Here is a 57472-nt window from a genome sequence, read left to right on the forward strand (position 1 = left end):
GCCCGGGCCCGGATGGCCGCGCAGGCCACGCGGGAACAGCGGCTGGCCGTGGCCACCCTCGTGATCGACAACGACGGGCCGCTGGAGGCGCTGGAGCCGCAGGTGCGCAAGGTGTGGGAGGAGCTCACCGCGCGGGCGGCGCGCGGGGCGTAACAGCGGGCGGCGCGCAGGGCGGAATAGCGGACCGTGTGCGGGGCGTTGAACGCGGCTGCAGAGGGAAGGAACAGACCGTGTCCGACACCACGCCGCAGCTCCCGCCGCCGTCGCGGTCCTCGTCGCCCGAGACGCACGTCATCGACTACCGGGCCGCGGAGCAGCTCCTGGCCGCGCGCGACCCGCGCGGTGCGGTGAAGCTGCTCGACTCGGTCATAGCCGCCCATCCGGAGAACACGGCGGCCCGGCTGCTGCGCGCCCGGGCCTTCTTCGCCGCCGCCCAATTGCGTCCGGCGGAGCTGGAGTTCGAGATCGTGCTGGAGCGGGAGCCGGACAACGCCTTCGCCCACTTCGCGCTGGCCCGCACCCACGAGCGCGCCGGCCGGCCGGACCAGGCCCGCAAGCACTTCCGCCTCGCGGCCGCCCTGGACCCCCAGCCGGACTACCTGGCGGCGGCCCGCTTCGAGTCGTAGCCCGGCTCGGGACACCCCCTAGGGGTCGGGGGGCTCGTACGGGGGGATGTCGCGGCCCGGCTGGTAGTGGGGGCCCTGGTGGATGTGGCGGAGCACCACGGCCAGGTCCACGGCCGCGAGCACGGCGACGGCGGCGCAGGCCGCCGCCCACCCGGGCCGGGCGGCGAGCGAGAACGCCGCCGCCCCGGCACCGGACCAGATCAGCCCCCACAGGCTCAGCCAGAAGCGCAGCCGCAGCGCGCTGCGGGCGGTCACCGGCTCGTTCCCGGTGCGCATGGCCATCGCCGCCTCGATGTCGTCGCGACCCCCGGCTTCCCCGTCCCTTCCATGGTCCCACCGGGGGTGCGGCGCGTCAGGGGTTGAGCTTGTTCACGGCCCTGACGGTCGTCTTCTTGAAGGCGGAGACGGGTGCGTGGGACAGGTTCCCCATCTGCCCCCACTTCACGACCGTCACGGTGGAGCCGTCGCGCCCGATGCCGTACAGGTGCACGCCGGGCTCGGATTCCGGCATGGAGGTGTGCACCCCGTAGACGTGCGCGCCCTCCTCGACGGTGACCTTCCCGTAGTCCTGCCAGGAGGCCGTCCCGCCCGGAGACCGGCGCAGCCAGTCGGCGGCGCAGGCCGCCACCTTGCGCTCCAGGGCCGCCGCGAGCTTGACGGCCGCAGCGCTGGAGGACGTACGTACGGACACCTGGTCCGCGCCCGTGTCGAACTCGGTGGAGAAGACGCGGTGCCAGCTCCCGGTGGCGGGCAGCACGCCGTCCAGGCAGAACGGCGCGTGCTCGGGCAGCCCCTTGGTGACCTTCCCGGTGTACCAGGCGGAGCCGGGGTGCGGGGGCAGGTCGGCGCCGGTCAGGAACCCGGGCGCGGTGACGGCGGCCGTGGAGGTGGTGGAGGCGGTGAGGACGAGGGCGGTGGCGGCGGCCGCGGTGGCCGCGAGGACTGCGGTGGTCCGGGCGGTGGTGCGTCGGAACATGGTCGGTTCTCCCCGTGAGGTCCGTGAAGGTGTGGCGGTGCGGTGCGGTTCGCTTCGGTGCTTCTGGAGAAGGCTGTACCCCGTCCCGGGCCCGGGGCGGCGGTTCGGGACGAACTCGGGACAATGGAACGGCCGTACGTACCCTCAGCTGCGGGAACATGCTTGGCATGGAACGGAACTCCGGGACGGGGAGATCGGCCGAGGCGCAGGCTTTCGCACGGTTGATGAGGGAACTGAAGGAACGGAGCGGGCGGAGCTACGGGGCCCTCGCGCGGGTCCTCCACACGAGCACGTCGACCTTGCACCGGTACTGCGGCGGCGAGGCGCTGCCCGCGGAGTTCGCGGTGGTCGACCGCTTCGCGCGGGCCTGCGGGGCGACGCCGGCGGAGGCGGTGGAACTGCACCGGGCCTGGCTGCTGGCGGATGCGCGGCGGCGGTCGGGCGTGGTGGTGGAAGTGCCGGCCGTGGAGGAGCGGGATCGGGAGCGGGCGGAGCCGGAGGCGGTGGCCGCGGTTCCGGAGGTGCAGGGGCCGTCTACGTCGGTACCGGCACCGGTGCCGCGCAGGTCGGGCCGACGCCTGCTGCTGGCCGGGGTGGCGGTGGCAGCGGTCGTCGCCCTCGCGGTGGGCGTCGGCCTGCTTCCGCGGGCGGGCGGGGGCACCCGGGCACCCCAGGCCGGGCCGACAGCGGTTGCCACGACGGCGGGTGCGGGCGGAGCCACGGCGACCGGGCCCGTGGTGACGCCGACGGCGAGCGGCTCTCCGACGGGCGTGCCGTCGGGAGCGCCGACCTCGACCGGGCCGGCGGCGACGGGCGGCTCCTCGCCGCCGCCCCCGCCCTCACCCGCGGCCGTGCCGCTCCGGGCGGCCGTACGGTCGCACGTATGGGCCGCGGGCTGCGATCACGCGTACCTCGCCGCGGCGGCGCCCTCGGCGGTGCCCGCGCCCCCGGTGGAGGCGGACGCGGCCGCGTGGGCGGCGGGGCGCGGGGCCGTCCACGCGGGCACGCAGATCGTCGAGGTCACCCTGCTGGGCACGGGCCCGGACCCGGTGGTCCTGGAGGACCTGGAGGTACGGGTGACCGGCCGCCGGGCCCCGCTGCGGTGGAACGTGTTCGAGATGTCGCAGGGCTGCGGCGGAAGTCTCACCCCGGCCGCGTTCGCGGTCAACCTGGACGCCCCGCGCCCGCAGGCCCGGCCGGTGGCCGGCAACGATGCGGGGGAGAAGATCGCGGCCCCCGCCTTCCCGCTCAAGGTCTCGGCCGCCGAACCGGCGGTCCTGCGGGTGGTGGCGAGCAGCACCGGCTGCGATTGCGACTGGTACCTCGACCTCCGCTGGAGCGGCCCCACCGGCTCCGGCACCCTCCGCCTCGACGAGGCCGGCCGCCCCTGGCGGGTCTCCGCCGCCACCCCGGACCGCCCGGTCCACGGCTACGCCCACGACCGCGGCCGCTGGTCCCGCTGAATCACCATCCCCCGGGCCGGCCCCGGCCCTCCGGCACCGGGCACCGGGCACCGGGCACCCGGCACCCGGCACCCGGCACCCGGGCCCCTGGCCCACGGGCTCCGGCCCACCGGCCCCGGGCCCTCGGCCCCCTGCCCCCCGGCACCCCGTGGGCCCGGCACCGGGCCCCTGGCCCACGGGCTCCGGCCCACGGGCTCCGGCCCACGGGCCTCGGGCCCTCGGCCCCCCCGGCACCCTGGCCTCGGCACTCGGCACTCGGCACTCGGCATTCGGCACCGGGCCCCTGGCTCCTGGCCCACGGGCCCCGGGCCCTCGGGCCCTCGGCCCCCACCCCTCCGGCACCCCGGCACCCCGGCACCCTGGCACCCCGGCACCCGGCCCCGGCACCCCGGCACCCGGCCCCGGCACCCCGGCACCTGGCCCCGGGCCCCGGGCCCTCCGCCCCGGGCCCTCGGCCCTGAGCCCTCGGCCCCGGCCCTGAGCCCTCGGCCCCGGCCTCGGCCCTGGGCCCTCGGCCCACCGGCTCACCGGGGCCCTCGGCCCTGAGCCCCCGGCCTGAGCCCCCGGGCCCCGGCCCTGGGCCCTCGGCCCACGGGCCCCTGGCCCACCGGGCCCTCGGCCCACGGGCTCCAGCCCACCGGCCCCCGCTCCCGGGCCCTCGGCCCGCCGGGAAACGGGCAGGTCAGTGGGGCTGTCAGTGGGCGCGCATAGACTCGACGCACGAGGGGATCCGTCGGGTTGTGGTGGTGGCGGGGACTGCTGGAGCTGGGAGAGGGGGGCGGGATGGTCGTGGTGACGACGGGGGACGTGGCGGGGCGGGTCGGGGCCGGGCTGGCGCGGCATGCTGCCGTGTTTCTGCCCGCCGCCGTGCCCCGGGAGAGCCGCATCGCGTTCTGGGCTCCGGACGGGGACCCCCTGCCCGCCGAAGGCACTCCGGGCACGCTCCAGGTGGTCCGTCCCCACGGGGAGGGCGTCCGTACCCGCACCGTGCCCGCCGTCACGCTGACGGTCACCGCCGCCCTGCCCGTGCTCGTCGCGGCGGTCCGCAGGCCCGTCACGCATCCGGCGACCCGGGCCTGGGGGACCGCCGCCGTCCAGGCGCTGTCGCTCGTCGCGCGGGGCCGGCTGCTGCCCGGGCTGACCCCCGACGGGGTCGACGCCTGGCGGGCGGGGCCCCTGGACGCCGAGGACATCGGGCATCTGCGCGCGGTCGCCGCCGCCCTGCCGCCCGAGGGGTACGCCACTCCGCTCGCCGGACGCCGCCCGCTCCACCTCCCCGAACCGGAGGCACTGGTCAGGGCGTTCCTCGACGCCGTCGCCGACAGCCTGCCCCGGACCCCCGCGGCGCCCTTCGCCGCGGGCCGGCCGTTCGCCGCGCGCGAGCCGCAGCAGGTCCCCGGGATGCGGGACTGGGCCGCTCAGGTCGCCTCGGGCGCGGACACCGGAGTCGGGATCTCGCTCCGCCTCGACCTGTCCTCCTTCCGCCTCTTCGACGAGGCCGAGAGCGGGACCGAACCGGGCGAGGACCCGCGCCGCGCCGGGGCCGCCGTCGTCCAGGTGCACAGCCTCGCCGACCCGACCCTGGTCACGGACGCCGCCATGCTCTGGGCGGGCGCCGCCGCGGCCGGCTTCGGCCCCCGGGCCCGGATCGACGCCGTGCTCGCGCTGCGGCGGGCGGCCCGGGTCTGGCCGCCGCTGCTGCGGTTGCTGGACCAGCCGGTCCCCGATGTGCTGGCCCTCTCGGACCCCGAGCTCGAAGACCTGCTGGGCCGGGCCGCGACCCGGCTGGCGGAGGCCGGGGTCCTGGTCCACTGGCCGCGCGAGCTGGCTCGTACGCTCACCGCGACCGCGGTCGTACGGTCCACCGCGCCCGGTTCCGCCACCGACGGCACCGCGTTCTTCGACGCCGAGCACCTCTTCGCCTTCTCCTGGGAGCTGGCGCTCGGCGGGGACCGGCTCACCCCGGGGGAGATGGACGCGCTCGCGCAGGCCCACCGGCCCGTGGTGCGGCTGCGCGACCAGTGGGTGCGGGTCGATCCGGAGCTGGTGCGCAAGGCGCGCAAGCGGGAGCTGGGCCTGCTGGACCCGGTGGACGCGCTGGCGGCCGCGCTGACGGGGACGGCCGAGGTCGAGATCGAGGGGGAGCCGGTGGCCGCGGTTCCCGTGGGGGCGCTGGCCGCCCTGCGGGACCGGCTGACCGGGGAACTGGCCCCGCTGCCCCAGCCCGCCGGGCTCAAGGCCACCCTGCGCGACTACCAGGCCCGCGGTCTGGCCTGGCTGGACCTGATGACCTCGCTCGGCCTCGGCGGCTGCCTCGCCGACGACATGGGCCTGGGCAAGACCGTCACCCTGATCGCGCTCCACCTGCACCGCGACCGTTCTGAGCCGACGCTGGTGGTCTGCCCGGCCTCGCTGCTGGGCAACTGGCAGCGGGAGATCGAGAAGTTCGCCCCCGGGACGCCGGTGCGCCGCTACCACGGCGCCGGCCGCAGCCTCGAAGGGCTGAGCGGAGCGTCGGCCGGGGGATTCGTCCTCACCACGTACGGAACCATGCGTGCGGGAGCGGCCGAACTGGCCGGACAGCCCTGGGGCATGGTCGTCGCGGACGAGGCCCAGCACGTCAAGAACCCGCATTCGGCGACCGCGAAGGCGCTGCGCACGATCCCGGCGCCCGCGCGGGTGGCACTGACCGGCACCCCGGTGGAGAACAACCTCTCCGAGCTGTGGGCGCTCCTCGACTGGACCACGCCCGGCCTGCTCGGCCCGCTCACCGCGTTCCGCGCCCGGCACGCCCGGCCCGTGGAACACCAGACGGAGGAGGACGGGGGCAACGAGGCGGCGGTGGCCCGGCTCTCCGCGCTGGTCCGGCCGTTCCTGCTGCGGCGCAAGAAGTCCGACCCCGGGATCGCCCCCGAACTGCCGCCGAAGACGGAGACCGACCACCCCGTCTCCCTCACCCGCGAGCAGGCATCCCTCTACCAGGCGGCGGTCGACGAGGCGATGGCCGTGATCGGGGCGAGCGAGGGCATCGAGCGGCGCGGCATGATCATGAAGCTGCTGGCCTCGCTCAAGCAGATCTGCAATCACCCGGCGCAGTATTTGAAAGAGCACAGCTTGAAAGAGGCGGAGCCCCGGATCGCGCACCGTTCCGGGAAGCTGGCCCTGCTCGAGGAGCTGCTCGACACGATCCTGGCCGAGGGCGGCTCGGTGCTGGTCTTCACGCAGTACGTGACGATGGCCCGCATCATCGAACGCCACCTGACGGCGCGCGGGATCTCCCACCAACTGCTGCACGGGGGCACGCCCGTGCCGCGCCGCGAGGAGCTCGTGGACCGGTTCCAGGCGGGCGAGGTGCCCGTGTTCCTGCTCTCCCTCAAGGCGGCCGGTACCGGCCTCAACCTCACCCGCGCCGGGCACGTCATCCACTACGACCGCTGGTGGAACCCGGCCGTGGAGGAGCAGGCCACCGACCGTGCCTACCGCATCGGCCAGACCCAGCCGGTCCAGGTCCACCGCATCATCGCCGAAGGCACCGTGGAGGACCGGATCGCCGAAATGCTGGAAGCGAAGCGGGCCCTGGCCGACGCCGTCCTCGGCTCCGGCGAGGCGGCGCTGACCGAGCTCACCGACCGCGAGCTGGCCGACCTCGTCTCCCTGCGCAGGCCCGCGTGATCACCGCGCGCGACGACCGCCGCCGCACCTTCGAGACCGTGCCGCCCGGGGTGGAGGCCGTCAGCTGGTGGGGCCGGGCCTGGGTGTCCGCCCTGGAGTCGGTGGCCCGCGACGGAGCCCGGCTGACCCGGGGGCGGACCTACGCCGCCGAAGGGCACGTTGATGCCGTCACCATCACCCCGGGCCGGATCGTGGCCTACGTACGGGGCAGCCGGCCGCGGCCGTACCGCACCGAGCTGTCCCTGCCCGCTTTCTCGGACGCCGAGTGGAGCGAGCTGCTGGAATCGGTGGTGGCCGACCCGACGGCGCTCGCCGCGCTGCTGGAGCGGGAGGTCCCGGAGTCCCTCTCCGAGTCGGTCCTGCCCGGTGCGGGGGAGCTCGTGCCGCGCTGCTCCTGCCCGGACGTCGCCCGTCCGCCCTGCAAGCACGCGGCGGCCCTGTGCTACCGCGCCGCCCGGCTCCTGGACGCCGATCCCTTCGTCCTGCTCCTGCTGCGCGGCCGCGGCGAGCGGGAGCTGCTGGAGGAGCTGACCCGTCGCAATGCCGCCCACGCCGCGCGCGAACAGCCCGACGGGGCACCGGACTTCCCCGGTGTCCCGGCCCGCGACGCGCTCGCCCGCACCGTCCTGCCGCCGCTGCCCGCCCCGCTGGCGGCGCCGTCCGCCGTCGGGATGCCGCCCGCGTATCCCGCCGACCCGGCGGCCCCGGACCCGCTCGCCCTGGACCAGCTCGCCGCGGACGCAGCCGCCCGCGCCCTGGCCCTGCTGCGCACCGCCGAGGATCCGATGGCCGGGCTCAGCCGCTGGCAGGACGCCGTCCGGCTGGCCTCCGCCCACCCCACCGCCGGGCTCACCGGAGCCGCCCGCGCCCTCTACCGGGACCTGGCCCGCGCCACGGGACGCAGCACCACCGACCTGGCGCGGGGTGCCGCCGCCTGGAGGCAGGGCGGTCTGCCCGCCCTGCTCGCCCTCGAAGAGCCCTGGGATCCACCGGCCGGCCCCTTCGACCGGGCCCGCCCGGCCCTGCTCGCTGCGGTCCAGGGCCCGTTCCGCCCCGACCGCAACCGGCTCACCGGCCCGTCCCGCCAGCTCCGGCTGGGCCGCGACGGCCTCTGGTACTCGTACGAGAACCGCCTGGGTGACGACGACTGGTGGCCCACGGGCCGCCCTCCCTCCCCGGATCCGGTCACGGCCCTGCTGGGCTGATCCCGGCCGCCCAGCGGTCGAGGGTGGTGAAGTCCTGCGGGCGCAGGCCGTGGCGGGGGTGGATGCGCAGGAGCAGGGCCGGGGCCGGGTGGTGGGCGGCCACCCAGGCGACGTCCCGGGGCGTGATCATGTCGTCGACCCAGGCGAAGGGGCGGCCGGCCGCCCATTCCAGGAGGGGGCGCGTCTTCCAGAAGAGGCCGTCGGGGTCGCGGGTGAAGAGTTCCGGCCATTCGATGACAGGAAGATCAGCGGGTAGTCCGATGTGCGGGGAGATGAGCGTGTTGGCCTCGTGCGTCCAGGCCGTGGCCCAGGCGAGTTCGTAGGGCAGGGCCAGCAGCCGGGCGCCGTGGGCCGGGTGCAGGCGCACCCGCACGCCGCGGCGGGCGCTGCGGGATTCCGGTGCGCGGTAGGACAGCCAGATGCTCGGACGCATCCGGTGGCTGGTGTATCCGCGGAGCCCCGCGAGGCGGGACCGGAAGGGGTTGAGGGGGCCGTCCACGTCGAGGAGGAGCAGCGGGCGAGTCATGAAGTAGGGATTACCCAGTACACGATGGAGTGAAATGCCTACCGGCGCTATAACCCGAACGGGTCTGCGGCGTTGATTCCGGTACGGGTGCGATGCCCGTGAACCCCTCCGGAAGGCAGGACAGATGATGCGTCAGAGTCGTCGGAATGGCTTGATCGCGGCGGTGGTCGCGGGAGGTGGACTGGCGGTCGCGGGGGTGGGCGGCTTCGCCCACGCGGACGCGGAGGCCGATGGCCGGGCGGAGCGTTCGCCGGGGGTGCTGGCGGGGAACCTGCTCCAACTGCCGGTGCACGCACCGGTGAACGTGTGCGGGAACACCGTGAGCGTGGTCGGCCTCCTCAACCCGGCCGCCGGCAACCGGTGCGTCAATGCCGACCAGGGCGGCGGGAAGCCCGGGCATCCCGGGCCGCGGCCCTCCGACCCCTCGCACCCCTCGAAACCCGGCGCCGGAAACGGTGCGGGGAACGGTGCCGGCAGCGGCGGGCAGGGCCGGGGTGCGGTGGCCGACGGGCGCGGAAAGGATTCTCCGGGGCTGCTGTCCGGCAACGGCCTCCAGCTCCCCGTCGAGGTCCCGCTCAACATCAGCGGCAACTCGGTGAGCGTCGTCGGCGTCGGCAACGCCTCCGTGGGCAACACCTCCGTCAACGGCCCGGCCCCGGTCACCGTCAAGCCCGTCCAGCCGCCCGTGCGGCCCCCCGTCGCCGTGCGTCCGGTCACCCCGCCGGCGCCGCCGCGCAGCCACCCCTCGGCGCTCGCCCACACCGGGGCCGAGGATCTCGGATACCTGCTGTCCGGCGGCGGAGCCATGCTGCTCGGCGGCGTCCTGCTCTACCGCCGCTTCCGGCTCAACTAGCCTGCGCCGAAGTGTCGGAGGCCGCCCGCCAGCCGTCCAGGATCGCGTCGATCCGGGGCGCCAGCCGGGCCCGGGCGGCGAACCGGGGCACGCCCGCCATCAGCAGGGCGTCGTACTCGGTGTCGAGGTGCCGCACGGCCGCCCGTACCGCCGCGTACACGGCCGGCGGGTCGAGGGCCCGGCCGGCCGCACTGCGGCCCACCCGGCCGCTGCCGCGCACCGAGGCGTGCGCGGCGATGGCCCGGGCCCGGTCGGCGGGGCACCCCGGGAACAGGCGCAGGATCTCGGCGGCGAAGGCCGCCGTGAACCGGGTGTCCTCGGCCGCCCGGCGCAGCCGGTCGCGCTCCCGGCGGCGGGCCCGCGCCTCGGCGTCCGCGAGGCAGGCACGCTCGGCGCGGGCCAGGGCGGCGTCCTCGACGAGGATGCCCAGACGCTCGTACCGGCGGCGGCGCCGGTGGAAGCGGACCACGACGGCGGACAGCGAACTGGCCTCGTGCGCCCGCCGGGTGAGGGCCGTGTCTCCGCGCGGCAGGTAGACGAGGTGTCCGAGATCGGCGCAGTCCAGGCAGCGGGGCACGCCGGTCTCGCGGACGAGGCGGCGCAGGGGGCCCTGCCTGCACTCCGCGCAGTGGATCTGCTTCGTCGACTCGAAAACGACCAGGCTCATGCCGAACTGATACCGCCGTTCCGGCCTTATATCACCTTGTACGAACGGGTACTTGCGGTTTCACAGAGCCTTCCCCGACCTCAGGGTGTCCTCCTACCGTGAGTCGAGTGGGCCGCGGCCGGTCCATGGAGGAGGGAATCATGGCTGGACGGCAGGCTACGGCCCGGCGCCCGAGGGTGGCGGGCCGGCGTCCGAAGGCGGAGGTGGCCTCCGACCTCGTGGTGAGAGAGGTCGCGATAGAACCCGGTGGCTGCACCGGCTGGCACTACCACCGCGTCCCGCTGATAGCGGTCGTCAAATCGGGCACGCTGACCCGGATCCTGAGCGACGGAACCGTCGAGGTCCATCGCACCGGCACCAGCTTCGTGGAGCCCGCCGGCCGCCGCCACGTCCACCTCGGCCGCAATCTCGGCACCGACCGGGTCGTGCTCTGCGTCACCGCGGCCCTCGCCGAGGGTGACCCCTTCGCCCTCCCCGCCGGGGCCCCGCCCGGAGCCACGCCGTGCGCCTGCCCCACGCGGACGCGATGAGCTCCGGCCCCGCGCACCGCGACCCCCGGTCACCGGGTCAGACGAGCCGGCGGATCTCCCCGCGCACGCGGTAGAAGCCTCCGGCGGCCGGGTGCAGGCCGTCCACCACGTACCGGGCGCCGGGCTCCCGTATCCCGCGCGGGAACTGCACGTTCCACGAGGGCTCGAACCCGCCCGACACCACCTGGACGCGCATCCGCTGGCCCTGCTGCACGCACTCCACCACCACGCCGCCTGCGGGCACCGAGGCCACCGAAACCGTCGCCACCGCCGCGGGGCCGGCCGCCGGGGTGAACACGGGCAGTGCGGCCGCCGACTTCACGTCCACCGCCGTCGGCACGGACCCCTCGCGGGCGGCCGCGATCGCGGCCTCGCTCGCGTCCACGCACACCAGCGAACCGTCCGTGGTCACCAAGTACAGCCGCTCGTCCAGGTACTGCATGGACAGCGCTGCCCCGCTGCCGGTGCCCAGCTTCCACAGCCGGCGTCCGTCGGCGTCGAAGCAGTACACGGACGAGGCCAGGTCGCCGGCGAAGACGTGCCGCCCGTCCGGCGAGGTCGCGCACGAGTAGACCGCCGCGTCGCACCGGTACGAGGCCTCCAGCGCACCCGTCGCCTTCGACAGCCGCTCCACCGTGTTGCGGCCGGTCCCCGCGTACACCGCGTGGTCCTCCTGCCAGCCGAACAGCACCGACCCGCTGGTCGGCGTGTGCCACAACTCCCGCCCGCCGTCCGGGGCGTAGGCCGTGACCCCCTTGCTGTGGCCGTGGTAGACCGCCCGCTCGTCCGCCCGCACCATCCACGCGTTCGAACCGGACGAGCGCCGCGACCACTGGAACTCGTCCTCGTGGTCGATGACCGTCAGCCCGCCGCTGCGGTCGGACACGTTCAGCACGCCCTCGCGGATGTCGAGCCAGAAGATGTCCACGTCGTCGGCGATGTCGTACGCCCCGAACGGCACCTTCGAGGACAGGTCGTACACAGTGCCGTCGTCACAGCCCGCATAGATCCAGAACTCGTCCGCCACCAGGCACTTCACCCCGTCGGGCAGCGAGTACCGGGCGAGCACCTCGCCGTCGTGGCTCACCGTGTAGACGTCCCCGTCCTGGTTGCCGACCCAGCAGCGGTCCTCGTCCACGTGGATCCCGAAGGCGGAGGACCCCGTACGGAACCGCCACAGCACCGGGGCCACCGCGCGTGCGGTGGACGGGGTGGAGGTCACCTGGCGGCGCGTCACCGACCGGGCCGCGCGGGCTCCCTGCACCGCCGGGGCGTAGCCCTTGCGGACCTTCTCCCCGACCTTCTTGGCGGCGGCCGCCCGCGCCTTCTCGACGGTCGGGAAGGAGGAGCTCTGCAGCTGGCCGTCCGCGCCGATGCGGCCGTACCGCACCGAGACGGAGGTGCCGTCGACGACGACCTCGTAGAACTTGTGGGCACCGCCGCCCTCCTGGGACAGCTCCAGATACGTCGTCTCCCGAGCCATGACAGACCCCTCCCCAAGGCCGGGCCACCGGCCCCCTGTGCGCCGGTGATCCCTCCTGAAAAACGTTAGGGGCCACCACTGACAATGGGCTGGTGCAGCTGGAAGCGATCACATGGCAGCGGATGGCCGAGCGGCTCGCCGGTCACCTCGACGACGACAACGGCCGGGCCGAAGAGGAGAACGGCCGGGCCGAGGGCAAGGAGGCCCCCGAGGACCGGTGGCGGCGGGTGGGCATCGACGGGGCGCCCGCCGCCCGCACCGGGGTCCTCGCGGCGGAGCTCGCCGACGCGCTGCGCCTGCGCGGGCGATCGGTCCTGGTGGTGGCGGCCGAGGGCTTCCTGCGCCCGGCCTCCCTCCGCTTCGAGTTCGGCCGCGAGGACGTGGACTCCTACCTCGACGGCTGGTACGACACGGCCGCGCTCTGGCGGGAGGTCTTCGGCCCGACCGACCCCGGCGGCACCGGCCGGGTGCTGCCCGACCTCTGGGACCCGGTCACCGACCGGGCGACCCGCAGCCCGTACGCCGAACTCCCGCCCGGCGGCGTGCTGATCGTGCACGGCCCGCTGCTGCTGGGCCACTGGTTCCCCTTCGACCTCAGCGTCCACATCGGCCTCTCCCCGGGCGCCCTCGCCCGCCGCACCGAGGAGTCCGCCCGCTGGACCCTGCCCGCCTTCGCACGCTACGAGGCCGAAACCGGCCCGGCGGACCGGGCCGACGCCCTGGTCCGGGCCGACGATCCGCGCCACCCGGCCTGGACGGGCCTGCGCGGAGGGCATACCGGCTGACTGCGCGGGCCGCCGCGTACCCCCGCCCCGTCACGGAGGTCCGGGAACCGCAACGGGGGGATTCCGGCACGGTGACGATCGGTTCCGGCCATCGCTGCGGCCGGAACCGCGCGCTACGTTGACGGCACGCTTCGACGGCGGTCACCCGGTGGCACCTTGGCAGAGGGAGAAGGCAATGCGCGGACGCGGCACGGCGGTTCGGGACGCGAGACGGCTCCGCACGCAGGCGGCGCTCGCCGCGCTGGCCCTGTGCGGGACCCTGGCCCTCACGGCGTGCAGCGGCGACGAGGAGACCGGTGCGCCGGGCACCCCCGCGAGCCCCTCCGCCAGTGCGGCTCCCTCGGACACCGCCTCCGCGACGGCCACGGCCCCTTCTTCCCCGGCCACGGCGAAGAAGCCGGCTCCCACCGCCACTGCGACCGCCCCTTCGACAGCCACTCCTGCGGGCTCGAAGAAGCCGCCGGCGCCCGGTTCCACCTGCGACCACAAGATGCCGATCTCGCCCGACGAGGTCGCCGTCTACCGCTACACCCCCGAGGGCGGGGCCCACAGCCTGATCATCAAGCATGGCAACTGGGGCTGCGCCGCCCCCGGGGCGGACGCTGCCCCCTTCGAGACCACCGGCAAGGAAACCTTCCTCAACATCGCGGAGGACGCCAGGATCACGGCCGTCACTCCCCTCGTCGACAGCGCCGTGGGCCAACCCATCACGCTCCAGGAGCTCATCGACTGGCTCGTCGCCCACCCGAACCAGGGCCGCGTCTTCCGCTACCACCTGGACTCCGCGGGCGTCATCGACTCCCTCGACCAGCAGTACACCTCCTGACCCGCATCCTGAGGCCGCTCTCCCCGCGGACGCCCTCCTACGGCCGCCCGCCCAGCCGGGTCACCGCCAGCGCGGCCGCCCGGCAGCCGGCCCCCGCGGCCCGCTCCGGGCCCGCTCCCGCCAGCCGGGCGGCGAGGAAGGCGCCGGTGAAGGCGTCACCGGCGCCCGTGGAATCCACCGCCTCGGCGCTCTCCGCCGCGACCTCGGCCGTCACCCGGCCGTCCTCGGCGACGAGGGCTCCGGCCCGGCCCCGGGTGACCACCACCAGCGGCACCCGCAGGCTCAGCTCCGCCGCCGCCCGCGCGACGGCGGCCGCCCGGGCCGTCCCGGCCACCCCGGCCGCCCCGCGAGTTCCCGTCAGCAGCAGTGCCTCGTCCTCGTTCGGCAGCAGTACGCCGACCCCCGCCGCGGCGGCCAGGAAGCGCTGCGGCCCCAGCGCGGCCAGGAACCCGGCCGACGCCGGATCCACGCTCACCGGCACGTTCCGGGCCCGCGCGGCCCGTAGCGCGACCCGGGCCAGTTCCCGGCTCGGGTCGGCGAAGAACAGGTAGCCCGACAGGTGGAGGTGGGCGACCCCGTCCAGGAGTCCGGGCTCCCAGTCTGCGGGGGAGAGCCGCAGCGAGGCCCCGCTGTCGGTCAGGAAGGTCCGCTCCGCGTCCTCGCCGACCAGCGCGACCACCGTCCCGGTCGGCTCGACGGGATCGACCACCAGCTCCGGCCGCACCCCCGCGTCGAGCAGTGCCCGCTCGTGCCATCCGGCCGAGTCGGCGCCGACCCGCGCGAGGAGGCGTACCTCCGGGCCGCCCGCGCGGGCGGCCCAGCAGGCCGCGTTGGCCCCGGCGCCGCCCGGCAGGGTCCGGATCCGGGCCGGGGTGTCGGTACCCGGAGCCAGCGGCTCCGCGTGCACCGCCACGACGTCCGTCACCACGTCCCCGACGACGAGCAACGCCCCCGGCCCGGGCGGCCCGGCGGGAGCGGGCGGTGCGCCGGTCACGGCCGGGCCGTCCAGGCCCGCGCGATCCGGGCCCCGAGGCGCACGTTGCCCCGTACCGCCGCGAGGTTGGCCTCCAGTGAGGCGCCGCCCGTCGCGCGCACCAGGAACCCCAGCAGGAACGGTGTCACCGCCTGTCCCGTGATGCCGCGCTCCCGGCACTCCGACAGGGCCTCGGCCAGCACCCGGTCGTGCAGCTCCGGGTCGAGCTGCTGCTCCCGCGCCACCGGGTTGGCCACGAGCAGCGCCGACTCCGCGCCGCCGAGCAGGTCCTGAGCGGCCATCACGTCCGCCACCTCCTCCGGGCGGTGGACCGTCCAGTCCACCGGTTCGCCGGAATCGGCCAGGTAGAACCCGGGGAAACGATCCGTCCCGTACCCGAGGACCGTCACCCCCAGGGTCTCCAGCCGCTGGAGCGTCGCGGGCACGTCCAGGATCGACTTCACCCCCGCGCACACCACGGTGATCCGGGTCCGCGCCAGCAGCGGGAGGTCCGCCGACTCGTCCTGAGACCGCGTCCAGTCCCGGTGTACGCCGCCCAGCCCGCCGGTGGCGAAGACCCGCAGCCCCGCCCGCGCGGCGAGGAAGGCGGTGGCCGAGACCGTCGTGGCGCCCGTGGCGCCCGTCGCGAGGGCGGGGGCCAGGTCCCGGTGGCCGAGCTTGCGCACGCCGTCGCCGCCGGCGATCCGCTCCAGCCGGGCCTTGTCCAGCCCGGCGTACGCGACTCCGTCGATGACGGCGACGGTCGCCGGAACGGCGCCCTCCGCCCGGACCAGCTCCTCCAGTTCCAGGCCCACCTCGAGGTTGCGGGGGCGGGGGAGGCCGTGGGCGAGGATCGTGGACTCCAGGGCCACGACGGGCTGCCGGCGGTCGAGGGCCTCGCGGACCTCCTCCGACAGGACGGGGGTCGGGGCGGTGCGCGCAGATGCTGTGTGCTGTGACATGTCCCCATCCCTGGCACGCGCCCCGGGCCCCCAAACGCGAGATCCCCGCCGCGGCGCGAACCCGCCTGCGGCATCGGCACCCGATCCCTGGGCCCGGCCGGCCGCCGGCGGGTGGGCTGCCCTGCGGGGCTGTCCCCTACCCGCCCTTTCACCGTTCCCCGGGCTCCGCCCGGACCCGTACGTGCGCTGCGCGCCCGTGCCCTCAAACGCCGGGCGGGCTGGAGTTTGCCGGTCGACAGGGTGATGGGTGGGGCGGGTACGCGCTGGACGGTCTGGTCACCCCGGTGCGGCGGGCGGCCCGATTAGGCTCACTCGGCATGAGCACGAATGATCACTCCGCCCCCGCTTCCTTCGCCGTTTCCGTCCCGGACTTCCCCGACTCCGAGCTGGAAGTGGACGAGCTCGACCCCGCGCAGATCGTCTCCGGGAACCCCGTCGTGACGGGCAAGGTGCTGTGGGAGGCGCCGGACGGCTCGCAGATCCGCGGGATCTGGCAGATCACCCCGGGCGTGGTCACCGACACCGAGGCGAACGAGCTGTTCGTGGTGGTCAGCGGCCGTGCCACCGTCGAGGTGGAGGGCGGGGAGACCCTGGAGGTCGGCCCCGGTTCCGCATGCGTCCTGCGGGAGGGGGACCGGACCACCTGGACCGTCCACGAGACGCTCCGCAAGGCGTACCACATCAGTTACTGAGCCGAGCCTGTTCCGCGCCGCGAGGTGAACAGCGCGAGCGCCGCCATCGGCAGCAGCAGCGCCGCCGCGGCGGCGTTGAGCCAGCCGTAGCCCGCCTGGGACATGACGAGCCCGGCGGCGGCGCCGCCGATACCGGCGGCCGTGTTCATGGTGAGGTCGCCCAGCCCCTGTACGGCGGCCCGCGCGGGCTGCGGTACCGAGTCGGTCAGCAGCGCCGAGCCGGAGACCATGCCGGCGGACCAGCCCAGGCCGAGCAGGAAGAGGCCGACGCCGCTCTGGGTGTGGTTCCCGTCGGCCGTGCCGGCGAGCAGCGCGGCGATGGACAGCAACCCGGCCGCGAGCCCGATCACGGACAGCCGGCCGATCCGGTCCGCGAGCCAGCCCATCACCGGCGAGAAGCCGAACATGCCCGCGATGTGCACGCTGATGACCAGCCCGATGAGCTGGAGCCCGGCTCCGTGGTGCCCGAGGTCGACCGGGGTCATCACCATGATCGAGACCATGGCGGTGTGCGACACCGCGATGGTGAGCAGCGCGAGCCGGGCCCGGGGGGAGGCCTTGACGGCCGCGAACCCGGCGCGCAGCGAACGCCCGGCGGGGGTCTGGTCCTCGGACGGGGCGAGCGCGCGGGCCGTCAGCAGCGGATCCGGGCGCAGGAGTACGCCGATCAGCGCGGCGGTGAGCAGGAAGACGGCGCCGGCCCAGATGAAGGGCCCCGCCGTCGGGGGTATGGAGGTGCCGTCGAAACTGCGGCTGGCCGGGGCGGAGAGGTTGGGGCCGAGCACGGCGCCGATGGTGGAGGCCCATACGACGACGGAGATCGCCCGGGCCCGGTGGTCGGGCTCGGCGAGGTCGGCGGCGGCGAAGCGGGCCTGGAGGTTGGCGGAGGACGCGGCTCCGAAGGCGGCCATGCCGAGCATCAGCAGCGGGAAGTTCTTGACCGAGGCGGCGAGGACGACGAGGGCGGCCCCGGCGGCCCCGATCACGTAGGCGAGGACCAGGCCGGGCCGGCGGCCGCGCGCGGTCATCAGCGCGGCGAGCGGCAGGGAGAAGGCCGCGGTGCCGATGACGGAGGCGGTCGAGGCGAAGCCGGAGAGCGACTCCGTGCCGCTGACCTCGGTGGCCAGGACCGGGGCCAGGGCGATGCTGATGGGGACGCCGATGCCGCCCAGCACCTGGCCGGCGATCAGCACCCCGGAGGTGCGGCGGCGCAGCCGGGGCAGATCGGCGGCGGTGACCTTCGGGGTGGGCCGGGCGGTGCCGGGCGCGGTGCTCACGCGGTCCACCTCCGACAGGGGTGCGGAGGGGCTGCGGGCACGGCGCGAGGTGTGGTCACCGCCGCAGTTTCGCACCCCTCGCGGGGCGGGCGGAACGGGGTTTCCGGGGGCACGGGGAGCATCGGGAGCACGGCCGGCCCGCTCAGAACAGCGGCTGGGGGAGGACCCCCTCCAGGGCGAGGAGCCGGCGCTTGGTCTCCACGCCGCCGCCGAAGCCGCCGATGCCACCGTCGTTCTCCACCACGCGGTGGCAGGCCACCACCAGGGGCAGCGGGTTCGAGCCCATGGCGTTGCCGACGGCCTGGGCGGCGCCCGGGGCCCCGGCCCGGGCGGCCAGCTCGCCGTACCCCACGACCGCCCCGTAGGGCACGGTGCGGTCCAGTTCCTGGAGGACCTGGCGGTTGAAGCCGGAGCTGAGCCGCCAGTCCAGCGGCAGGTCGAAGCGGCGCAGCGTACCGGCGAAGTAGGCCTTCAGCTGGCGTATCGGCTCGGCCAGCAGGACCTCCTCGCCCGACGGCGGGCGCCGGGCGTCGGCGCCGAGCCGGGAGACCAGCGCGCCGATCATCTTCCCCGCCCGGTCCGGTCCGGCGTGGAACTCGACCTTGACCAGACCCTCCGGGGTGGCGGCGAGGAGCAGCGGACCGATCTCGCTGTCGACGACGGTCCATTCGAGGTGCGGCCCGCGGGGCTCAGGAGTGTCCACCCCTTCACGGTACGGCTCCCCACTGACAGTGCCCCGCCTCAGTAGCCCCTGACCGCCTCCCGTACGACGTCGGGCTTGTCGGTGATGATCCCGTCCACGCCCATGTCCTGGACCTTCCGGGCGGTCTCGGCGTCGTCCACGATCCAGGTGTCCACTTCCAGCGCCCTGCCGTGGGCGCCGAGCAGCTCGTGGACCGCGGCGACCCACTCCTCGTCGATGGTGGTGTGCCAGGGGTTGATCCGGTCGGTGAACTCGGCGTACCGCGGCAGGTCGGCGAGGGCGGGGGTGCCCAGGAAGGCCGTGACCAGGTCGGGGCGCAGCTCGTGCACCGTGCGGACGGAAGTGGCGCTGAAGCTCTGGACCACCAGCCTGCGGGCCACCCGGTCCTCGTCGAGCCAGCCGGTCTCGCCGAGCACGTCCAGGGTCTGCCGTTCGATCCCCGGGTACAGCTCCGGCTTCTTGATCTCCAGCAGCAGCCGCTGCCGGTTGCGCTGGACCCGGTCCATGTACTCCCGCAGGGTCGGTACGCGGGCGCCCGCGAACTCCTGTCCGAACCAGCTGCCCGCGTCCAGCCGGGCGATCTCCGCCGCGGTGAAGTCCTTCACCCGCCAGGGCTTGCGGTCGGGGAACACCTCCTCGACGTCGGTCGTCCGGGTCAGGGTGTCGTCGTGGATGACCACGAGCTCCCCGTCCCGGGTGCGCTGGACGTCGTTCTCCACCCAGTCGAAGCCCATCGCCATGGCCAGGTCGATCGCCTCCAGGGTGTTCTCCGGGGCGTACGCCGAAGCCCCCCGGTGGGCGTACACGATCGGGTCGGCCAGCCAGCCCGGACCGGGTGCGGCCGAGGCGGAGCCCGCACTGCACACGCTGAGGGCGAGTCCCAGGAAGGCGGCGGTGGCCGCGGCGGCGGATCGGACGTACATGCGCGTTCTCCTCGGGTCGGGGGCCCTGCTCCTGCCGTCAAACGGGCGCGGAGCGGCATTCGTTGCGGCGGTGCACCGGCGGCGGTGCGTTTCCGACGCACTTTCAGGGAGGGCCGCGTACGGCGATCATGGGGTTGGTGATCACCGGGCCGCCACCGAACTACGACAAACGGACCAGGCCCGCACGGCTCCTTCCGGGGCGGGCGGGCGCCGAGTGTCAGTGGGGGGTCGTACGGTTGACCCATGCGGCCCGTATCGAAGATCGAACGCACGGTGGCGCCTTTCGAGGTCGTCAGCTCCTACCAGCCCAGCGGCGACCAGCCGGCGGCCATCGCCGAGCTGGAGAAGCGCATCCGTGCAGGTGAGAAGGATGTCGTGCTGCTCGGCGCGACCGGAACCGGCAAGTCGGCGACGACCGCCTGGATGATCGAGAAGCTCCAGCGGCCCACCCTGGTGATGGCGCCGAACAAGACGCTCGCCGCCCAGCTGGCGAACGAGTTCCGCGAGCTCCTGCCGAACAACGCGGTCGAGTACTTCGTCTCGTACTACGACTACTACCAGCCCGAGGCGTACGTACCGCAGTCGGACACCTACATCGAGAAGGACTCCTCGATCAACGAGGAGGTGGAGCGGCTGCGCCACTCCGCGACCAATTCCCTCCTCACCCGGCGCGACGTGATCGTCGTCGCCTCCGTGTCCTGCATCTACGGTCTCGGCACCCCGCAGGAGTACGTCGACCGGATGGTCCCCCTGAAGGTCGGCGAGGAGATGGACCGGGACCAGCTCCTGCGCCGCTTCGTCGACATCCAGTACACCCGCAACGACGTGGCCTTCACCCGGGGCACCTTCCGGGTGCGCGGCGACACCATCGAGATCTTCCCGGTCTACGAGGAACTGGCCGTCCGCATCGAGATGTTCGGGGACGAGATCGAGGCCCTGTCCACCCTGCACCCGCTGACCGGCGAGGTGATCAGCGAGGACCGTGAGCTCTACGTCTTCCCCGCCAGCCACTACGTCGCCGGCCCCGAGCGGATGGAGAAGGCGATCGCCGGCATCGAGGCCGAGCTCGCCGAGCGCCTCGCGGAGCTGGAGAAGCAGGGCAAGATGCTGGAGGCGCAGCGGCTGCGCATGCGCACCACGTACGACCTGGAGATGATGCGCCAGATCGGCTCCTGCTCCGGCATCGAGAACTACTCGCTGCACATGGACGACCGCGAGCGCGGCTCCGCCCCGAACACCCTCATCGACTACTTCCCCGAGGACTTCCTCCTCGTCATCGACGAATCGCACGTCACCGTGCCGCAGATCGGCGCGATGTACGAGGGGGACGCCTCCCGCAAGCGGACCCTCGTCGACCACGGCTTCCGGCTCCCCTCCGCGCTCGACAACCGGCCGCTGAAGTGGGAGGAGTTCCAGGAGCGGATCGGCCAGACCGTCTACCTGTCCGCCACCCCGGGCAAGTACGAGCTCTCGCGCGGCGACGGCTTCGTCGAGCAGATCATCCGCCCGACCGGTCTGATCGACCCGGAGGTCGTGGTCAAGCCCACCGAGGGCCAGATCGACGACCTGGTGCACGAGATCCGGCAGCGGGTGGAGAAGGACGAGCGGGTCCTGGTCACCACCCTCACCAAGAAGATGGCCGAGGACCTCACCGACTACTTCCTGGAGCTCGGCATCCAGGTCCGCTACCTGCACAGCGACGTGGACACCCTGCGCCGCATCGAGCTGCTGCGCGAGCTGCGGGCCGGCGAGTACGACGTCCTGGTCGGCATCAACCTGCTCCGCGAGGGCCTCGACCTGCCCGAGGTCTCGCTGGTGGCCATCCTCGACGCCGACAAGCAGGGCTTCCTGCGCTCGGGCACCTCGCTGATCCAGACCATCGGCCGCGCGGCGCGCAACGTCTCCGGCCAGGTCCACATGTACGCCGACAGCATCACCCCGGCGATGGCCCAGGCGATCGACGAGACGAACCGGCGCCGCGAGAAGCAGGTCGCCTACAACACGGCCCACGGCATCGACCCGCAGCCGCTGCGCAAGAAGATCAACGACATCGTGGCCACCATCGCCCGCGAGGAGCTCGACACCGAGGAGCTCCTCGGGACCGGCTACCGGCAGACGAAGGACGGCAAGGCCCTCAAGGCGCCCGTCCCGGCGCTCGGCGGCAAGGCGGCGCAGGCCGCGGCGGCGGGCGGCAAGGCCGGAGCCAAGGGGGCCAAGGGCGCGAAGGCCCCCGTGGCGGCCACGGACCGTCCCGCCGCCGAACTGGCCGCACTCATCGAGCAGATGACCGAGCGGATGCGGGGCGCGGCGGCCGAGCTCCAGTTCGAGGTCGCGGCCCGGATCAGGGACGAGGTCGGCGAGCTGAAGAAGGAGCTGCGACAGATGAAGGAAGCGGGCCTCGCCTGACCCGGAGGCGGTCAGTAGGGTTGGCACAGCCGCAGGAACACGCTGCGCACCCCCATCGGGGGCGGGCTATGGAGAGGGGACAGCGCGTGACGGTCAACATGACCAAGGGTCAGGCCATCAGTCTGCAGAAGGCGGACGGAGGCACGCTGACCGCGGTCCGGATGGGCCTCGGCTGGCAGGCGGCCAAGCGCCGGGGGCTGTTCGGCTCGCGGACCCGGGAGATCGACCTCGACGCGTCGGCGGTGCTCTTCGCCGACAAGCAGCCCGTGGACGTCGTCTTCTTCCGGCACCTGCAGAGCGACGACGGCTCGGTCAAGCACACCGGTGACAACCTCGTCGGCGGCGTCGGCCAGGGCGGGGACGACGAGTCGATCCTCGTCGACCTGCAGCGCGTGCCGGTGCACATCGACCAGATCGTCTTCACGGTGAACTCCTTCACCGGCCAGACGTTCCAGGAGGTGGAGAACGCCTTCTGCCGCATCGTCGACGAGACCAACGGCCAGGAGCTGGCCCGCTACACGCTGGACGGTGGCGGCCAGTACACCGCTCAGATCATGGCGAAGGTGTCGCGCGTCGGCGCCGGCTGGCAGATGACGGCCCTCGGGAACCCGGCCAACGGCCGTACCTTCCAGGACCTGATGCCGGCGATCCTGCCGCACCTGTGAGCTGAGCAGGACCGGCAGAGCCGTAAAGCAGTAGAGCAGTAGAGCAGAACACCGCAGGGCAGGACCGGGCACGATCGAGGGCCCGGCGGAAGAACGGGTACGGGGGAGGGGCTGCACGATGACGGCCGAACTGGTCCGGGGGCAGAACCACCCCTTGTCCCGGAGCCGGGTGGAGATCAGGGTCTCGGCGGGCACACCCGTGCTCGCCCTGGCCCACCTCGGCGACGACACGGGCCGGCTCTCCGGCCCCGGGGCGGTCGCCCACCCGGGCGCCCGCACCCTCCCGGGGCTGGAAGTGCCCGGGGCGGCCTCCGGGCAGCACCGCATAGCGGTCGACCTCGACGCGGTCGTCCCGGCCGTCCACCGGGTCGGCCTCGTCCTGGTCCTGCCGCCCGGCGGGCCGGGGCACTTCGGCGCGGTCCCCGCCTCCTACGTGTCCGTGGCCGACCCGGAGGGCGCGGAGCTCGCCGGGTACACGCTGACCGGACTGGAGTCGGAGACCGCCGTCGTGGCCCTGGAGCTGTACCGGCGCCAGGGCGCCTGGAAGGTGCGCGCCGTCGGCCAGGGGTACGCCGCCGGCCTCGGGGCGCTCCTGACCGACGCCGGACTGCCCGCCCCGGCCGCGGCCGAACTGGCCGCCGCCGCCCTGGGCACGGCGCCGGCCGGGGACATCACCCTGGCCGTCATGCCCGGCGGGCCGGCCCCGACCGTGCCGCGCGGGCTCCGGGCTCCGGCCACGGCCCAGACCCCGGGCCAGATCCCGGCACCGACCCCGGCGCCGCAGGACGCTCCGGCCTCCTCCGCCCCCGTGCCCCCGCCGATGCCGCCGGCGCCGGGCCCGGAGACCGCCGGCGGGCCGCCCACCATCAGCTACGCCCACCCGCGCCGCCGCACCAGCACCGAGCCGCCCGAGCCCGCGCCGCGCCCGGCCGCGCCGCCGCGGCCCGGGGAGCAGCCCCGCCCCGTCGCCGGGGACGCGAGCGGCTGGTCCATGGAGGAGCGGCTCTACAACCAGGTCTGGGGGATGTTCGAGGACCTGGCCCGCGCCGTCGCCGCCTACCGCGGCGCCGTCGAGTTCGCCGACTCCCGGATGGACCGCGAGCTCGACGAGGCGCTGTCCGACCCCCGCCACCGCCTCGGCGGCTCGGGGAACGCCGCCCGGGACACCGCCCGGGCCCGCCGCGAGGAACTGGTCGCGCGGGCGCAGGAGGTCCTCGACCGGGACCTGGTCCAGCTCACCGCCGAGACCGAGGTGGTCGAGCCCGCGCTGCCCGCCGCGTACGCGCGCTGGGACAGCCCGGTCTGGCAGGCCCACTCCGTGCCCGCCGAGGCCCCCCTCGCCCTGCGCCTGGGCGACCTCCACCTGCCCGAGCGGCCCGACCTGCGCATTCCCATGCTGGTCCGGGTCCCGCTGGAGCGCGGGCTGTGGATCGACAACGGCCGCACCGGCTCCGAGGCGGCCATGGCGATGGACACCGACCGGCTGCGCCGGGCCGCCATGGACATGGCCGTCGCGCACGCGGCGCGGATGCTGGCCGCCCACCCCGCCGACCGGTTCGCCGTCCACGTCATCGACGCGGCCGGCGCCGGCGCGGCCTCGCTGGCCCCGCTGGTGCGTGCCGGAGTGCTGGCCGGGGCGCCGGCGGCCGGGGCGGCGGGGGTCACCGAGACCCTGGAGCGGCTGACCCGCCGGGTGGACCTCGTACAGATGGCGGTGCGGGCCGGAGCTCCGGAGGACCTGCCGCCGGATGTGGACACCTCCGACCAGCTGCTGATCGTGCACGACTTCCCGCACGGCTTCGACGACCGCGCCGTCACCCGTCTGCGCTATCTCGCGGACGAGGGCCCGGCGGTCGGCGTGCACCTCCTGATGGTCGCGGACCGTGACGAGGCCTCGGCCTACGGGCCGCTGCTGGACCCGCTGTGGCGCTCGCTGATGCGGCTGTCGCCCGTACCGGACAACCATCTCGCCGACCCCTGGGTCCACCACGCCTGGATCTTCGAGCCGGATCTGCCCCCGCAGGGCAGCCGGGTCCTGGACCAGGCACTTCAGCGGGTCGCGGCGGCCCGGGGCGGCGCGCGGTAGCGGCGCCCGGGAGGCGGCGGGGCAGTTCGCCCGGCCGCCTCGATGACCGGGTACTGACCAGTTCTTGGGATCCCCTTTACCTTATCCGTCCGCGACGGGTACCCTGTGAGTGCGGAGGGGAGTATTCCTGCTTTCCTGCTACGGCGTGCCCGTCAATACGGACTGCAATCGGTCCCGGGGCGCCGGCCCGTGGCCCCCTGGCCGTCCGGGTGGAAGAGACCTCCGGCAGCGATGACGCTGACAAAGTTCTGAGCCATCTGCCGGAGGCGTGTTCACGTGGACGTTTCGTTGACCCTATGGGTGCTGACCATTCTCGGTCTCTGCATCCTCATCGGCGCCGATTTCTTCATCGGCCGCAAGCCGCACGACGTTTCCATGAAGGAAGCGGGCATCTGGACGGTCGTCTGGATCGTCCTCGCGGTGCTCTTCGGACTCGGCCTGATGGTGTTCGGGCACGGCCAGGCCTCGCAGGAGTTCTTCGCCGGTTTCATCACCGAGAAGTCCCTGAGCGTGGACAACCTCTTCGTCTTCGTCCTGATCATGGCGAAGTTCGCGGTCCCCTCGCAGCTCCAGCAGCGCGTGCTGCTGATCGGCGTGCTCATCGCCCTCGTCCTGCGCGCGATCTTCATCGCCGCCGGCGCCGCGATCATCGCCAACTTCTCGTGGGTCTTCTACATCTTCGGCGCCTTCCTCATCTACACCGCCTGGAAGCTGATCCAGGAAGCCCGCAAGGACGAGGACGACGAGGAGTTCGAGGAGAACCGCCTCCTCAAGTCCATCGAGAAGAAGTTCGGCGTAGCCGACCGCTACCACGGCACCAAGCTCTTCATCCAGAACAACGGCAAGCGCGTCCTGACCCCGCTGATGGTCGTCATGCTCGCCATCGGCACCACCGACGTGCTGTTCGCCCTGGACTCGATCCCCGCGATCTTCGGCCTCACCCAGGACCCGTACATCGTCTTCACCGCCAACGCCTTTGCCCTGATGGGTCTGCGCCAGCTGTACTTCCTCATCGGCGGCCTGCTCAAGAAGCTGGTCCACCTCAGCTACGGCCTCTCCGTCATCCTCGGCTTCATCGGCGTCAAGCTCGTGCTGCACGCCCTGCACGAGTCGGGCCTGCACGTCCCGCAGATCTCCATCCCGGTCTCCCTCGGCGTCATCTGCGGCGTCCTGGTGATCACCACGATCACCAGCCTGATCGCCTCGAAGAAGCAGTCCGAGGCCGAGGCCGCCGAGGCGGCGGCCGGCCCGGAGCGCATCGACGCCTGATCCTGGGCCGCCCCCCCCGTGTCACCCCGAGCCACCCCGGTCGCCGCGCGACCGGGGTGGCTCCGGCCTAGGCTGAGGATGCTGCTTGGCCGTCGTACGACAAGGAGGCCCTGCGATGAGGGCGACCCGGATGCGTATGCGCAGGGCCTGTGTGGCCGTCTCGGCCGCGGGCGCACTCCTGGCCCCGGTCGCCGCGGGCACCGCGTACGGGGCCACGGCCCCGGCGCGGTCCGTGTCGGCGGTCCCCTCCCCGGACGGGGAGTTCCCGGAGCTGACCCCGGCCGTCGCGGCCCGACTGGACAAGGCCGTGCGCCAGGTCATGGAACAGACCGGGGTGCCAGGCGTGACCGTGGGCCTGTGGGCCCCCGGCAAGGGCAGCTACGTGAAGTCCTTCGGCGTGGCCGACAAGGCGACCGGCGCGCCCATGAAGCCCGATCTCGGGGTCCGCATCGGCAGCGAGACCAAGACCTTCACGGTCACCGCCCTCCTCCAGCTCGTCGACCAGGGCAAGATCGCCCTGGACGACCCCATCGGCAAGTACATCAGCGGGGTCCCGAACGGGGACCGCATCACCCTGCGCGAACTGGCGGGGATGCGCAGCGGGCTCTACAACTACAGCGAGGACCCGGGGTTCTCCAAGGAGCTCAACGGCACCTCCGTCTTCACGCCGCAGCAGCTGCTCGACATCTCCTTCAAGCACCCGGTGAACTTCGAGCCGGGCGCGAAGTTCGAGTACTCCAACACCAACCTGATCCTGCTCGGCCTGGTGGTGGAGAAGATCACCGGCAGGCCGATCCAGGAGGTCATAGGGCAGGACGTGGTGAAGCCCGCAGGGCTGAGCAGTCGCACCCTCTTCCCCGTCGGCCCGGAGTTCCCCGAGCCGCACGCGCACGGGTACACCAATGACCTGCCCGGCGGGAAGATCGTGGACGCGACCGACTTCAACCCGTCCTGGGCCTGGGCCGCCGGGGCGATGGTCTCGACACTGGAGGACCTGCGCAGCTGGGCCAAGACCCTGGCCACCGGCACCCTGCTGACCCCCGCGACCCAGGCCGAGCGGCTGAAGACACAGCCGATCGGCATCATCCCCGGCGACGGCTACGGGCTCGGCATCTTCAACGTCCAGGGCTGGATCGGCCACAACGGCTCACTGCCCGGGTACGAGACGCTGACCGTCTACCTGCCCGAGGAGCAGGCCACCATGGTCATCGTTCTGAACACCGACGACCTGTACAAGGGCCAGGAGCCCAGCACCCTCTTCGGGGCGGCCGTCACCGGCATCGTGACTCCGGACCATGTGTATCCGGGTCACAAGGAGGTCGTGCCCAGGGCCGGCTGACCCTTCCCGGCGTCCGAGTCCCCGCCATCGTTCCCGCGGTCCGCGTCCGGGCCCGTCCGCTGCCGTACGACCACCGGGTTGGTCTCCGGCAGCAGCGCGAAGCAGGCCAGCGAGACCAGGGCGATCGCCGTCAGGTACACGGCGACGGCCCACGGCGGGCCGGACTCACCCGCCAGCGCCGTGGCCACGATCGGGGTCAGGGCGCCGCCCAGCACCCCGCCGAGGTTGTAGCCGACGGCCGCGCCCGTGCAGCGGATCCGCGGGGCGTACAACTCGGGCAGGTACGCCCCCACCACCGCGAACATCGTCACCATGCCGAGCAGGGCGCCGAACAGGCCCGCCGTCATCAGCACCGGGTCCGCGGTGCGCAGCAGCGCCACGAAGGGGAACATCCACAGCGCGGACGCCGCGCAGCCCGCCAGGCACAGCGGGCGCCGGCCGTACCGGTCGCCGAGCACCGCGACCACCGGGGTGGCGGCCCCCTTGAGGGCGACGGCCACCATGATGCAGGCCAGCATCGTGGAGCGGTGCACGCCGAGGTGCTCGGTGGCGTACGCGAGGGACCAGGTGGTGACGGCGTAGAAGACGGCGTACCCCACGGCCAGGGCCCCGCCGGTCAGCAGGAGCAGCCGCCAGTGGCCCCGTAGCACCTCGGCCAGCGGGGCGGTCGCCCGGTGGCCGGTCTCGGCCAGGGCGCGGAACTGCGGGGTCTCCTCCACCGAGCGGCGCAGCCACAGCCCGGTCAGGGCCAGCAGTCCCGCCACCCAGAACGGCACCCGCCAGCCCCAGGCGGCGAACTGCCCGTCGGACAGGGTGCTCGACAGGGTCAGCATCAGGCCGTTGGCCAGCAGGAACCCGACCGCCGGACCCATCTGCGGGAAGCTCGACCACAGTCCGCGCCGCCCTTCGGGGGCGTGCTCCGAGGTCAGCAGCACCGCGCCGCCCCACTCCCCGCCGAGGCCGAGGCCCTGGAGGAAGCGCAGCAGGACCAGCAGGACCGGCGCGGCCATCCCGATGGAGGCGTACGAGGGCACGCAGCCCACCGCCACCGTGGCCAGGCCGGTGAGCAGCAGGGAGGCGAGCAGCACCGGGCGGCGGCCGTACCGGTCGCCGATGTGGCCGAAGACGGCGGAGCCCAGGGGGCGGGCGAGGAAGCCGACGCCGAAGGTGCCGAAGGCGGCGAGGGTCCCGGCGAGCGGGGAGAAGGAGGGGAAGAAGAGCGGGCCGAGCACCAGGGCGGCAGCGGTCCCGTAGACGAAGAAGTCGTAGAACTCGATGGCGGTGCCGACGAGGGAGGCCGAGGCGAGCCGGAGCATCGAGGGGGAAGGGGGCGGGACGGAGGCCGGATCGGCCGGGGGAGCGGGGGAGGGGTCCTGTCGCATGCTGCAGCAATTACCCTGCCCCGCGCCCTCAGGACGTGCGTTCGGTCATCAATGACCGGAAGGAGGTGCGGTGCGGCGCGAGGTTGACGGGCCGACCCCTCCTCCGCCGCCCGCTACCAGCCGCGCTCGCGCCATTCCGCCAGGTGGGGGCGCTCGGCGCCGAGCGTGGTGTCGTTGCCGTGGCCGGGGTAGACCCAGGTCTCGTCGGGCAGCCGGTCGAAGAGCTGGCGCTCCACGTCGTCGATGAGCCGGGCGAAGGCCTTCGGGTCGCCCTGGGTGTTGCCGACGCCGCCGGGGAAGAGGCAGTCGCCGGTGAACACGTGCGGGTGGCCGTGCGGGTCGTCGTAGACGAGCGCGATCGAGCCGGGGGTGTGGCCGACCAGGTGGCGGGCGGTCAGCGTGACCCGGCCGACCGTGATCGTGTCCCCGTCCCCGACGAGCACGTCGGTGGCGACCGGGATGCCCTCGGCGTCGTGGGCGCCCGCGTACGTCCGTGCGCCGGTCGCCGCGGCGACCTCGGCCAGGGCGCCCCAGTGGTCGCCGTGCCGGTGGGTGGTGACGACGGAAGCGATGCCGTCGTCCCCGATCAGGCTCAGCAGGGTGCCCGCCTCGGCGGCCGCGTCGATGAGCAGCTGCTCATCGGTGGCCCGGCAGCGCAGCAGGTAGGCGTTGTTGTTCATCGAGCCCACCGCGACCTTGGAAATCATCAGGTCCGCGAGCTCGTGCACGTCGGCCGGACCGCCGACTTTGACCTCTCCGGTGTACGTCATGTTTCCGATCCTAAGGGTCTCGTCCGGGCTAGAGCGGGGGCAGCTCGGGGAGGTGGCCGCCTTCGATCAGCGTGAGGTGCGCGCCCTGGTCCCCGCGCCCGGCGAGCCAGCCGAGCAGCTCGTCGCGGGTGCCGCCCAGGGTGACGGGCGTGCCCTCCGTGCCACCGGTGTGCCAGGTGAGGCCGGTGCCGTCGTGCCCGAGCCACAGGGTGACCGGCGGGACGTCCGGGCGTCCCGACCAGCGGTCGGCGAGGAAGGCGATCTCGCGCTCGGCGAACTCGTCCGGGAGGTCATCCAGCTCGTAGCCGATGTTCAGGTCGACGTGGTGCAGCTCGACCTCGATCAGGCGCCGGAAGGGGACGCGGGCGGCGACGTCGGTGACTCCGTTGCGCAGCTCCACGACGCGGGTCCAGTCCTGCGGGCGCCCGGCCACGTCCTCCCAGCGGGCGGCGGAATTCCGGACGTCCTCCAGCTGTTCCAGGAGGGGCCGGCCGAAGTCGCGCTCGATGTCCGCCTCGCGGGCGGCGCCGCTCTCGTACATGGGGCGGCCCTCGAAGACGTTCACCAGGGCGTCGGCGTTGCGGGCGAGGTGGGCCAGGATGTGGCCGCGCGTCCAGCCGGGGAGATGTGACTCTTCGGCCAGAGCGGCGTTGTCCAGCTTCGCGGCCGCGGTCAGCAACCGGTCCGTGGCCTCACGGACGGATCGCAGGTCATGCGCATGGTCAATCATGCGGGCGAGCCTAGTGGTCGCCGGGCCGGCCGCACACGATCGGGTGAAGCGGTCGGCGTAGTGCCGAAAATCGAATGCACGTGCTATACGCTCGGGGTTCAGTCTCCCACTCCATCGCAGAGGCGCCCCCCAATATCCTGGGACGGGGGCCCGTGCCCCCGCTCTCTCAAGAAAGGTGCGGACCGGCGTGACCGACCGTCTCATCGTTCGTGGCGCTCGCGAGCACAACCTCAAGAACGTCTCTCTTGACCTGCCGCGCGACTCGCTCATCGTCTTCACCGGACTCTCCGGCTCGGGCAAGTCCTCCCTGGCCTTCGACACGATCTTCGCCGAGGGCCAGCGCCGCTACGTCGAGTCGCTCTCCTCCTACGCCCGCCAGTTCCTCGGGCAGATGGACAAGCCCGACGTCGACTTCATCGAGGGCCTCTCCCCGGCCGTCTCCATCGACCAGAAGTCCACCTCGCGCAACCCCCGCTCCACCGTCGGCACCATCACCGAGGTCTACGACTACCTCCGCCTGCTCTTCGCGCGCATCGGCAAGCCCCACTGCCCCGAGTGCCGCCGGCCGATCTCGCGGCAGTCGCCGCAGGCGATCGTCGACAAGGTGCTCGCGCTGCCCGAGGGCAGCCGCTTCCAGGTGCTCTCGCCGCTGGTGCGCGAGCGCAAGGGCGAGTTCGTGGACCTCTTCGCCGACCTCCAGACCAAGGGGTACAGCCGGGCCCGGGTGGACGGGGAGACGATCCAGCTCTCCGAACCGCCCGCGCTGAAGAAGCAGGAGAAGCACACCATCGAGGTGGTCATCGACCGCCTCACCGTCAAGGACAGCGCCAAGCGCCGGCTGACGGACTCCGTGGAGACCGCCCTCGGGCTCTCGGGCGGCATGGTGATCCTGGACTTCGTCGACCTCGCGGAGGACGACCCCGAGCGTGAGCGGATGTACTCCGAGCACCTCTACTGCCCGTACGACGACCTGTCCTTCGAGGAGCTGGAGCCGCGCTCCTTCTCCTTCAACTCGCCCTTCGGCGCCTGCCCCGAGTGCACCGGCATCGGTACGCGCATGGAGGTGGACCCGGAGCTGATCGTCCCGGACGAGGACAAGTCCCTGGACGAGGGCGCGGTCTCGCCGTGGGCGCTCGGCCACACCAAGGACTACTTCCAGCGGCTGATCGGCGCCCTCGCAGGGGAGCTCGGCTTCCGCACGGACATTCCGTGGGCCGGACTGCCGCTGCGGGCGAAGAAGGCCCTGCTGTACGGCCACAAGACCCAGATCGAGGTCCGCTACCGCAACCGGTACGGGCGCGAGCGGGCCTACACCACGGCCTTCGAGGGCGCGGTGCCCTTCGTCAAGCGCCGCCACTCCGAGTCCGAGAGCGACGCCAGCCGCGAGCGCTTCGAGGGCTACATGCGCGAGGTGCCGTGCCCCACCTGCGAGGGCACCCGGCTCAAGCCGATCGTGCTCGCGGTGACGGTGATGGACCGGTCCATCGCCCAGGTCGCGGCGATGTCGATCAGCGAGTGCGCGGACTTCCTCGGGCGCCTCAGGCTCGACGCCCGCGACAAGAAGATCGCCGAGCGGGTCCTCAAGGAGGTCAACGAGCGGCTCCGCTTCCTCGTCGACGTGGGCCTCGACTACCTCTCCCTCAACCGCGCCGCCGGCACCCTCTCGGGCGGCGAGGCCCAGCGCATCCGCCTCGCCACCCAGATCGGATCCGGCCTGGTGGGCGTGCTGTACGTGCTGGACGAGCCCTCCATCGGCCTGCACCAGCGGGACAACCACCGCCTGATCGAAACCCTCGTACGGCTGCGGGACATGGGCAACACGCTCATCGTCGTCGAGCACGACGAGGACACCATCAAGGTGGCCGACTGGGTCGTGGACATCGGCCCCGGCGCCGGCGAGCACGGCGGCAAGGTCGTGCACAGCGGCTCGCTGAAGGAGCTGCTGAAGAACCCGGAGTCGATCACCGGCCAGTACCTGTCCGGCAAGCGGTCCATCCCGCTCCCGGACGTACGCCGTCCCGTGGCCCCGTCGCGCAAGCTCACGGTCCACGGCGCCAAGGAGAACAACCTGCGGGACATCGACGTGTCCTTCCCGCTGGGCGTGCTCACGGCGGTGACGGGCGTATCGGGCTCGGGCAAGTCGACCCTGGTCAACGACATCCTGTACACGCACCTCGCCCGCGAGCTCAACGGCGCGCGTTCGGTTCCGGGCCGGCACACGCGGGTGGACGGCGACGACCTCGTCGACAAGGTCGTGCATGTGGACCAGTCGCCGATCGGCCGGACCCCCCGGTCCAACCCGGCCACGTACACCGGTGTCTTCGACCACGTCCGCAAGCTCTTCGCGGAGACGATGGAGGCGAAGGTGCGCGGCTACCTGCCGGGCCGCTTCTCCTTCAACGTGAAGGGCGGCCGGTGCGAGAACTGCTCCGGCGACGGCACGATCAAGATCGAGATGAACTTCCTGCCGGACGTCTACGTCCCGTGCGAGGTCTGCCACGGCGACCGGTACAACCGGGAGACGCTGGAGGTCCACTACAAGGGCAAGTCCATCGCCGAGGTCCTGAACATGCCGATCGAGGAGGCCTCGGAGTTCTTCGAGGCGGTCCCGACGATCGCGCGGCACCTGAAGACGCTGAACGAGGTGGGGCTCGGGTACGTGCGGCTCGGCCAGTCGGCGCCGACCCTGTCGGGCGGCGAGGCGCAGCGCGTGAAGCTGGCCTCGGAGCTCCAGAAGCGGTCGACGGGGCGGACGGTGTACGTCCTGGACGAGCCGACGACGGGTCTGCACTTCGAGGACATCTCGAAGCTGATCAAGGTGCTGTCGGGGCTGGTCGACAAGGGCAACACGGTGATCGTCATCGAGCACAACCTCGATGTCATCAAGACCGCGGACTGGGTCGTGGACATGGGCCCCGAGGGCGGGTACGGAGGCGGCCTCGTGGTCGCCGAGGGCACGCCGGAGCAGGTCGCCTCGGTGGGCGCGAGCCACACGGGCAAGTTCCTGCGGGACATCCTGGGGGCGGACCGCATCTCCGACGCGGCCTCCGAACCGGCCGCCGGGCCCGCGAAGAAGAAGGCTGCGCCGCGGAAGAAGGCGGCGGCCCCGGCCGCGGCGAAGAAGGCGGCGGCCCCCGCTGCCGCGAAGAAGACCGCGCGGGCCCGCAAGGCGTAGGACAGCAGGAGCCCCCGCCCCGGTGTGACGCCGGGCGGGGGCCCGGACGGTTCGCCGCGTCACGCCCATGACACGGCGGGCCCGCGGCCGCCGCTACGGCGTGGGCAGCCCTGCGCTGAGCTCGGCGGCGTACGGAGGCTCCGCGCCCGCCCGGGTGCAGGTCAGCGCCGCCGCCGCGGCGGCGTAGGACAGCACCTCGGGCCAGTTCACCGGGCCCGGGCTCCCCGCGAGCCGGTGCAGCAGGGCCGCGTTCACGGTGTCGCCCGCGCCGATGGTGTCCACCACCGCGACCCGGCGCGCGGGCACCGAGTGCTCCGCGCCCTCCCGCGTCCACACCGTCAGGCCGCCGGCCCCCCGGGTGAGCACCACCGCGGAGGGGCCCGCAGCCAGCCAGTCGGCGGGGCGGCCGCCCAGCCACGCCGCGTCCTCCTCCGACAGCTTCAGCACGCCGACGTACGGCAGCCAGGACAGGAAGCGGGCCCGGTAGGCCGCCGGGTCGGCGATCAGCGCCGGACGGATGTTGGGGTCGAGCAGGGTCAGCAGCCCGCGCCCGGACTCCCGGATCAGCAGGGCCTCGTAGGCGCCGGCCCCCGGCTCCAGCACCAGCGAACAGGTGCCGAGCGCGAGGGCCCGTACCCCCTCGGGGAGCGCGGGCGGCAGCCGGAACAGCCGGTCGGCCGTGCCCTCCACGTAGAACCCGTACGCCGCCGAGCCGTCCGGGGCCAGCGAGGGGACCGCCAGCGTCGTCGGCTCCGGGCCGCGCTGGACCAGGGAGAGGTCCACCCCGGCCGCCTCCAGCCCGCCGAGCAGCGAGGCGCCGAAGCCGTCCGTCGAGATCCGGGAGCAGAAGGCGACCGGTGCCCCGAGCCGGCCCAGCGCGAGCGCGGTGTTGTACGGTCCGCCGCCCGGCCGCGGCAGCAGGGCGCCCGGCGGCTCCGCGACGGGCACCAGGTCGATCAGGGCTTCTCCACCGACGACGATCACGCGGGGGAAGGTACCCCATCGGCCTTCGGTATCGTCGGGTGGACCCGGCACCGCCGGCGTACCCCCGGCATCACTTGGAGAACCGCATGTCCGCGTCGCAGTCCGCCGCCCGCCGTACCGTGCTCAAGGGCGCGGCCGCGCTCGCCGGGGCCGTCGGCGCCGGAGCGGCGCTCACGGCCTGCTCCACCGAGACCAACAGCGGCAACGGCAGCCCCGCGGTGCCCGCCGAGCCCGTGGAGCTGGGGGCGGCGGCCGAGGTGCCGGTCGGCGGCGCGAAGCTGTTCCGGGAGAAGAAGCTCGTGGTCAGCTGCGCGGAGGCGGGCCAGTACAAGGCGTTCAGCGCCCAGTGCACGCACTCCGGCTGTGTCCTGGACAAGATCGTCGAAGGGGAGGGCAACTGCCCCTGCCACGGCAGCCGCTTCGACGTGACCACGGGCAAGGCCGTGCGCGGCCCGGCCACCGACCCGCTGCCGGAGGTCCCGGTGAAGGTCGAGGGCGGCAAGCTCATCGCGGGCTGACCGGCGCCCCGGCCCCGGCCCGGCCCGGGGTCACTCCCAGTCCCACCCGATGCCCAGGATCCCGCGCCGCACCCCCTGCTCCACCAGGTGCACGGCCCGGTGCGGCCCGCTCGGGACCAGGTCCGCGAGCCGCCCGCGCGGGGCGTCCGGCCCGCTGCGGGTGAAGCGGCGGCAGCGCACCGGCAGCGCCGCCTCGTCGAAGCGGACCTGCAGCACGTACTGCCCGCCCGCGTAGCTGAAGCCGCGCACGTACTCGGAGCTGCGGCCGGCGGTGCCGTCCTCGAAGCCGTAGCCGAAGACGTAGGTGTCCCCGGCGCGCAGCCGGGCGTCGAAGAGCAGCTCGGCGACGACCAGCTCCGCTTCGGGGTGGCGCCGGATCCGCCCGGTCCGGCAGTTCTCGTCGGCCCGGACCCGGATCCGCTCCGGGTCACAGCCCGGGTCGCCGTGGTGGACCGCGATGTACCGGTCGACCCCGTCCCGGTGGGCCCGTACGACGTGCTGCGATTCGCGGCCGAGCAGCTCCCCGGCGGCTCCGATCCACACCCGCTCGTGGTGGCCGACGGTGTGCAGGCCGCCGTCGGCGGGCAGTTCCATGCCGGCCAGCAGCGTCTCGACGGCCGCGCCCACGCTGAACAGCGCCCGGTACGAGCGGGCCGGCGGCCGGGCCGTCGCGGAGGCGGCGGGATCCGGCGCGGCCAGGAGCCGCAGCAGGGCGCCCTCGGGCAGTTCCAGGATCTGCTCCAGGGCCCGTACGGCCTTCAGGGACTCGGGGCGGGCCGGCCGCCGGGCCCCCTGCTGCCAGTAGCTGAGGCTCGTCACGCCGAGCTTGATGCCGCGGGCGGCGAGCCGGTGCTGCACCCGGTGCAGGGGCAGGCCGCGGGCGGCGAGGGCGGCGCGGAGCGCGAGGTGGAAGGGGCCGTCGCGGAGCAGCCGCGGCAGCTCGCCGGCGCTGTACGGCGGGGGGCCGTCCGGGAGCGTGTCGTTCGCGCTCGACCGCATGGCGGCTCCTCCTGTGAACGTTCACGCGAAGCGATGCGGGCGGTCCGGCGGGTGGCGCCCGTGGCGGCGGTGGGTCCAGGTCGGGTGACGGCGGACGTTCACACTCTGGCCCCACCGTTCACACCGCGATGTCACGCCGTATTGAAGCGTGTTGACCTGTTCCCGACAACACCCCGATGCTCCTCCACAGCGTCCGGACGCGCTCCTCCACCCCCACTCCCCACCTCGGGAGGAACGCGATGCGCAACCGAAACCGGCGGCTCACCCTGGCCGCCTTCACCGCCGCCCTGCTCCTCGTCCTGCCCACCGCTGCCGCCACCGCCGCCGATGCCGCCGGCACGGGCACCACCACGACCGCCGCGGCCCTGGCCTCCAAGCGGCTGAACATCACCATGCAGGCCCAGCAGAAGACCAACTGGTGCTGGGCCGCCGGTGGCAACACCATCGCCACCTGGTTCGGCCGCAACTACAGCCAGAACCAGTTCTGCAACGCGGCCTTCAACCGCCAGCAGGGCTACGACTGCCCCAACAACCAGGCCACCCTGGGCAACGTGCAGACCGGCCTGCGCTGGGCCGGCATCAACGCCGGTTCCTACGTGAACGGCTGGCTCCAGTACTCCACGGTCCAGACCGAGATCAACGCCAACCGCCCGATCGAGACCCGCATCCAGTGGTCCAACGGCGGTGGCCACATGCACGTGATCTACGGCTACGACACCGCGAACAGCTGGGTGTACTGGGGAGACCCGTGGCCCTCCAGCGACCGCTACAACTGGGCCTCGCACGCCTGGTACGTGGACAACAGCACCTTCTCCTGGACCCACTCGCTCTACCGGATCGGGGCGTGACCTCATGGCTTCCCGCCTCATGGCTTCCGGCCTCATGAACGGCCGTCTCGTGAAGGGCCGGCCCGCCCTGAATCCCCGTCTCGCCGCCGCGGCCGTCGCCGCGACCGCCGTCCTGGCCCTGGCCCCCGCCCAGGCCTCCGCGGCACCCGTTCCGCAGCCCCCGGCCGCCACCGCCGAGAACCTCGCCGACGCCGCACGGACGGCGGCGGCCCCCGACACCCTCGCCACCCTGTCCCGCTTCTTCGCCCGCGAGGGCAAGGTCACGCTCGCCGCGGCGCAGCCCCGCATCGAGGGCGGGGCGGTTCCCGTGCACTACCTCTCACCGGAGTTCGTCGCCGGGAAGCCCGGCGCGGGTGTGGCCCGGCTGGAGTTCCTCGCCAGCAGGGCCGTCTCCTCCGACGGACAGCAGGCCGCCCTGTGGACCGCGAGGACCGAAGCGGGCTGGCAGGTGGTGAACATCGCCACCGGCGACGACGAGTTCCGCTACGCACGGCTCGGCGCGGAGAAGCTCCCCGGCGGCACCGTGTTCCGCGAGCCCCAGATCGACGCCTGGTACGTGGCCGGCGGCGAGCGGGTGCTGCCCCTGGACGAGGACGCCGTGACGGCCGTCGGCGCGCAGGGCACGAGCCTGGCCGCCTACCGGACGCGGGTCGTGAAGGCCTACGGGGACAAGCTGCCGGGATCCGCCTACGGCAAGTCCGGGAAGGCCGGTGGCTTCGCCCCCACGGAGGCCAAGGCCACGGACGCCACCGCATCGGCCGCGTCCTCCGCGGACGCCCTCGCCGGACTCCCGATGACCGCCGGAGCCGTGGCTCTGGCACTGGGCGCGGCCGGCGCGCTGGCCGTGCGGCGCGCCCGGCGGCAGCGGGTGGTGCGGGCGTAGCCACCCGAGGGGTCCGGCCGTCCGGCCGCCTGCCGGGCGGCCGGACCCCGCGGGGCCGGGGCCCGCTTGTCGGCGGGCGACAGTAGGGTGGCTGGCATGGCCGACCCTTCCAGCTACCGCCCCGAGCCGGGACAGGTCCCCGACTCCCCGGGGGTCTACAGATTCCGCGACGAGCACCGCCGGGTGATCTACGTCGGGAAGGCCAAGAGCCTGCGCCAGCGGCTGGCCAACTACTTCCAGGACCTCGCCGGGCTGCACCCCCGTACCGCCACCATGGTGACCACGGCCGCCTCCGTCGAGTGGACCGTGGTCTCCACCGAGGTCGAGGCGCTCCAGCTCGAGTACTCCTGGATCAAGGAGTACGACCCCCGGTTCAACGTCAAGTACCGGGACGACAAGAGCTACCCCTCCCTCGCCGTCACCATGAACGAGGACTATCCGCGGGTCCAGGTCATGCGCGGGCCCAAGAAGAAGGGCGTGCGCTACTTCGGCCCGTACGGGCACGCCTGGGCCATCCGCGAGACCGTCGACCTGATGCTCCGGGTCTTCCCCGTCCGGACCTGCTCCGCCGGGGTGTTCAAGCGGTCCGCCCAGATCGGCCGCCCCTGCCTCCTCGGCTACATCGGCAAGTGCTCCGCGCCCTGCGTCGGCCGGGTCACCCCCGAGGAGCACCGCGAACTCGCCGAGGACTTCTGCGACTTCATGGCCGGCCGCACCGGCACCTACCTCACCCGCCTCGAACAGCAGATGCACGAGGCAGCCGAGGAGATGGAGTACGAGAAGGCAGCCCGGCTGCGCGACGACATAGGGGCCCTGCGCCGGGCCATGGAGAAGAACGCGGTCGTGCTCGCCGACGCCACCGACGCCGACCTGTTCGCGGTCGCCGAGGACGAGCTCGAGGCGGCCGTGCAGATCTTCCACGTCCGCGGCGGCCGGGTCAGGGGCCAGCGCGGCTGGGTCACCGACAAGGTCGAGGCCGTGGACACCGCCGGGCTGGTCGAGCACGCCCTCCAGCAGCTGTACGGGGAGGAGAAGGGCGAGGCCGTCCCCAAGGAGGTGCTGGTCCCCGCGCTCCCCGAGGACACCCCGGCGCTGAGCCAGTGGCTCGCCGAGCGGCGCGGTTCGCAGGTGAGCCTGCGCATCCCGCAGCGCGGGGACAAGAAGGCGCTGATGGAGACCGTCCACCGCAACGCCCAGCAGTCCCTCGCCCTGCACAAGACCAAGCGCGCCGCCGACCTCACCACCCGGTCGCGGGCCCTGGAGGAGATCGCCGAGGCGCTGGAGCTGGACGGCGCGCCGCTGCGCATCGAGTGCTTCGACATCTCCCACCTGCAGGGCGACGACGTCGTGGCCTCGATGGTCGTCTTCGAGGACGGGCTGGCGCGCAAGAGCGAGTACCGCCGCTTCCAGATCAAGTCCTTCGAGGGGCAGGACGACGTCCGCTCCATGCACGAGGTGGTCTCCCGGCGCTTCCGCCGCTATCTCCAGGAGAAGCTGAAGACGGGGGAGTGGTCGCCCGAGGATGCCGAGGACGCCCTCGGCGGGGGAACCGGACCGGACGCCGCCGAGGACGACGGGCGCCCCAAGCGCTTCGCGTACCCACCGCAGCTCGTCGTGGTCGACGGCGGGCAGCCCCAGGTGGCCGCCGCCAAGCGGGCCCTGGAGGAGCTGGGGATCGACGACGTCGCCGTGTGCGGCCTCGCCAAGCGGCTGGAGGAGGTCTGGCTGCCCGGGGAGGACGACCCGGTGGTGCTGCCCCGCAGCAGCGAGGGCCTGTACCTGCTCCAGCGGGTCCGTGACGAAGCCCACCGCTTCGCCATCCAGTACCAGCGCAACAAGCGCGGCAAGCGACTGAAGGCCGGCCCCCTCGACGAGGTCCCCGGACTGGGCGAAACCCGCAGGCTGGCCCTGATCAAGCACTTCGGTTCGGTGAAAAAGCTGAGACAGGCGACAATCGACCAGATCTGCGAGGTCCCGGGCATAGGCCGCAAGACGGCCGAGACCGTGGCCGCGGCCCTCGCCCAGGCGGTTCCCGCCGGTCCCGCCGTCAATACGGCGACCGGGGAGATCATTGAGGATGAGACCCCCGCGTCCGCGGGAGCAGCATCCGATCGGGGGACCGAGCAATGACCGAGCGCGAAACCCGGCACGACCGAGGATCCGAGCAGGATCCCGGGCACGCCATCGCATCCGAGTACGACCGAGACGGAGCACAGGTGAGTACGGGCACGACAGTGGAGCCCGGAGAGACCGCCGAGGCGGCCATCCCCGAGCTGGTGATCATCTCCGGCATGTCCGGGGCCGGCCGCAGTACGGCGGCCAAGTGCCTGGAGGACCTCGGCTGGTTCGTCGTCGACAACCTCCCGCCCGCGCTGATCACCACCATGGTGGAACTCGGCGCCCGCTCGCAGGGCAACGTGGCGCGCATCGCCGTCGTCGTCGACGTCCGGGGCCGCCAGTTCTTCGACGCGCTGCGCGAATCCCTCGCCGACCTGGAGGCCCGCGGGGTCACCCGGCGGATCGTCTTCCTGGAGTCCTCGGACGACGCGCTCGTCCGCCGCTTCGAGTCGGTCCGCCGCCCGCACCCGCTCCAGGGCGACGGCCGCATCGTCGACGGCATCGCGGCCGAGCGCGACCTGCTGCGCGAGCTGCGCGGCGACGCCGACCTCGTCATCGACACCTCCAGCCTGAACGTGCACGAGCTGCGCGCCAAGATGGACGCCCAGTTCGCGGGCGACGAGGAGCCCGAGCTGCGGGCCACCGTCATGTCCTTCGGCTACAAGTACGGGCTCCCCGTCGACGCCGACCTCGTCGTCGACTGCCGCTTCATCCCCAACCCGCACTGGGTCCCGGAGCTGCGGCCCTTCACCGGCCTGAACGAGGAGGTGTCGGGCTACGTCTTCAGCCAGCCCGGCGCCAAGGAGTTCCTCGACCGCTACACCGAGCTGCTCCAGCTCATCGCCACCGGCTACCGCCGCGAGGGCAAGCGGTACGTGACCATCGCGGTCGGCTGTACCGGCGGCAAGCACCGCAGCGTCGCCATGTCGGAGAAGCTCGCCGCCCGCCTCGCCTCCGAAGGAGTCGAGACCGTCGTCGTCCACAGGGACATGGGGCGCGAGTGACCGGACGTACCATGCGGCTCCGCCGCCTGCGCCGGCTCACCACCGGCAAGGGCGAGGGCGGCGCGGGCCGTACGGGCCTGCGCCGCGGCGAGGCCTCCGAGGTGGCGGCCCCCAAGGTCGTGGCGCTGGGCGGCGGCATGGGCCTGTCGGCCTCGCTGACCGCCCTGCGCCGGATCACGGGCGAGCTGACCGCCGTCGTCACCGTCGCCGACGACGGCGGCTCCAGCGGCAGGCTGCGCGAGGAGCTCGGCGTCCTGCCGCCCGGGGACCTGCGCAAGGCGCTGGCCGCGCTGTGCGGGGACGACGACTGGGGCCAGACCTGGTCGCGGGTGATCCAGCACCGGTTCCAGTCCCAGGGCGACCTGCACGAGCACGCCGTCGGCAATCTACTGATCGTCGCCCTGTGGGAACAGCTCGGCGACCCCGTCCAGGCCCTGGACCTCGTCGGCAAGCTGCTCGGCGCCCAGGGCCGGGTGCTGCCGATGTCGGCCGTCCCGCTGGAGCTCCAGGCCCTGGTCAAGGGGCACGATCCGGCCCGCCCGGACGACGTGGACACCGTACGGGGGCAGGCCACCGTGGCCCTGACCCCCGGCGAGGTGCTCTCCGTTCAGGTGGTGCCGAGCGACCCGCCGGCGGTGCCGGAAGCGGTCGCGGCGGTCCTCGACGCGGACTGGGTCGTGCTCGGTCCGGGGTCCTGGTTCTCCTCGGTGATTCCGCACCTGCTGGTGCCCGAACTGCTCGACGCGCTGATCGAGACGAAGGCCCGGAGGGTGCTCTCGCTGAACCTCGCGCCACAACCCGGCGAAACAGAGGGCTTCTCTCCGCAGCGTCATTTGGAGGTTTTGGCCCGACACGCCCCTAAACTCGCCCTGGACGTGGTGCTGGCCGATCAGGCTGCCGTGCCCGATCGCGAGTCCCTCGCCGATGCCGCAAAACGGTTCGGTGCCGCGGTCGAGCTGGCGCCGGTTGCCCGGCAGGACGGCTCTCCGAAGCATGATCCGGAGCTGCTGGCCGCCGCGTACGACCGTATTTTTCGGATGCATGGAAGGATCGGCCCATGGCGATGACGCCCGCGGTGAAGGATGAGATCGCCCGCCTGCCTGTCACCCGCACCTGCTGCAGGAAGGCGGAGGTCTCGGCGATCCTTCGGTTCGCGGGCGGGTTGCACCTGGTGAGCGGCCGGATCGTCATCGAGGCGGAACTGGACGCGGGGATCGCGGCCCGCCGCCTGCGCAAGGACATCCTGGAGATCTTCGGGCACTCCTCGGATCTGGTGATCATGGCTCCGGGCGGCCTGCGCCGGGGCAACCGGTACGTGGTCCGCGTGGTCGCCGGCGGCGACCAGCTCGCCCGCCAGACCGGCCTCGTGGACGGCCGCGGCCGTCCGATCCGGGGTCTTCCCCCGCAGGTGGTCTCCGGGGCCACCTGCGATGCCGAGGCGGCCTGGCGCGGGGCCTTCCTGGCCCACGGCTCGCTGACCGAGCCGGGCCGGTCCTCCTCCCTGGAGGTCACCTGCCCCGGTCCGGAGGCGGCCCTGGCGCTGGTGGGTGCCGCCCGCCGGCTCTCCATCGCCGCGAAGGCCCGCGAGGTCCGCGGCGTGGACCGGGTCGTCGTACGGGACGGGGACGCCATCGGCGCCCTGCTGACCCGGCTCGGCGCGCACGACTCGGTGCTGGCCTGGGAGGAGCGGCGGATGCGGCGCGAGGTCCGCGCCACCGCCAACCGCCTCGCCAACTTCGACGACGCCAACCTGCGCCGCTCGGCGCGGGCCGCGGTGGCCGCCGGAGCGCGGGTCCAGCGGGCCCTGGAGATCCTCGCCGAGGAGGTCCCCGAGCACCTCGCCGCCGCCGGCCGGCTGCGCATGGAGCACAAGCAGGCCTCCCTGGAGGAGCTGGGCGCGCTCGCCGACCCGCCGCTGACCAAGGACGCGGTCGCGGGCCGGATCCGCCGCCTGCTGGCGATGGCCGACAAGCGGGCCCAGGACCTCGGGATCCCGGGCACCGAGTCGAACCTCGACCTCAGCGACAGCGAGGAGCTGGCCGACAACATGGCCGGCTGAGCAATTACGGCACAAGGGGCCCGCACGATCACTCGTGCGGGCCCCTTTTCGGTAGGCCCCATTGACATGAGCATGGGCTGGTCGTGAGCCTGTCGTCCGAAGCTTTCGTGGCAGACGGGAGCTTTCGTGGCAGACGACGCCCAGGGGGGCACATGAGGCACCGCGCGAGATCGATCCTCGCCGCAAGCGCATTCGTCTTCGGCACCACACTGGCCGCCCTACCCGCGGCGGCCCAGCCCCAGCCCGGTGAGGGGGGCCGGTCCGCGGCCGACGAGGTACGGGTCTACGACGCCGACATCACCAAGGAGCAGGTCCCGCTGGTCCTGGCGGCCGGCCAGGACGCGCACGAGCTCTCCGAGCGCGCCCCGGAGACCGGGACCGCCAAGGTCGAGCTCTTCCTCACCGGCGGCCAGGCCAAGGAGCTGGCGGCCCAGGGCGTCAAGCTCGCCGAGCGCAAGGTCCCGGCCAAGGCCGCGGCGCGCTCGCTGGCGGCCGGCGACGGGGTCTTCCGCCCGTACAGCGGCAAGGGCGGGCTCCAGGAGGAGATCCTGCGCACCGCCCAGGAGAACCCGGGGCTGACCAAGGTCGTCTCCATCGGCAAGACCGTCCAGGGCAAGGACATCCTCGCCCTGAAGGTCACCAAGGACGCCAAGAGGTCCAGGGACGGCGGCAAGCCCTCCACGCTGTTCATGTCGAACCAGCACGCCCGCGAGTGGATCACCCCCGAGATGACCCGGCGGCTGATGCACCACACCCTCGACAACTACGGCAAGGACGCCCGGATCACCAAGCTGGTGGACTCCACCGAGCTGTGGTTCCTGCTGTCCGCCAACCCCGACGGCTACGACTACACCTTCGCCCCCGACGGCCAGCGGCTGTGGCGCAAGAACCTGCGCGACAACAACGCCGACGGGAAGATCACCGCGGGCGACGGCGTCGACCTCAACCGCAACTTCACCTACAAGTGGGGCTACGACAACGAGGGCTCCTCGCCCAACGAGTCGAGCGAGACCTACCGCGGCGCCAAGCCCGGCTCCGAGCCCGAGACCGCCGCCCTGGACGGGTTCCAGAAGCGCATCGGCTTCGACTACGCCATCAACTACCACTCCGCCGCCGAGCTGATCCTGTACGGCGTGGGCTGGCAGGTGGCCACCCCCACCCCCGACGACATCGCCTACAAGGCGCTCGCCGGCACCCCGGACAACCCGGCCGTCCCGGGCTACTACCCCCAGGTCTCCTCCGAGCTCTACACCACCAACGGCGAAGCGGACAGCCACGCGTCCAACGTCAACGGCATCATGATGTTCACGCCGGAGATGACCACCTGCCAGACGGCCTCCGCGATCGACCCGGCCGACCAGTGGAAGCCCGAGGACTGCGCCTCCGGCTTCAACTTCCCGGACGACGAGAAGCTCATCCAGGCCGAGTTCGCCAAGAACATCCCCTTCGCGCTCTCCGTGGCCGAGAGCGCCGAACGCCCGGACCAGCCGAAGTCCTCCGTGGGCCTGACCGCCGCGGACTTCACCCTGGACCCCTTCACCACCTCCTACGCGGCCCGCGGCCAGGACCAGAAGGTCGCCGTCACGGCCCGCAAGGCGCTGAAGGACAAGGAGCTCAACTACCGGATCAACGGCGGCCGCACCCACGACGAGGACCTCAAGGCCTGGAAGGGCGGCGAGGTCTACGGCGGCGGGGACAACCACTGGTTCGACGAGTACCGGGCCGAGGTCGAGGGCGCGAAGCCCGGCGACAAGGTCGAGGTCTGGTTCACCGGCCGCGACCGCGGCAAGAAGGTCTCCAGCGAGCACTTCACCTACACGGTGGCCGCACGGCCGCGCGCCGACGTGCTGGTGGTCGCCGAGGAGGGCGCCCCGGCGCAGCACGCGCAGGCCTACGTGGACGCCCTGAAGGCCAACGGCAAGAGCGCGGCGGTCTGGGACGTGGCCGTCCAGGGCGCCCCGCACCACCTCGGAGTCCTCTCCCACTTCCGTACGGCCGTCCACTACACCGGGGCCAAGTCCCCGGGCGGCGACACCCAGCTGGCGGTGCGCGACTACCTCAACGAGGGCGGCAAGCTGATTGAGGCCGGCGAGCTGGCGGGCGGCAACGCCCAGGTCGGCCGCGCCGTGACCAACGACTTCAGCCAGTACTTCCTCGGTGCCTATGGCCGCGCCGGGGTCACCGGCCCCACCGGCTTCACCGGCGCGGGCTCCCTGACCGGGGCCGGTGGCGCGCTCGGCGACGCCGCGGGCAACCCGCTCGACCGCCCGGGCTCCTACACGGTCACCTCCGACACCCTGCCCGTGGCGCAGTTCCCGCAGTTCAAGAGCGCGCAGTCGGGCCAGTACGCCGGAGTCGTGAACCCGTATGCCCCGTACGCCGGCGCGTCCATGGCCTCGGCCACGCACGCGGACGACGACTGGAAGCGCCTCACCCGCACCATCGACCTCACCGGGGTCACCGCGGCCGACCAGCCGAAGCTCAAGATGGCGCTCAACTGGAACACCGAGGAGGGCTACGACCACGCGGTCCTGGAGGCCCGTACCGCGGGCGGCAACGACTGGACCACGCTGCCCGAGGCGAGCGGCCTGACCTCCACCACCGTTCCGGAGGAGTGCGGGGCCGGGTTCTTCATCAACGGCCACCCGTTCCTGCGCCAGTACCTCACCCTCGACGCGGGCGGCTGCACTCCCGCAGGCACCAGCGGCCAGTGGAACTCCTTCACGGCCTCCTCCGGCGGCTGGAAGCAGGTCTCCTTCGACCTGAGCATGTACGCGGGCAAGACCGTCGAGGTCTCCCTCGCCTACATCACCGACCCGGGCTCGGGCGGTCGCGGGGTCTTCGCGGACGAGGCCCGCGTATCGGTCCGCGGCGCGGACCAGGCGGTCGAGGGCTTCGAGTCCTCGCTCGGTGTCTGGACCGCCCAGGGCGCACCTGCCGGAAGCCCTGATGTTCCGGGCGATTGGTCCCGGTCGGGCGAGCTGTTCAAGTCCTACGCCTCCGTCACTACGCGTGACACCGTGCTCCTCGGCTTCGGCCTGGAGCACGTGCCAGCCGCGGCCGACCGCGCCGTACTCGTCGGTAAGGCGCTGCGCTCGCTGAACCACTGATCAGAGACCCCGACCGCGCTCACCGTGAGTGACCGGGCACAAGGTCCCCGAGGTCCCGTACTCGTCTTGGAGTGCGGGGCTTCGGGGCGTGTCAGAGGCTGCTCGATGTCACTCAAAAGCTCACGGAGAGGTAGGGTCGTAAGCGGTCGGGGACATCCCATACAGCTCGCCGGCGGACAGGCCGGCGCACCAACGAGGAGATCGGTTCGTGACGATCCGCGTAGGCATCAATGGTTTTGGCCGAATTGGCCGTAACTACTTCCGGGCGCTCCTGAAGCAGGGAGCGGACATCGAGATCGTCGGTGTCAACGACCTGACGGACAACGCGACCCTGGTTCACCTGCTCAAGTACGACACCATCCTGGGTCGTCTCGAGGCCGAGGTCAGCCACACCGCCGACACCATCACCGTTGGCGGCAACACCTTCAAGACCTTCGCCGAGCGTGACCCCGCGAACCTCCCCTGGGGCGAGCTGGGTGCCGACATCGTCATCGAGTCGACCGGCATCTTCACGAAGAAGGCCGACGCCGCCAAGCACATCGCGGCCGGCGCGAAGAAGGTCCTCATCTCGGCTCCGGCCAAGGACGAGGACATCACGATCGTGATGGGCGTCAACCAGGACAAGTACGACGCGGCCAACCACCACGTCATCTCCAACGCCTCCTGCACCACCAACTGCGTGGCGCCGATGGCCAAGGTCCTCCTCGAGAACTTCGGCATCGTCAAGGGCATGATGACGACGGTCCACGCGTACACGAACGACCAGCGCATCCTGGACTTCCCGCACTCGGACCTGCGCCGGGCGCGCGCGGCCGCCGAGAACATCATCCCGACCACCACGGGGGCCGCCAAGGCCACCGCGCTGGTCATCCCGGAGCTGGCGGGCAAGCTCGACGGCATCGCGATGCGCGTTCCGGTCCCCACCGGTTCCGTGACCGACCTGGTCATCGAGCTGGAGCGCGAAGTCACCAAGGACGAGGTCAACTCGGCCTTCCAGAAGGCTTCTCAGGGCCAGCTCAAGGGCATCCTGGACTACACCGAGGACGCGATCGTCTCTTCCGACATCGTGAACTGGCCGTACTCCTGCACCTTCGACTCCTCCCTGACCATGGTCCAGGGCAAGAGCGTCAAGGTCATCGGCTGGTACGACAACGAGTGGGGCTACTCCAACCGCCTCGTCGACCTGACCGTGTTCGTCGGCGGTCAGCTCTAAGCACCAAGGCAAGGCACCACGATGTGAGCACCGGGGCTCGGGCAGCGCGATGAAGCGCTGTACGGGCCCTGTTGCTTGCCTCGTACCCCTCTCGCCCCGCACGGGTAAAGTCCCGGGCAGGGAAAAGGAGTAGAAAACAGCATGAAGACGATCGACGAACTTCTCGCCGAGGGCGTGTCCGGCAAGCGTGTCTTCGTACGCGCCGACCTGAACGTGCCGCTCTCGAACGGCGAGATCACCGACGACGGCCGCATCCGCGCCGTGCAGCCCACCATCGCGAAGCTCGCCGAGGCCGGCGCCCGCGTGGTTGTGGCCTCGCACCTGGGCCGCCCCAAGGGCGCCCCGGACCCGGCCTTCTCGCTGGCGCCCGCCGCCGCCCGCCTCGGCGAGCTGCTCGGCACGGACGTCGCGTTCGCCACCGACACGGTCGGCGCCTCCGCCAAGGAGACCGTCGCCGCCCTCGCCGACGGCAAGGTCGCCGTCATCGAGAACCTGCGCTTCAACGCCGGTGAGACCTCGAAGGACGACGCCGAGCGCGGCGCCTTCGCGGACCAGCTCGCCGAGCTGGCCGACATCTACGTCGGCGACGGCTTCGGCGCTGTCCACCGCAAGCACGCCTCGGTCTTCGACCTCCCCGCGCGCCTCCCGCACGCGGCCGGCTACCTCATCGCCACCGAGGTCGGCGTCCTGAAGAAGCTGACCGCCGAGGTCAAGCGCCCGTACGTGGTCATCCTCGGCGGCGCCAAGGTCTCCGACAAGCTCGCCGTCATCGACGAGCTGCTCGGCAAGGCCGACCGCCTCCTCATCGGCGGCGGCATGGCGTACACCTTCCTCTACGCCAAGGGCTACGAGGTCGGCATCTCCCTGCTCCAGAAGGACCAGGTGGACGTCGTCAAGGAGTACATGCAGCGCGCCGAGGCCAACGGTGTCGAGCTGGTCCTCCCGGTCGACATCCTCGCCTCCAAGGACTTCCCGGACCTGAAGACCAAGGCTCCCGCGGACTTCATCACCGTCGACGCGGACAAGATCCCCGCCGACCAGGAGGGTCTGGACATCGGTCCCAAGACCCGCGAGCTGTACGCCTCGAAGATCGCCGATGCCGAGACCGTCTTCTGGAACGGTCCGGTGGGCGTCTTCGAGCACCCCGACTACGCCGGCGGCACGCGCGCCATTGCGCAGGCCCTCGTCGACAGCAGCGCCTTCACCGTCGTCGGCGGTGGCGACTCGGCCGCCGCCGTGCGCACGCTCGGCTTCGACGAGAACGCTTTCGGCCACATTTCGACCGGTGGCGGCGCCTCCCTCGAGTACCTCGAGGGCAAGACGCTCCCCGGCCTCGCCGCACTGGAGGTCTGAACCCGTATGACCACGCGTACCCCGCTGATGGCGGGCAACTGGAAGATGAACCTCAACCACCTCGAGGCCATCGCCCACGTCCAGAAGCTCGCCTTCGCCCTGGCCGACAAGGACTACGACGCCGTCGAGGTCGCGGTCCTGCCGCCCTTCGTCGACCTCCGCTCGGTCCAGACCCTGGTCGACGGCGACAAGCTGAAGATCAAGTACGGCGCCCAGGACATCTCGGCGCACGACTCCGGTGCCTACACCGGCGAGATCTCCGGCCCGATGCTGTCGAAGCTGAAGTGCACGTTCGTGGCCGTCGGCCACAGCGAGCGCCGTCAGTACCACGGCGAGAACGACGAGATCTGCAACGCCAAGGTCAAGGCCGCCTACAAGCACGGGATCACCCCGATCCTGTGCGTCGGCGAGGGCCTGGACATCCGCAAGGCCGGCCAGCAGGTCCAGTACACGCTGGCCCAGCTCGACGGCGGCCTCAAGGACGTCCCGGCCGAGCAGGTCGAATCCATCGTGATCGCGTACGAGCCCGTCTGGGCGATCGGGACCGGCGAGGTCGCCACCCCCGAGGACGCGCAGGAGGTCTGCGGTGCCATCCGCGTCCGCCTCGCGGAGCTGTACTCGCAGGAGCTGGCCGACAAGGTCCGCATCCAGTACGGCGGCTCGGTCAAGTCCGGCAACATCGCCGCGATCATGGCCCAGCCCGACGTCGACGGCGCCCTGATCGGCGGCGCGGCGCTGGACGCGGACGAGTTCGTGAAGATCGTCCGGTTCCGCGACCAGTGACGGTCATCGTGAGTATGCGGTAGGGCGGATCCGTCGTACCCTTGCGGGGGCCAGCAGGCTGAATCAGCCGCTGGCCCCCGTGCTCGTTATCGGCACTGCGGGAACGCCGGAAAGCCAGTAAAGCCACGAAAGTAGGAATCAGCCGTGATTATGGGGTTCGAGATCGCCCTGGTCGTCTTCAGCGCCCTGCTGATGCTGCTCGTGCTGATGCACAAGGGCAAGGGCGGCGGCCTTTCCGACATGTTCGGCGGCGGCATGCAGTCGTCGGTCGGCGGCTCCTCGGTCGCGGAGCGCAACCTGGACCGCATCACCGTGGTGGTCGGCCTGCTCTGGTTCGCGTGCATCGTCGTGCTCGGCCTGCTCGTGAAGACCAACAGCTGAACCGTTCTGGTCATTCCGGCGGTCCGGTCGGCTCCCCCCGGCCTATCATGAGGTCCGGCGTCCTTGTCTGGAATGGGTAACTCCACTCCTGGACGGGCGCCCTGCCTTACGTAGACTTGGGCGCCCGCGACGGAATCCACTCACGTTTCGCGGCACCATCACGCAGGGAGTTACGACCGTGGCAAGTGGCAACGCGATCCGTGGCAGTCGGGTCGGAGCGGGGCCGATGGGTGAGGCCGAGCGCGGCGAGTCCGCGCCCCGCCTGCGCATCTCCTTCTGGTGCTCGAACGGGCACGAGACGCAGCCGAGCTTCGCCAGCGACGCGCAGGTGCCGGATACCTGGGACTGCCCGCGCTGCGGGTTCCCGGCCGGCCAGGACCGGGACAACCCGCCCGCGCCGCCGCGCACCGAGCCGTACAAGACGCACCTGGCGTACGTACGGGAGCGGCGGACGGACGCCGACGGCGAGGCGATCCTCGCCGAGGCGCTCGCCAAACTGCGCGGCGAGATCTGACGCGTGCCAGATGAACAACTGATGTGACGACCGGCCCGGCCCGCAAGAGTCTTCTCTCTTGCGGGCCGGGCTGCTTTGTGTCGGTTGTTCCCCTTCTTATCCCTTAGGTTGGAGAACGGCGGGGCACGACAGGACGGAAGAAGTGGGTTGATGTCCGAGATGAATGCAGACAGCCGTACGAAGCTCAACCGGATGCCGGAATGGCTGGCACTGGGCAAGCACCGGGACGAGCTGGGGCAGACGCATCTGCGGGAGCTGTTCGAGACGAATCCGGGCCGGGGCACCGGCTACACCCTGCGGGTCGGAGACCTGCACATCGACTACTCCAAGCACCTCGTGACCGACGAGACGCTGGCACTGCTGCGCGAACTGGCCGCCGCGACCGGGGTGTCGGAGCTGCGCGATGCCATGTTCCGCGGCGAGAAGATCAACACGACCGAGGACCGGGCGGTCCTGCACACCGCGCTCCGCGCCCCGAGGGACGCGGTCGTCGAGGTGGACGGCGAGAACGTCGTACCCGGCGTCCACGCGGTGCTCGACAAGATGGCGGCCTTCGCCGACCAGGTCCGGTCGGGGAAGTGGACCGGCTTCACCGGCAAGCCCATCACCAACGTCGTCAACATCGGCATCGGCGGCTCCGACCTCGGTCCGGCGATGGCGTACGAGGCGCTGCGCGCCTTCTCCGACCGGGGCCTGACCCTGCGCTTCGTGTCCAACGTGGACGGCGCCGACCTCCACGAGGCGGTGCGGGACCTGGACCCGGAGCAGACGCTCTTCATCATCGCGTCCAAGACCTTCACGACGATCGAGACCATCACCAACGCCACCTCGGCGCGGGAATGGCTGCTCGCGGGTGTCGGCGGGGACCAGGCGGCCGTGGCACGGCACTTCGTGGCGCTCTCCACCAACGAGGAGAAGGTCGCCGGCTTCGGCATCGACACGGCCAACATGTTCGAGTTCTGGGACTGGGTCGGCGGACGCTACTCCTTCGACTCCGCGATCGGGCTGTCCCTGATGATCGCGATCGGCCCGGACGCCTTCCGGGAACTGCTCGGCGGATTCCACGCCATGGACGAGCACTTCCGCACGGCGCCCGCCGAGGAGAACGCCCCGCTGCTGCTGGGCCTGCTGGGCATCTGGTACGGGGCCTTCTTCGACGCCCAGTCGCACGCGGTGCTCCCGTACAGCCACTACCTCTCCCGGTTCACCGCCTACCTGCAGCAGCTGGACATGGAGTCCAACGGCAAGTCGGTGGACCGCGAGGGCAATCCGGTGGACTGGCAGACCGGTCCGGTGGTGTGGGGCACGCCCGGCACCAACGGCCAGCACGCCTACTACCAGTTGATCCACCAGGGCACCAAGGTGATCCCGGCGGACTTCATCGGCTTCGCCCGGCCGGTGGACGAACTGTCGCCCGCGCTGGCGGCCCAGCACGACCTGCTCATGGCGAACTTCTTCGCGCAGACGCAGGCGCTGGCCTTCGGCAAGACGGCGGACGAGGTCCGGGCGGAGGGCGTCGCCGAACCGCTGGTCCCGCACAAGACGTTCGCGGGCAACCACCCGACGACGACCATCCTGGCGACCGAGCTTACCCCGTCGGTCCTGGGCCAGCTCATCGCGCTCTACGAGCACAAGGTCTTCGTCCAGGGCGCGGTCTGGAACATCGACTCCTTCGACCAGTGGGGCGTGGAGCTCGGGAAGGTCCTGGCCAAGCGGATCGAGCCCGCGCTCACCGACGGCACCGAGGTACCGGGCCTGGACCCGTCGACCCGTGCGCTCGTGGCCGCGTACCGCTCGCTGCGGGGCCGCTGACGGTCAACGGCAACAGGGCCCGCCCTCCGGGAGGAGGGCGGGCCCTGTCGTGTTCTACGGGGATCAGGCCGAGGCCGGCGGGTACATCGCCGGCGGCAGCTTCGCGGCCGCCGCGCGGTCGAGGAGCCACAGGGTCCGGGCCCGGCCGTACGCGGCCGCCGCCGGAGCCTGGACCTCGCCCGCACCGCCCAGCGCGATCGCCACCGCCCCGGCCTTGTCCTCGCCGGCCGCCAGGAGCCAGACCTCGCGGGCCGCCCGGATCGCCGGGAGGGTGAGGGAGATCCGGGTCGGCGGCGGCTTGGGAGCGCCGTGGACGCCGACGACGGTGCGCTCGCTCTCGCGGGACGCCGGGTGCTCCGGGAACAGCGAGGCCACGTGCGTGTCCGGGCCCACGCCCAGCATCAGGACGTCGAAGCGGGGGACCGGGCCGTGGTCCTCCGGGCCCGAGGCCTTGAGGAGCTCCGCCGCGTAGGAAGCCGCCGCCGCGTCCACGTCGACCCCGTACGGGCCGTCGGAGGCGGGCATGGCGTGGACCCGCGCGGGGTCCACCGGGACGGAGTCCAGCAGGGCCTCACGGGCCTGGACGTGGTTGCGCTCGGGGTCGTCGGCGGGGACGTAGCGCTCGTCGCCCCACCACAGGTCGATCCGCGACCAGTCGATGGCGTCCCGGGCGGGGGCCGCGGCGAGTGCGGCGAGGAGGCCGTTGCCGTTGCGGCCGCCGGTGAGGACCACCGACGCGGTGCCGCGGGCCGCCTGTGCGTCCACGATCTTCGTGATCAGCCGGGCGGCCGCGGCCTGGGCCATCAGCTCCTTGTCCCGGTGGACGACGACCTGGGGAGTCGTCATACCCATGTGCTGCCGCCTTGTCGGTAGTTCGGGGTGGTGCCGCTGCGCGGAGCGGGGACGGCTCCGCGCAGCGGACCGTTACTTCGCTGCGGCCTTCTTGGCCGGCTTGGCCGGAGCGGGCTTCGCCGCCGGGGCCTCCGCCTTGGCGGGAGCGGGCTTCGCGGGTGCGGGAGCCGGCTCGGCCGGAGGGGTCAGGCGGGCGACGCCGAACTTCAGGGAGGCCTCGTACGTGTTGTCCGGGTCCAGGCGGCGGAGTTCCTCCGCCAGGAGCTCGGCCGTGTCGCGGCGCTTCAGCGCCACCGCACGGTCGGGCTGCCCCGGCATGCACAGCGTGGCCAGCGCCCCGTCCGCCCGGTCCAGGACGATCTCCCCGTCCTTGGTCTCCAGGCGCACCGCGGTGAGCCCGGGGCCCGCCGAGGAGGTGCGCTTGACGGGGACCTGGAGCCGGTCCGCGAGCCACATGGCCAGCAGCTCGCAGCTCGGGTTGTCGTCCTCGCCCTCGACCGTGGCCGAGGTCACCGAGTGGACCTGCTGGTCGAGCGCCGCCGCCAGCATGGAGCGCCACGGGGTGATCCGGGTCCAGGACAGGTCCGTGTCCCCGGGTGCGTACGCCACCGCGCGGCTGCCGAGCGCCTCGATCGGGTCCTCGGCGGAGTAGGTGTCCGTGATCCGGCGCTGGCCGAGCGACCCCAGGGGGTCGCCCGCCAGGTCCTGCGGAGCACCTTCCGGCCACCAGACGACGACGGGCGCGTCCGGGAGGAGGAGCGGGAGAACCACCGACTGGGCGTGGTCGACCAGTTCGCCGTGCAGGCGCAGGACAACCGTTTCGCCGGTGCCGGAGTCCGTCCCGACGCGGACTTCCGCGTCGAGACGGGCGTCGCGGCGGCTGCGCGGCGAGCGGCTGACCCGCTTGATGACGACGACGATCCGCGAAGGGTGTTCGCGGGACGCGTCGTTCGCCGACTTGAGCGCGTCGTACGCGTTCTCCTCGTCGGTCACGATCACCAGCGTGAGCACCATCCCGATGGCAGGCGTGCCGATGTCCCGGCGCGCCTGCACCAACGAGGCGTTGATCTTGCTGGAGTTGGTCTCCGTGAGATCGATCTTCATGGCCGGCGCCAGCTCCGTCCGTCTCGTGCGAGCATCTCGTCCGCCTCGACCGGCCCCCAGGTGCCCGACGGGTACTGCGCGGGCTTGCCGTGCGTGTCCCAGTACTTCTCGATCGGGTCGAGGATGTTCCAGGACAGCTCGACCTCCTGGTGGCGCGGGAACAGGTTCGCGTCACCCAGCAGGACGTCGAGGATCAGCCGCTCGTAGGCCTCGGGGCTCGACTCCGTGAAGGACTCGCCGTAGGCGAAGTCCATCGTCACGTCGCGCACCTCCATGGAGGTGCCCGGAACCTTGGAGCCGAAGCGCACCGTCACGCCCTCGTCCGGCTGGACCCGGATGACCAGGGCGTTCTGCCCCAGCTCCTCGGTCGCGCCCGACTCGAACGGAAGGTACGGGGCCCGCTTGAAGACGACCGCGATCTCGGTCACCCGGCGGCCCAGGCGCTTGCCGGTCCGCAGGTAGAACGGGACGCCCGCCCAGCGGCGGTTGTTGATCTCCAGGCGGATGGCCGCGTAGGTGTCGGTCTTCGACTTGGGGTCGATGCCGTCCTCTTCGAGGTACCCGACGACCTTCTCGCCGCCCTGCCACGCCGCCGAGTACTGGCCGCGCACGGTGTGCTTGCCCAGGTCCTCGGGCAGCTCCACGGCGGTCAGCACCTTGAGCTTCTCGGCCACCAGCGCCTTGGGGTGGAAGGAGCCGGGCTCCTCCATCGCCGTGAGCGCCAGCAGCTGGAGCAGGTGGTTCTGGATGACGTCGCGGGCCGCGCCGATGCCGTCGTAGTAGCCGGCCCGGCCGCCGATGCCGATGTCCTCGGCCATGGTGATCTGCACGTGGTCCACGTAGGAACGGTTCCAGATCGGCTCGAACATCGTGTTGGCGAAGCGGAGCGCCAGGATGTTCTGGACGGTCTCCTTGCCCAGGTAGTGGTCGATCCGGAAGACCTCGTTGGGCGGGAAGACGTCGTGCACGAGCTGGTTGAGCTCCTGCGCACTGGTCAGGTCGTGCCCGAACGGCTTCTCGATGACCGCGCGCCGCCAGGAGCCCTCCTTCTGGTCCGCCAGCCCGTGCTTCTTGAGCTGGGCGACGACCTTGGGGAAGAACTTCGGCGGGACGGACAGGTAGAAGGCGAAGTTGCCGCCGGTGCCCTGCGCCTTGTCCAGCTCCTCGATCGTCGACTTCAGCGTGTCGAACGCCTGGTCGTCGTCGAAGTCGCCCTGGACGAAGCGGCAGCCCTGTACCAGCTGCTGCCAGACCTCTTCACGGAAAGGGGTGCGCGCGTGCTGCTTGACCGCGTCGTGAACCTCCTGCGCGAAGTCCTCGTCCTGCCACTCGCGTCGGGCGAACCCGATCAGGGAGAAGCCCGGCGGGAGCAGGCCGCGGTTGGCGAGGTCGTAGACGGCAGGCATCAGCTTCTTGCGCGACAGGTCACCCGTAACGCCGAAAATGACCAGGCCGGACGGCCCCGCGATGCGCGGGAGCCGCCGGTCCTGTGCGTCACGAAGCGGGTTCGCTCCGTTTACAGACAAAGTGTTCAGGCCTCCGTGGGGGCGAGGCGCTGGAGCTCCGCCTCGGTCGACTTCAGCAGGTCGTTCCAGGACACCGCGAACTTCTCGACGCCCTCTTCTTCGAGCAGCTGCACCACATCGTCGTACGAAATGCCCAGCTTCGCGACCGCGGCGAGCTCGGCGCGCGACTGCTCGTACGTACCGCGGATGGTGTCGCCCTCGACCACGCCGTGGTCGGCGGTGGCCTCCAGGGTGGCCTCCGGCATGGTGTTGACGGTGCCGGGGGCGACCAGGTCCACCACGTACAGGGTGTCCTTGTACGCCGGGTCCTTGACGCCGGTCGAGGCCCAGAGCGGACGCTGCTTGTTGGCGTGCGCCTTGTCCAGGGCGGCCCAGCGCTCGGTCGAGAAGACCTCCTCGTAGGCCTCGTAGGCCAGACGGGCGTTCGCGAGCGCCGCCTTGCCCTTGAGGGCCTTGGCCTCGTCGGTGCCGAGGGCGTCGAGGCGCTTGTCGATCTCGGAGTCCACGCGGGACACGAAGAAGGAGGCGACCGAGTGGATCTTGGAGAGGTCCAGGCCCGCGGCCTTCGCCTTCTCCAGACCCGCCAGGTACGCGTCCATGACCTCGCGGTAGCGCTCCAGCGAGAAGATCAGCGTCACGTTGACGCTGATGCCCTTGCCGATGACCTCGGTGATCGCCGGCAGGCCGGCCTTGGTCGCCGGGATCTTGATGAGCGTGTTCGGACGGTCCACCAGCCAGGCGAGCTGCTTGGCCTCGGCGATGGTCGCCGCGGTGTTGTGGGCGAGGCGCGGGTCGACCTCGATCGAGACCCGGCCGTCCTGACCCTCGGTCGAGTCGTAGACCGGGCGCAGGATGTCGGCGGCGTCGCGGACGTCCGCCGTGGTGATCATGCGGATGGCCTCGTCGACGGTGACCTTGCGGGCGGCCAGGTCGGCGAGCTGCTGCCCGTACCCCTCGCCGCCGCTGATCGCCTTCTGGAAGATCGCCGGGTTGGTGGTGACACCCACCACGTGCTGCTGGTCGATGAGCTCGGCCAGGTTGCCGGACGTGATCCGCTTGCGGGACAGGTCGTCCAGCCAGATCGCCACGCCCTCGTCGGAAAGGCGCTTCAGTGCGTCTGTCATGGGAATTGCATCTCCTACTGGTCTGGGTGCGGGAGTCAGCGCGCGGCGGCGGCGAGCGACTCGCGTGCGGCGGCGGTCACGGCTTCGGCGGTGAGGCCGAACTCGCGGTACAGCACGGCACCGTCGGCCGAGGCACCGAAGTGCTCCAGCGAGACGATCCGGCCCGCGTCGCCGACGTAGCGGTGCCAGGTCAGGCCGATGCCGGCCTCGACCGCGACACGCGCCTTGACCGAAGGCGGCAGGACGCTGTCCTTGTACTCCTGGGACTGCTCCTCGAACCACTCGACGGACGGCATCGAGACGACCCGCGCCGGGACGCCCTCGGCCTGCAGCGCCTCGCGCGCGGCGACGGCGAGCTGGACCTCGGAGCCGGTGCCGATGAGGACGACCTGCGCGGGGCCGCCTTCCGCCTCGAAGAGCACGTACCCGCCCTTGGCGGCGTCCTCGTTGCGCTCGTAGGTCGGCACGCCCTGGCGGGTCAGCGCCAGACCGTGCGGGGCGCCCTTGCCGAACACCTTGGTGTGGCGCTTGAGGATCTCGCGCCAGGCGACGGCGGTCTCGTTCGCGTCGGCCGGGCGGACCACGTTGAGGCCCGGGATGGCGCGCAGCGAGGCGACGTGCTCGACCGGCTGGTGCGTCGGGCCGTCCTCGCCGAGGCCGATGGAGTCGTGCGTCCACACGTAGGTGACCGGCACGTGCATCAGGGCGGAGAGGCGCACGGCGTTGCGCATGTAGTCGGAGAACACCAGGAAGGTGCCGCCGTAGATGCGGGTGTGGCCGTGCAGGGCGATGCCGTTCATGGCCGCGGCCATGGCGTGCTCGCGGATGCCGTAGTGGATGGTGCGGCCGTACGGGTCGGCCTCCGGCAGCGGGTTGCCGATCGGCAGGAACGAGGAGTTCTTGTCGATGGTGGTGTTGTTGGAGCCGGCGAGGTCGGCCGAGCCGCCCCACAGCTCCGGGATGACCGCGCCGAGCGCTTCGAGGACCTTGCCCGAGGCGGCGCGGGTGGCGACGCCCTTGCCGGCCTCGAAGACGGGGAGCTTGTCCTCCCAGCCCGCGGGCAGCTCGCCCGCGTTGATGCGGTCGAACTCGGCGGCGCGCTCCGGGTTGGCGGTGCGCCAGGCGGAGAACTCCTTCTCCCAGGCGGCGCGGGCCTCGCGGCCCCGGTCGCCCAGCGCGCGGGTGTGCGCGATGACCGCGTCGGAGACCTCGAAGGTCTGCTCCGGGTCGAAGCCGAGCACGCGCTTGGTGGCGGCCACCTCGTCGTTGCCGAGGGCCGAGCCGTGCGAGGCCTCGGTGCCCTGGGCGTGCGGGGCCGGCCAG

Annotated in this window: 50 protein-coding genes (2 of these 50 only partly in view); 30 read left to right on the forward strand and 20 right to left on the reverse strand. The window is 72.5% G+C overall.

Going from position 1 to position 57472, the window contains the following annotated elements; genetic code table 11:
- Together coaE and NLX94_RS17405 are read left to right on the forward strand one after the other, a co-directional pair.
- On the forward strand, nucleotides 1–153 hold the 3' portion of the coding sequence (coaE, locus tag NLX94_RS17400; protein WP_254383752.1) for a dephospho-CoA kinase. 453 nt of this gene lie to the left of the window's left edge; the window shows 153 of its 606 coding nt (coding positions 454–606); its start codon lies beyond the left edge, outside the window; the stop codon is at nucleotides 151–153.
- 77 nt (nucleotides 154–230) lie between these two features.
- A complete protein-coding gene (locus NLX94_RS17405) occupies nucleotides 231–626 on the forward strand; it encodes a tetratricopeptide repeat protein (RefSeq protein WP_254383753.1) in 396 nt (131 codons plus the stop codon).
- 18 nt (nucleotides 627–644) lie between these two features.
- On the opposite strand, the gene NLX94_RS17410 is transcribed toward NLX94_RS17405, so the two are convergent.
- On the reverse strand, nucleotides 645–902 hold the full coding sequence (locus NLX94_RS17410) for a DUF6343 family protein (RefSeq protein ID WP_254383968.1): 258 nt from the start codon (nucleotides 900–902) through the stop codon (nucleotides 645–647).
- Nucleotides 903–978: 76 nt separating this feature from the next.
- Nucleotides 979–1602 (reverse strand): hypothetical protein, encoded by a 624-nt coding sequence (locus NLX94_RS17415; protein WP_254383754.1) that lies wholly within the window; start codon nucleotides 1600–1602, stop codon nucleotides 979–981.
- Between the two features lie 167 nt (nucleotides 1603–1769).
- Between NLX94_RS17415 and NLX94_RS38970 the strand changes: the two genes are divergently transcribed.
- The 3 genes from NLX94_RS38970 to NLX94_RS17430 all read left to right on the forward strand — a co-directional run bounded on the left by NLX94_RS38970 (nucleotide 1770) and on the right by NLX94_RS17430 (nucleotide 7942).
- Entirely contained in the window at nucleotides 1770–3065 is a 1296-nt protein-coding gene (locus NLX94_RS38970) for a helix-turn-helix transcriptional regulator (protein ID WP_302169677.1), read from the forward strand.
- 783 nt (nucleotides 3066–3848) lie between these two features.
- Complete coding sequence (locus NLX94_RS17425; protein ID WP_254383755.1) at nucleotides 3849–6737, forward strand: DEAD/DEAH box helicase; 2889 nt, start codon at nucleotides 3849–3851, stop codon at nucleotides 6735–6737.
- The gene (locus tag NLX94_RS17430) at nucleotides 6734–7942 is read left to right on the forward strand and encodes an SWIM zinc finger family protein (protein WP_254383756.1); all 1209 of its coding nucleotides are present in this window, start codon (nucleotides 6734–6736) and stop codon (nucleotides 7940–7942) included. The genes NLX94_RS17425 and NLX94_RS17430 overlap by 4 nt, the downstream gene beginning before the upstream one ends.
- Here NLX94_RS17430 and NLX94_RS17435 read toward each other — a convergent pair.
- Complete coding sequence (locus tag NLX94_RS17435) at nucleotides 7923–8468, reverse strand: hypothetical protein (protein ID WP_254383757.1); 546 nt, start codon at nucleotides 8466–8468, stop codon at nucleotides 7923–7925. The genes NLX94_RS17430 and NLX94_RS17435 overlap by 20 nt on opposite strands.
- 163 nt (nucleotides 8469–8631) lie before the next feature.
- Between NLX94_RS17435 and NLX94_RS17440 the strand changes: the two genes are divergently transcribed.
- Complete coding sequence (locus tag NLX94_RS17440) at nucleotides 8632–9321, forward strand: chaplin (protein WP_308402441.1); 690 nt, start codon at nucleotides 8632–8634, stop codon at nucleotides 9319–9321.
- Here the strand turns inward: NLX94_RS17440 and NLX94_RS17445 are convergent.
- Nucleotides 9314–9988, reverse strand: coding sequence for a DUF2293 domain-containing protein (locus NLX94_RS17445; protein WP_254383758.1), 675 nt, complete (start codon nucleotides 9986–9988; stop codon nucleotides 9314–9316). The genes NLX94_RS17440 and NLX94_RS17445 overlap by 8 nt on opposite strands.
- A gap of 140 nt (nucleotides 9989–10128) precedes the next feature.
- Here NLX94_RS17445 and NLX94_RS17450 point away from each other — a divergent pair, with 140 nt between their 5' ends.
- Nucleotides 10129–10518, forward strand: a complete 390-nt coding sequence (locus tag NLX94_RS17450) for a cupin domain-containing protein (protein WP_254383759.1) — start codon at nucleotides 10129–10131, stop codon at nucleotides 10516–10518.
- Between the two features lie 37 nt (nucleotides 10519–10555).
- Here NLX94_RS17450 and NLX94_RS17455 read toward each other — a convergent pair whose 3' ends face one another.
- The gene (locus NLX94_RS17455; protein ID WP_254383761.1) at nucleotides 10556–12001 is read right to left on the reverse strand and encodes a WGR domain-containing protein; all 1446 of its coding nucleotides are present in this window, start codon (nucleotides 11999–12001) and stop codon (nucleotides 10556–10558) included.
- Between the two features lie 92 nt (nucleotides 12002–12093).
- Between NLX94_RS17455 and NLX94_RS17460 the strand changes: the two genes are divergently transcribed.
- Nucleotides 12094–12786, forward strand: coding sequence for a uridine kinase (locus NLX94_RS17460; RefSeq protein WP_254383762.1), 693 nt, complete (start codon nucleotides 12094–12096; stop codon nucleotides 12784–12786).
- A gap of 175 nt (nucleotides 12787–12961) precedes the next feature.
- Nucleotides 12962–13612, forward strand: a complete 651-nt coding sequence (locus NLX94_RS17465; protein ID WP_254383764.1) for a hypothetical protein — start codon at nucleotides 12962–12964, stop codon at nucleotides 13610–13612.
- Between the two features lie 37 nt (nucleotides 13613–13649).
- Here NLX94_RS17465 and NLX94_RS17470 read toward each other — a convergent pair whose 3' ends face one another.
- The gene (locus NLX94_RS17470; protein WP_254383765.1) at nucleotides 13650–14606 is read right to left on the reverse strand and encodes a PfkB family carbohydrate kinase; all 957 of its coding nucleotides are present in this window, start codon (nucleotides 14604–14606) and stop codon (nucleotides 13650–13652) included.
- Nucleotides 14603–15547, reverse strand: coding sequence for a pseudouridine-5'-phosphate glycosidase (locus NLX94_RS17475; RefSeq protein WP_254383766.1), 945 nt, complete (start codon nucleotides 15545–15547; stop codon nucleotides 14603–14605). The genes NLX94_RS17470 and NLX94_RS17475 overlap by 4 nt, the downstream gene beginning before the upstream one ends.
- Before the next feature lie 317 nt (nucleotides 15548–15864).
- On the opposite strand from NLX94_RS17475, the gene NLX94_RS17480 reads away from it, so the two are divergent.
- A complete protein-coding gene (locus NLX94_RS17480; protein WP_254383767.1) occupies nucleotides 15865–16239 on the forward strand; it encodes a cupin domain-containing protein in 375 nt (124 codons plus the stop codon).
- Here NLX94_RS17480 and NLX94_RS17485 read toward each other — a convergent pair.
- The 3 genes from NLX94_RS17485 to NLX94_RS17495 all read right to left on the reverse strand — a co-directional run bounded on the left by NLX94_RS17485 (nucleotide 16233) and on the right by NLX94_RS17495 (nucleotide 19142).
- Nucleotides 16233–17516, reverse strand: coding sequence for an MFS transporter (locus NLX94_RS17485; RefSeq protein ID WP_254383768.1), 1284 nt, complete (start codon nucleotides 17514–17516; stop codon nucleotides 16233–16235). The two genes, NLX94_RS17480 and NLX94_RS17485, sit on opposite strands and share 7 nt — an antisense overlap.
- Nucleotides 17517–17658: 142 nt before the next feature.
- On the reverse strand, nucleotides 17659–18219 hold the full coding sequence (locus NLX94_RS17490; protein WP_254383769.1) for a methylated-DNA--[protein]-cysteine S-methyltransferase: 561 nt from the start codon (nucleotides 18217–18219) through the stop codon (nucleotides 17659–17661).
- Nucleotides 18220–18257: 38 nt separating this feature from the next.
- Entirely contained in the window at nucleotides 18258–19142 is an 885-nt protein-coding gene (locus NLX94_RS17495; protein WP_254383770.1) for a glycerophosphodiester phosphodiesterase family protein, read from the reverse strand.
- 243 nt (nucleotides 19143–19385) lie between these two features.
- On the opposite strand from NLX94_RS17495, the gene uvrB reads away from it, so the two are divergent.
- The 5 genes from uvrB (at nucleotide 19386) to NLX94_RS17520 (ending at nucleotide 26907) form a co-directional block, all read left to right on the forward strand.
- The gene (gene uvrB, locus NLX94_RS17500) at nucleotides 19386–21548 is read left to right on the forward strand and encodes an excinuclease ABC subunit UvrB (protein WP_254383771.1); all 2163 of its coding nucleotides are present in this window, start codon (nucleotides 19386–19388) and stop codon (nucleotides 21546–21548) included.
- Nucleotides 21549–21634: 86 nt separating this feature from the next.
- On the forward strand, nucleotides 21635–22213 hold the full coding sequence (locus NLX94_RS17505; RefSeq protein WP_254383773.1) for a TerD family protein: 579 nt from the start codon (nucleotides 21635–21637) through the stop codon (nucleotides 22211–22213).
- Between the two features lie 118 nt (nucleotides 22214–22331).
- Complete coding sequence (locus NLX94_RS17510; RefSeq protein WP_254383775.1) at nucleotides 22332–24299, forward strand: TerD family protein; 1968 nt, start codon at nucleotides 22332–22334, stop codon at nucleotides 24297–24299.
- Nucleotides 24300–24575: 276 nt separating this feature from the next.
- Nucleotides 24576–25568 carry a TerC family protein gene (locus NLX94_RS17515; RefSeq protein WP_254383777.1) on the forward strand — a complete coding sequence of 331 codons (993 nt, stop codon included), beginning with the start codon at nucleotides 24576–24578 and terminating at the stop codon, nucleotides 25566–25568.
- A gap of 115 nt (nucleotides 25569–25683) precedes the next feature.
- Nucleotides 25684–26907, forward strand: coding sequence for a serine hydrolase (locus NLX94_RS17520; protein WP_254383779.1), 1224 nt, complete (start codon nucleotides 25684–25686; stop codon nucleotides 26905–26907).
- Here the strand turns inward: NLX94_RS17520 and NLX94_RS17525 are convergent.
- From NLX94_RS17525 to NLX94_RS17535, 3 genes are all read right to left on the reverse strand, one after another.
- Nucleotides 26877–28223 carry an MFS transporter gene (locus NLX94_RS17525; RefSeq protein WP_254383970.1) on the reverse strand — a complete coding sequence of 449 codons (1347 nt, stop codon included), beginning with the start codon at nucleotides 28221–28223 and terminating at the stop codon, nucleotides 26877–26879. The genes NLX94_RS17520 and NLX94_RS17525 overlap by 31 nt on opposite strands.
- Nucleotides 28224–28402: 179 nt before the next feature.
- Nucleotides 28403–29059, reverse strand: coding sequence for an MBL fold metallo-hydrolase (locus NLX94_RS17530; RefSeq protein WP_254383781.1), 657 nt, complete (start codon nucleotides 29057–29059; stop codon nucleotides 28403–28405).
- A 28-nt stretch (nucleotides 29060–29087) separates the two neighbouring features.
- On the reverse strand, nucleotides 29088–29789 hold the full coding sequence (locus NLX94_RS17535) for a maleylpyruvate isomerase family mycothiol-dependent enzyme (protein WP_254383783.1): 702 nt from the start codon (nucleotides 29787–29789) through the stop codon (nucleotides 29088–29090).
- 187 nt (nucleotides 29790–29976) lie between these two features.
- Here NLX94_RS17535 and uvrA point away from each other — a divergent pair, with 187 nt between their 5' ends.
- A complete protein-coding gene (gene uvrA, locus NLX94_RS17540) occupies nucleotides 29977–32964 on the forward strand; it encodes an excinuclease ABC subunit UvrA (protein WP_254383785.1) in 2988 nt (995 codons plus the stop codon).
- Nucleotides 32965–33057: 93 nt separating this feature from the next.
- Here the strand turns inward: uvrA and NLX94_RS17545 are convergent, their stop codons facing one another.
- On the reverse strand, nucleotides 33058–33948 hold the full coding sequence (locus NLX94_RS17545; protein WP_254383787.1) for a carbohydrate kinase: 891 nt from the start codon (nucleotides 33946–33948) through the stop codon (nucleotides 33058–33060).
- 86 nt (nucleotides 33949–34034) lie between these two features.
- Between NLX94_RS17545 and NLX94_RS17550 the strand changes: the two genes are divergently transcribed.
- Complete coding sequence (locus NLX94_RS17550) at nucleotides 34035–34466, forward strand: Rieske (2Fe-2S) protein (protein ID WP_254383789.1); 432 nt, start codon at nucleotides 34035–34037, stop codon at nucleotides 34464–34466.
- Nucleotides 34467–34496: 30 nt separating this feature from the next.
- Here NLX94_RS17550 and NLX94_RS17555 read toward each other — a convergent pair whose 3' ends face one another.
- On the reverse strand, nucleotides 34497–35465 hold the full coding sequence (locus NLX94_RS17555; protein ID WP_254383790.1) for a hypothetical protein: 969 nt from the start codon (nucleotides 35463–35465) through the stop codon (nucleotides 34497–34499).
- Between the two features lie 239 nt (nucleotides 35466–35704).
- Between NLX94_RS17555 and NLX94_RS17560 the strand changes: the two genes are divergently transcribed.
- The 13 genes from NLX94_RS17560 (at nucleotide 35705) to pgi (ending at nucleotide 51543) form a co-directional block, all read left to right on the forward strand.
- A complete protein-coding gene (locus NLX94_RS17560; RefSeq protein WP_254383791.1) occupies nucleotides 35705–36313 on the forward strand; it encodes a papain-like cysteine protease family protein in 609 nt (202 codons plus the stop codon).
- A gap of 34 nt (nucleotides 36314–36347) precedes the next feature.
- Nucleotides 36348–37196 (forward strand): hypothetical protein, encoded by an 849-nt coding sequence (locus NLX94_RS17565; protein WP_374683979.1) that lies wholly within the window; start codon nucleotides 36348–36350, stop codon nucleotides 37194–37196.
- Nucleotides 37197–37292: 96 nt separating this feature from the next.
- Complete coding sequence (uvrC, locus tag NLX94_RS17570) at nucleotides 37293–39326, forward strand: excinuclease ABC subunit UvrC (RefSeq protein WP_254383793.1); 2034 nt, start codon at nucleotides 37293–37295, stop codon at nucleotides 39324–39326.
- Nucleotides 39323–40318: an RNase adapter RapZ gene (rapZ, locus tag NLX94_RS17575; RefSeq protein ID WP_254383794.1), complete on the forward strand. Its 996-nt coding sequence runs from the start codon at nucleotides 39323–39325 to the stop codon at nucleotides 40316–40318. The genes uvrC and rapZ overlap by 4 nt, the downstream gene beginning before the upstream one ends.
- The gene (yvcK, locus tag NLX94_RS17580) at nucleotides 40315–41385 is read left to right on the forward strand and encodes a uridine diphosphate-N-acetylglucosamine-binding protein YvcK (RefSeq protein ID WP_254383795.1); all 1071 of its coding nucleotides are present in this window, start codon (nucleotides 40315–40317) and stop codon (nucleotides 41383–41385) included. Before rapZ ends, yvcK begins: the two co-directional genes overlap by 4 nt.
- A complete protein-coding gene (gene whiA, locus NLX94_RS17585) occupies nucleotides 41376–42377 on the forward strand; it encodes a DNA-binding protein WhiA (protein WP_112449750.1) in 1002 nt (333 codons plus the stop codon). Before yvcK ends, whiA begins: the two co-directional genes overlap by 10 nt.
- 152 nt (nucleotides 42378–42529) lie before the next feature.
- The gene (locus NLX94_RS17590) at nucleotides 42530–45487 is read left to right on the forward strand and encodes a M14 family metallopeptidase (RefSeq protein WP_254383796.1); all 2958 of its coding nucleotides are present in this window, start codon (nucleotides 42530–42532) and stop codon (nucleotides 45485–45487) included.
- Between the two features lie 208 nt (nucleotides 45488–45695).
- Nucleotides 45696–46700, forward strand: a complete 1005-nt coding sequence (gap, locus tag NLX94_RS17595) for a type I glyceraldehyde-3-phosphate dehydrogenase (RefSeq protein ID WP_254383797.1) — start codon at nucleotides 45696–45698, stop codon at nucleotides 46698–46700.
- 141 nt (nucleotides 46701–46841) lie between these two features.
- Nucleotides 46842–48053: a phosphoglycerate kinase gene (gene pgk / locus NLX94_RS17600; protein WP_254383798.1), complete on the forward strand. Its 1212-nt coding sequence runs from the start codon at nucleotides 46842–46844 to the stop codon at nucleotides 48051–48053.
- A 6-nt stretch (nucleotides 48054–48059) separates the two neighbouring features.
- The gene (gene tpiA, locus NLX94_RS17605; RefSeq protein ID WP_254383799.1) at nucleotides 48060–48836 is read left to right on the forward strand and encodes a triose-phosphate isomerase; all 777 of its coding nucleotides are present in this window, start codon (nucleotides 48060–48062) and stop codon (nucleotides 48834–48836) included.
- A 150-nt stretch (nucleotides 48837–48986) separates the two neighbouring features.
- A complete protein-coding gene (secG, locus tag NLX94_RS17610; protein WP_254383971.1) occupies nucleotides 48987–49217 on the forward strand; it encodes a preprotein translocase subunit SecG in 231 nt (76 codons plus the stop codon).
- Between the two features lie 178 nt (nucleotides 49218–49395).
- A complete protein-coding gene (locus NLX94_RS17615; protein ID WP_007263454.1) occupies nucleotides 49396–49731 on the forward strand; it encodes an RNA polymerase-binding protein RbpA in 336 nt (111 codons plus the stop codon).
- 159 nt (nucleotides 49732–49890) lie between these two features.
- Nucleotides 49891–51543, forward strand: a complete 1653-nt coding sequence (gene pgi, locus NLX94_RS17620) for a glucose-6-phosphate isomerase (protein ID WP_254383972.1) — start codon at nucleotides 49891–49893, stop codon at nucleotides 51541–51543.
- 63 nt (nucleotides 51544–51606) lie between these two features.
- Here pgi and pgl read toward each other — a convergent pair whose 3' ends face one another.
- From pgl to tkt, 5 genes are all read right to left on the reverse strand, one after another.
- On the reverse strand, nucleotides 51607–52389 hold the full coding sequence (gene pgl, locus NLX94_RS17625; RefSeq protein WP_254383800.1) for a 6-phosphogluconolactonase: 783 nt from the start codon (nucleotides 52387–52389) through the stop codon (nucleotides 51607–51609).
- Nucleotides 52390–52467: 78 nt separating this feature from the next.
- Nucleotides 52468–53499 carry a glucose-6-phosphate dehydrogenase assembly protein OpcA gene (gene opcA / locus NLX94_RS17630; protein WP_254383801.1) on the reverse strand — a complete coding sequence of 344 codons (1032 nt, stop codon included), beginning with the start codon at nucleotides 53497–53499 and terminating at the stop codon, nucleotides 52468–52470.
- On the reverse strand, nucleotides 53496–55025 hold the full coding sequence (zwf, locus tag NLX94_RS17635) for a glucose-6-phosphate dehydrogenase (RefSeq protein ID WP_254383802.1): 1530 nt from the start codon (nucleotides 55023–55025) through the stop codon (nucleotides 53496–53498). The genes opcA and zwf overlap by 4 nt, the downstream gene beginning before the upstream one ends.
- Nucleotides 55026–55030: 5 nt before the next feature.
- Entirely contained in the window at nucleotides 55031–56149 is a 1119-nt protein-coding gene (tal, locus tag NLX94_RS17640; protein WP_254383804.1) for a transaldolase, read from the reverse strand.
- A gap of 35 nt (nucleotides 56150–56184) precedes the next feature.
- Nucleotides 56185–57472, reverse strand: partial view of a transketolase gene (tkt, locus tag NLX94_RS17645; protein ID WP_254383805.1) — the 3' portion only. Its footprint extends 800 nt past the window's final position; only the last 1288 of its 2088 coding nucleotides appear in the window; its start codon lies off the right edge, out of view; its stop codon occupies nucleotides 56185–56187.

It is taken from the genome of Streptomyces sp. TBY4 (assembly GCF_024213195.1).
Lineage (GTDB): Bacteria > Actinomycetota > Actinomycetes > Streptomycetales > Streptomycetaceae > Streptomyces.

Excerpts from the sequence above, each read along its gene's own strand:
- NLX94_RS17410 (WP_254383968.1), bottom strand. The coding sequence starts at position 902 with ATGCGCACCGGGAACGAGCCGGTGACCGCCCGCAGCGCGCTGCGGCTG.
- NLX94_RS17415 (WP_254383754.1), bottom strand. The coding sequence starts at position 1,602 with ATGTTCCGACGCACCACCGCCCGGACCACCGCAGTCCTCGCGGCCACC.
- NLX94_RS38970 (WP_302169677.1), top strand. The coding sequence starts at position 1,770 with ATGGAACGGAACTCCGGGACGGGGAGATCGGCCGAGGCGCAGGCTTTC.
- NLX94_RS17425 (WP_254383755.1), top strand. The coding sequence starts at position 3,849 with ATGGTCGTGGTGACGACGGGGGACGTGGCGGGGCGGGTCGGGGCCGGG.
- NLX94_RS17435 (WP_254383757.1), bottom strand. The coding sequence starts at position 8,468 with ATGACTCGCCCGCTGCTCCTCCTCGACGTGGACGGCCCCCTCAACCCC.
- NLX94_RS17445 (WP_254383758.1), bottom strand. The coding sequence starts at position 9,988 with ATGAGCCTGGTCGTTTTCGAGTCGACGAAGCAGATCCACTGCGCGGAG.
- NLX94_RS17450 (WP_254383759.1), top strand. The coding sequence starts at position 10,129 with ATGGCTGGACGGCAGGCTACGGCCCGGCGCCCGAGGGTGGCGGGCCGG.
- NLX94_RS17455 (WP_254383761.1), bottom strand. The coding sequence starts at position 12,001 with ATGGCTCGGGAGACGACGTATCTGGAGCTGTCCCAGGAGGGCGGCGGT.
- NLX94_RS17465 (WP_254383764.1), top strand. The coding sequence starts at position 12,962 with ATGCGCGGACGCGGCACGGCGGTTCGGGACGCGAGACGGCTCCGCACG.
- NLX94_RS17475 (WP_254383766.1), bottom strand. The coding sequence starts at position 15,547 with ATGTCACAGCACACAGCATCTGCGCGCACCGCCCCGACCCCCGTCCTG.
- NLX94_RS17480 (WP_254383767.1), top strand. The coding sequence starts at position 15,865 with ATGAGCACGAATGATCACTCCGCCCCCGCTTCCTTCGCCGTTTCCGTC.
- NLX94_RS17495 (WP_254383770.1), bottom strand. The coding sequence starts at position 19,142 with ATGTACGTCCGATCCGCCGCCGCGGCCACCGCCGCCTTCCTGGGACTC.
- uvrB (WP_254383771.1), top strand. The coding sequence starts at position 19,386 with ATGCGGCCCGTATCGAAGATCGAACGCACGGTGGCGCCTTTCGAGGTC.
- NLX94_RS17510 (WP_254383775.1), top strand. The coding sequence starts at position 22,332 with ATGACGGCCGAACTGGTCCGGGGGCAGAACCACCCCTTGTCCCGGAGC.
- NLX94_RS17520 (WP_254383779.1), top strand. The coding sequence starts at position 25,684 with ATGAGGGCGACCCGGATGCGTATGCGCAGGGCCTGTGTGGCCGTCTCG.
- NLX94_RS17525 (WP_254383970.1), bottom strand. The coding sequence starts at position 28,223 with ATGCTCCGGCTCGCCTCGGCCTCCCTCGTCGGCACCGCCATCGAGTTC.
- NLX94_RS17530 (WP_254383781.1), bottom strand. The coding sequence starts at position 29,059 with ATGACGTACACCGGAGAGGTCAAAGTCGGCGGTCCGGCCGACGTGCAC.
- NLX94_RS17535 (WP_254383783.1), bottom strand. The coding sequence starts at position 29,789 with ATGATTGACCATGCGCATGACCTGCGATCCGTCCGTGAGGCCACGGAC.
- NLX94_RS17550 (WP_254383789.1), top strand. The coding sequence starts at position 34,035 with ATGTCCGCGTCGCAGTCCGCCGCCCGCCGTACCGTGCTCAAGGGCGCG.
- NLX94_RS17555 (WP_254383790.1), bottom strand. The coding sequence starts at position 35,465 with ATGCGGTCGAGCGCGAACGACACGCTCCCGGACGGCCCCCCGCCGTAC.
- NLX94_RS17560 (WP_254383791.1), top strand. The coding sequence starts at position 35,705 with ATGCGCAACCGAAACCGGCGGCTCACCCTGGCCGCCTTCACCGCCGCC.
- NLX94_RS17565 (WP_374683979.1), top strand. The coding sequence starts at position 36,348 with ATGAACGGCCGTCTCGTGAAGGGCCGGCCCGCCCTGAATCCCCGTCTC.
- uvrC (WP_254383793.1), top strand. The coding sequence starts at position 37,293 with ATGGCCGACCCTTCCAGCTACCGCCCCGAGCCGGGACAGGTCCCCGAC.
- rapZ (WP_254383794.1), top strand. The coding sequence starts at position 39,323 with ATGACCGAGCGCGAAACCCGGCACGACCGAGGATCCGAGCAGGATCCC.
- whiA (WP_112449750.1), top strand. The coding sequence starts at position 41,376 with ATGGCGATGACGCCCGCGGTGAAGGATGAGATCGCCCGCCTGCCTGTC.
- NLX94_RS17590 (WP_254383796.1), top strand. The coding sequence starts at position 42,530 with ATGAGGCACCGCGCGAGATCGATCCTCGCCGCAAGCGCATTCGTCTTC.
- pgk (WP_254383798.1), top strand. The coding sequence starts at position 46,842 with ATGAAGACGATCGACGAACTTCTCGCCGAGGGCGTGTCCGGCAAGCGT.
- tpiA (WP_254383799.1), top strand. The coding sequence starts at position 48,060 with ATGACCACGCGTACCCCGCTGATGGCGGGCAACTGGAAGATGAACCTC.
- secG (WP_254383971.1), top strand. The coding sequence starts at position 48,987 with ATGGGGTTCGAGATCGCCCTGGTCGTCTTCAGCGCCCTGCTGATGCTG.
- pgi (WP_254383972.1), top strand. The coding sequence starts at position 49,891 with ATGAATGCAGACAGCCGTACGAAGCTCAACCGGATGCCGGAATGGCTG.
- pgl (WP_254383800.1), bottom strand. The coding sequence starts at position 52,389 with ATGACGACTCCCCAGGTCGTCGTCCACCGGGACAAGGAGCTGATGGCC.
- opcA (WP_254383801.1), bottom strand. The coding sequence starts at position 53,499 with ATGAAGATCGATCTCACGGAGACCAACTCCAGCAAGATCAACGCCTCG.
- tal (WP_254383804.1), bottom strand. The coding sequence starts at position 56,149 with ATGACAGACGCACTGAAGCGCCTTTCCGACGAGGGCGTGGCGATCTGG.